This is a genomic window from Hymenobacter rigui (genome assembly GCF_003944715.1).
Taxonomy (GTDB): Bacteria; Bacteroidota; Bacteroidia; order Cytophagales; family Hymenobacteraceae; genus Hymenobacter; species Hymenobacter rigui.
The window spans coordinates 54,674-111,082 of sequence record NZ_RWIT01000015.1 but is presented as its reverse complement, the minus strand read 5'-3'; the positions used below and the strand labels follow the sequence as shown (position 1 = coordinate 111,082).

The 56,409-nt window shown below is 57.5% G+C and carries 54 protein-coding genes and 1 pseudogene (2 of these 55 only partly in view); 32 read left to right on the top strand and 23 right to left on the bottom strand.

The features are described from left to right. Positions 1–233 carry the 5' portion of a carboxypeptidase-like regulatory domain-containing protein gene (locus EI291_RS19300; RefSeq protein ID WP_170172725.1) on the bottom strand. 637 nt of this gene lie to the left of the window's left edge, so only the first 233 of its 870 coding nucleotides appear in the window; it begins with the start codon at positions 231–233; its stop codon lies beyond the left edge, outside the window. Positions 234–450: 217 nt separating this feature from the next. Here EI291_RS19300 and lepA point away from each other — a divergent pair, with 217 nt between their 5' ends. The 8 genes from lepA to EI291_RS19260 all read left to right on the top strand — a co-directional run bounded on the left by lepA (position 451) and on the right by EI291_RS19260 (position 7,918). Further along, positions 451–2,238: a translation elongation factor 4 gene (gene lepA / locus EI291_RS19295; protein ID WP_125423921.1), complete on the top strand. Its 1,788-nt coding sequence runs from the start codon at positions 451–453 to the stop codon at positions 2,236–2,238. Positions 2,239–2,354: 116 nt separating this feature from the next. Then, the gene (locus tag EI291_RS19290; protein WP_125423920.1) at positions 2,355–2,534 is read left to right on the top strand and encodes a hypothetical protein; all 180 of its coding nucleotides are present in this window, start codon (positions 2,355–2,357) and stop codon (positions 2,532–2,534) included. A 12-nt stretch (positions 2,535–2,546) separates the two neighbouring features. Next, positions 2,547–3,452: a bifunctional 5,10-methylenetetrahydrofolate dehydrogenase/5,10-methenyltetrahydrofolate cyclohydrolase gene (locus EI291_RS19285; RefSeq protein WP_125423919.1), complete on the top strand. Its 906-nt coding sequence runs from the start codon at positions 2,547–2,549 to the stop codon at positions 3,450–3,452. A gap of 280 nt (positions 3,453–3,732) precedes the next feature. Further along, complete coding sequence (locus EI291_RS19280; RefSeq protein ID WP_125423929.1) at positions 3,733–4,338, top strand: 7-carboxy-7-deazaguanine synthase QueE; 606 nt, start codon at positions 3,733–3,735, stop codon at positions 4,336–4,338. Positions 4,339–4,355: 17 nt separating this feature from the next. Next, positions 4,356–6,305: an OmpA family protein gene (locus EI291_RS19275; RefSeq protein ID WP_125423918.1), complete on the top strand. Its 1,950-nt coding sequence runs from the start codon at positions 4,356–4,358 to the stop codon at positions 6,303–6,305. 308 nt (positions 6,306–6,613) lie between these two features. Then, positions 6,614–6,976 carry a hypothetical protein gene (locus EI291_RS19270; protein ID WP_125423917.1) on the top strand — a complete coding sequence of 121 codons (363 nt, stop codon included), beginning with the start codon at positions 6,614–6,616 and terminating at the stop codon, positions 6,974–6,976. A gap of 51 nt (positions 6,977–7,027) precedes the next feature. After that, positions 7,028–7,399 (top strand): hypothetical protein, encoded by a 372-nt coding sequence (locus EI291_RS19265; protein ID WP_125423916.1) that lies wholly within the window; start codon positions 7,028–7,030, stop codon positions 7,397–7,399. Between the two features lie 156 nt (positions 7,400–7,555). Further along, entirely contained in the window at positions 7,556–7,918 is a 363-nt protein-coding gene (locus EI291_RS19260) for a hypothetical protein (RefSeq protein ID WP_125423915.1), read from the top strand. Positions 7,919–8,014: 96 nt separating this feature from the next. Here EI291_RS19260 and EI291_RS19255 read toward each other — a convergent pair whose 3' ends face one another. From EI291_RS19255 to EI291_RS19235, 5 genes are all read right to left on the bottom strand, one after another. Further along, positions 8,015–9,307, bottom strand: a complete 1,293-nt coding sequence (locus tag EI291_RS19255; RefSeq protein ID WP_125423914.1) for a citrate synthase — start codon at positions 9,305–9,307, stop codon at positions 8,015–8,017. 223 nt (positions 9,308–9,530) lie between these two features. Further along, on the bottom strand, positions 9,531–10,922 hold the full coding sequence (mnmE, locus tag EI291_RS19250) for a tRNA uridine-5-carboxymethylaminomethyl(34) synthesis GTPase MnmE (protein ID WP_125423913.1): 1,392 nt from the start codon (positions 10,920–10,922) through the stop codon (positions 9,531–9,533). Between the two features lie 96 nt (positions 10,923–11,018). Then, on the bottom strand, positions 11,019–11,678 hold the full coding sequence (locus tag EI291_RS19245) for a metal-dependent transcriptional regulator (RefSeq protein WP_125423912.1): 660 nt from the start codon (positions 11,676–11,678) through the stop codon (positions 11,019–11,021). A 115-nt stretch (positions 11,679–11,793) separates the two neighbouring features. Then, positions 11,794–12,807, bottom strand: a complete 1,014-nt coding sequence (locus EI291_RS19240) for a 3-oxoacyl-ACP synthase III family protein (protein ID WP_125423911.1) — start codon at positions 12,805–12,807, stop codon at positions 11,794–11,796. A 98-nt stretch (positions 12,808–12,905) separates the two neighbouring features. Then, positions 12,906–14,060, bottom strand: a complete 1,155-nt coding sequence (locus tag EI291_RS19235; RefSeq protein WP_125423910.1) for a glycosyltransferase family protein — start codon at positions 14,058–14,060, stop codon at positions 12,906–12,908. 132 nt (positions 14,061–14,192) lie between these two features. On the opposite strand from EI291_RS19235, the gene EI291_RS19230 reads away from it, so the two are divergent. Further along, the gene (locus EI291_RS19230) at positions 14,193–15,017 is read left to right on the top strand and encodes a 2,3,4,5-tetrahydropyridine-2,6-dicarboxylate N-succinyltransferase (protein WP_125423909.1); all 825 of its coding nucleotides are present in this window, start codon (positions 14,193–14,195) and stop codon (positions 15,015–15,017) included. A 278-nt stretch (positions 15,018–15,295) separates the two neighbouring features. Beyond that, a complete protein-coding gene (locus tag EI291_RS19225; RefSeq protein WP_125423908.1) occupies positions 15,296–16,102 on the top strand; it encodes a hypothetical protein in 807 nt (268 codons plus the stop codon). A gap of 76 nt (positions 16,103–16,178) precedes the next feature. Here EI291_RS19225 and msrA read toward each other — a convergent pair whose 3' ends face one another. Continuing rightward, positions 16,179–16,727, bottom strand: a complete 549-nt coding sequence (gene msrA / locus EI291_RS19220) for a peptide-methionine (S)-S-oxide reductase MsrA (protein WP_125423907.1) — start codon at positions 16,725–16,727, stop codon at positions 16,179–16,181. Positions 16,728–16,976: 249 nt separating this feature from the next. After that, positions 16,977–17,867, bottom strand: a complete 891-nt coding sequence (locus EI291_RS19215; protein ID WP_125423906.1) for a 3-hydroxyacyl-CoA dehydrogenase family protein — start codon at positions 17,865–17,867, stop codon at positions 16,977–16,979. A 338-nt stretch (positions 17,868–18,205) separates the two neighbouring features. Here EI291_RS19215 and EI291_RS19210 point away from each other — a divergent pair, with 338 nt between their 5' ends. Beyond that, positions 18,206–18,364, top strand: coding sequence for a lmo0937 family membrane protein (locus EI291_RS19210; RefSeq protein WP_125423905.1), 159 nt, complete (start codon positions 18,206–18,208; stop codon positions 18,362–18,364). Positions 18,365–18,468: 104 nt separating this feature from the next. Here the strand turns inward: EI291_RS19210 and EI291_RS19205 are convergent, their stop codons facing one another. Next, the gene (locus EI291_RS19205) at positions 18,469–19,236 is read right to left on the bottom strand and encodes a hypothetical protein (protein ID WP_125423904.1); all 768 of its coding nucleotides are present in this window, start codon (positions 19,234–19,236) and stop codon (positions 18,469–18,471) included. Positions 19,237–19,255: 19 nt separating this feature from the next. Continuing rightward, positions 19,256–20,878: an ABC-F family ATP-binding cassette domain-containing protein gene (locus tag EI291_RS19200; RefSeq protein WP_125423903.1), complete on the bottom strand. Its 1,623-nt coding sequence runs from the start codon at positions 20,876–20,878 to the stop codon at positions 19,256–19,258. Positions 20,879–21,164: 286 nt separating this feature from the next. On the opposite strand from EI291_RS19200, the gene EI291_RS19195 reads away from it, so the two are divergent. After that, on the top strand, positions 21,165–21,638 hold the full coding sequence (locus EI291_RS19195) for a DUF4199 domain-containing protein (protein ID WP_125423902.1): 474 nt from the start codon (positions 21,165–21,167) through the stop codon (positions 21,636–21,638). 266 nt (positions 21,639–21,904) lie between these two features. Then, entirely contained in the window at positions 21,905–22,309 is a 405-nt protein-coding gene (locus EI291_RS19190) for a hypothetical protein (RefSeq protein WP_125423901.1), read from the top strand. Positions 22,310–22,448: 139 nt separating this feature from the next. Here EI291_RS19190 and EI291_RS19185 read toward each other — a convergent pair whose 3' ends face one another. After that, a complete protein-coding gene (locus tag EI291_RS19185; RefSeq protein ID WP_125423900.1) occupies positions 22,449–22,853 on the bottom strand; it encodes a hypothetical protein in 405 nt (134 codons plus the stop codon). A 270-nt stretch (positions 22,854–23,123) separates the two neighbouring features. On the opposite strand from EI291_RS19185, the gene EI291_RS19180 reads away from it, so the two are divergent. Continuing rightward, positions 23,124–23,789, top strand: coding sequence for a murein L,D-transpeptidase catalytic domain family protein (locus EI291_RS19180; RefSeq protein WP_170172724.1), 666 nt, complete (start codon positions 23,124–23,126; stop codon positions 23,787–23,789). Positions 23,790–23,881: 92 nt separating this feature from the next. Here the strand turns inward: EI291_RS19180 and EI291_RS19175 are convergent, their stop codons facing one another. Then, a complete protein-coding gene (locus tag EI291_RS19175) occupies positions 23,882–24,076 on the bottom strand; it encodes a hypothetical protein (RefSeq protein ID WP_125423898.1) in 195 nt (64 codons plus the stop codon). Between the two features lie 188 nt (positions 24,077–24,264). On the opposite strand from EI291_RS19175, the gene EI291_RS19170 reads away from it, so the two are divergent. Beyond that, positions 24,265–25,074, top strand: a complete 810-nt coding sequence (locus EI291_RS19170) for a M48 family metallopeptidase (RefSeq protein WP_125423897.1) — start codon at positions 24,265–24,267, stop codon at positions 25,072–25,074. 94 nt (positions 25,075–25,168) lie between these two features. Beyond that, positions 25,169–26,074, top strand: coding sequence for a diacylglycerol/lipid kinase family protein (locus tag EI291_RS19165; protein ID WP_125423896.1), 906 nt, complete (start codon positions 25,169–25,171; stop codon positions 26,072–26,074). Here the strand turns inward: EI291_RS19165 and EI291_RS19160 are convergent. Next, positions 26,071–27,288 carry a metallophosphoesterase gene (locus tag EI291_RS19160; RefSeq protein WP_125423928.1) on the bottom strand — a complete coding sequence of 406 codons (1,218 nt, stop codon included), beginning with the start codon at positions 27,286–27,288 and terminating at the stop codon, positions 26,071–26,073. The genes EI291_RS19165 and EI291_RS19160 overlap by 4 nt on opposite strands. A 97-nt stretch (positions 27,289–27,385) precedes the next feature. Further along, on the bottom strand, positions 27,386–28,018 hold the full coding sequence (locus EI291_RS19155; RefSeq protein ID WP_125423895.1) for an LON peptidase substrate-binding domain-containing protein: 633 nt from the start codon (positions 28,016–28,018) through the stop codon (positions 27,386–27,388). A 266-nt stretch (positions 28,019–28,284) separates the two neighbouring features. Between EI291_RS19155 and mtgA the strand changes: the two genes are divergently transcribed. Beyond that, on the top strand, positions 28,285–29,031 hold the full coding sequence (gene mtgA, locus EI291_RS19150) for a monofunctional biosynthetic peptidoglycan transglycosylase (RefSeq protein ID WP_125423894.1): 747 nt from the start codon (positions 28,285–28,287) through the stop codon (positions 29,029–29,031). Between the two features lie 94 nt (positions 29,032–29,125). After that, positions 29,126–29,578 carry a YybH family protein gene (locus EI291_RS19145; RefSeq protein ID WP_125423893.1) on the top strand — a complete coding sequence of 151 codons (453 nt, stop codon included), beginning with the start codon at positions 29,126–29,128 and terminating at the stop codon, positions 29,576–29,578. A 90-nt stretch (positions 29,579–29,668) separates the two neighbouring features. Here EI291_RS19145 and EI291_RS19140 read toward each other — a convergent pair whose 3' ends face one another. Both EI291_RS19140 and EI291_RS19135 read right to left on the bottom strand, forming a co-directional pair. Continuing rightward, on the bottom strand, positions 29,669–30,850 hold the full coding sequence (locus EI291_RS19140) for an App1 family protein (protein ID WP_125423892.1): 1,182 nt from the start codon (positions 30,848–30,850) through the stop codon (positions 29,669–29,671). A gap of 149 nt (positions 30,851–30,999) precedes the next feature. Then, on the bottom strand, positions 31,000–31,809 hold the full coding sequence (locus tag EI291_RS19135; RefSeq protein ID WP_125423891.1) for a M48 family metalloprotease: 810 nt from the start codon (positions 31,807–31,809) through the stop codon (positions 31,000–31,002). A gap of 273 nt (positions 31,810–32,082) precedes the next feature. Between EI291_RS19135 and EI291_RS19130 the strand changes: the two genes are divergently transcribed. Beyond that, entirely contained in the window at positions 32,083–33,207 is a 1,125-nt protein-coding gene (locus EI291_RS19130; RefSeq protein WP_125423890.1) for a DNA topoisomerase IB, read from the top strand. Positions 33,208–33,276: 69 nt separating this feature from the next. Here EI291_RS19130 and EI291_RS19125 read toward each other — a convergent pair whose 3' ends face one another. Further along, positions 33,277–34,872 carry a hypothetical protein gene (locus EI291_RS19125; protein ID WP_125423889.1) on the bottom strand — a complete coding sequence of 532 codons (1,596 nt, stop codon included), beginning with the start codon at positions 34,870–34,872 and terminating at the stop codon, positions 33,277–33,279. Positions 34,873–35,022: 150 nt separating this feature from the next. Between EI291_RS19125 and EI291_RS19120 the strand changes: the two genes are divergently transcribed. Continuing rightward, a complete protein-coding gene (locus EI291_RS19120) occupies positions 35,023–36,621 on the top strand; it encodes a hypothetical protein (protein WP_125423888.1) in 1,599 nt (532 codons plus the stop codon). Between the two features lie 63 nt (positions 36,622–36,684). Next, on the top strand, positions 36,685–37,128 hold the full coding sequence (locus EI291_RS19115; protein WP_125423886.1) for a hypothetical protein: 444 nt from the start codon (positions 36,685–36,687) through the stop codon (positions 37,126–37,128). 36 nt (positions 37,129–37,164) lie between these two features. Here EI291_RS19115 and EI291_RS19110 read toward each other — a convergent pair whose 3' ends face one another. The 3 genes from EI291_RS19110 to EI291_RS19100 form a co-directional block, all read right to left on the bottom strand. Next, positions 37,165–38,655, bottom strand: coding sequence for an exonuclease domain-containing protein (locus tag EI291_RS19110; protein WP_125423885.1), 1,491 nt, complete (start codon positions 38,653–38,655; stop codon positions 37,165–37,167). A gap of 160 nt (positions 38,656–38,815) precedes the next feature. Beyond that, a complete protein-coding gene (locus EI291_RS19105) occupies positions 38,816–39,286 on the bottom strand; it encodes a ferritin-like domain-containing protein (protein WP_125423883.1) in 471 nt (156 codons plus the stop codon). A 200-nt stretch (positions 39,287–39,486) separates the two neighbouring features. Next, positions 39,487–40,671: an AI-2E family transporter gene (locus EI291_RS19100; protein ID WP_125423880.1), complete on the bottom strand. Its 1,185-nt coding sequence runs from the start codon at positions 40,669–40,671 to the stop codon at positions 39,487–39,489. Positions 40,672–40,865: 194 nt separating this feature from the next. On the opposite strand from EI291_RS19100, the gene EI291_RS19095 reads away from it, so the two are divergent. The 8 genes and pseudogenes from EI291_RS19095 (at position 40,866) to rplT (ending at position 51,683) form a co-directional block, all read left to right on the top strand. Continuing rightward, entirely contained in the window at positions 40,866–42,779 is a 1,914-nt protein-coding gene (locus tag EI291_RS19095; RefSeq protein ID WP_125423877.1) for a DNA topoisomerase IV subunit B, read from the top strand. An 86-nt stretch (positions 42,780–42,865) separates the two neighbouring features. Further along, on the top strand, positions 42,866–45,784 hold the full coding sequence (locus EI291_RS19090; RefSeq protein WP_240635603.1) for a DNA gyrase/topoisomerase IV subunit A: 2,919 nt from the start codon (positions 42,866–42,868) through the stop codon (positions 45,782–45,784). Between the two features lie 140 nt (positions 45,785–45,924). After that, a complete protein-coding gene (locus tag EI291_RS19085) occupies positions 45,925–46,806 on the top strand; it encodes a tetratricopeptide repeat protein (RefSeq protein WP_125423874.1) in 882 nt (293 codons plus the stop codon). A gap of 54 nt (positions 46,807–46,860) precedes the next feature. Further along, on the top strand, positions 46,861–47,979 hold the full coding sequence (locus EI291_RS19080) for a tetratricopeptide repeat protein (RefSeq protein WP_125423871.1): 1,119 nt from the start codon (positions 46,861–46,863) through the stop codon (positions 47,977–47,979). A gap of 134 nt (positions 47,980–48,113) precedes the next feature. Next, entirely contained in the window at positions 48,114–50,063 is a 1,950-nt protein-coding gene (gene thrS, locus EI291_RS19075) for a threonine--tRNA ligase (protein WP_125423868.1), read from the top strand. A 192-nt stretch (positions 50,064–50,255) separates the two neighbouring features. Then, positions 50,256–50,813, top strand: a pseudogene (infC, locus tag EI291_RS19070) (translation initiation factor IF-3); the annotation flags it as partial. 183 nt (positions 50,814–50,996) lie between these two features. Further along, positions 50,997–51,191 (top strand): 50S ribosomal protein L35, encoded by a 195-nt coding sequence (rpmI, locus tag EI291_RS19065; protein ID WP_125423862.1) that lies wholly within the window; start codon positions 50,997–50,999, stop codon positions 51,189–51,191. Between the two features lie 147 nt (positions 51,192–51,338). Then, positions 51,339–51,683, top strand: coding sequence for a 50S ribosomal protein L20 (gene rplT, locus EI291_RS19060; RefSeq protein ID WP_125423859.1), 345 nt, complete (start codon positions 51,339–51,341; stop codon positions 51,681–51,683). A 138-nt stretch (positions 51,684–51,821) separates the two neighbouring features. Here rplT and EI291_RS19055 read toward each other — a convergent pair whose 3' ends face one another. Beyond that, the gene (locus tag EI291_RS19055; protein ID WP_125423856.1) at positions 51,822–52,259 is read right to left on the bottom strand and encodes a hypothetical protein; all 438 of its coding nucleotides are present in this window, start codon (positions 52,257–52,259) and stop codon (positions 51,822–51,824) included. 394 nt (positions 52,260–52,653) lie between these two features. Beyond that, positions 52,654–53,067, bottom strand: a complete 414-nt coding sequence (locus tag EI291_RS19050) for a hypothetical protein (RefSeq protein WP_125423853.1) — start codon at positions 53,065–53,067, stop codon at positions 52,654–52,656. A 259-nt stretch (positions 53,068–53,326) separates the two neighbouring features. Between EI291_RS19050 and EI291_RS19045 the strand changes: the two genes are divergently transcribed. The 3 genes from EI291_RS19045 to EI291_RS19035 all read left to right on the top strand — a co-directional run bounded on the left by EI291_RS19045 (position 53,327) and on the right by EI291_RS19035 (position 55,949). Then, positions 53,327–53,749, top strand: a complete 423-nt coding sequence (locus EI291_RS19045) for a LexA family protein (protein WP_240635602.1) — start codon at positions 53,327–53,329, stop codon at positions 53,747–53,749. Beyond that, positions 53,749–55,047, top strand: coding sequence for a Y-family DNA polymerase (locus tag EI291_RS19040; RefSeq protein WP_125423848.1), 1,299 nt, complete (start codon positions 53,749–53,751; stop codon positions 55,045–55,047). The genes EI291_RS19045 and EI291_RS19040 overlap by 1 nt, the downstream gene beginning before the upstream one ends. A gap of 65 nt (positions 55,048–55,112) precedes the next feature. Then, complete coding sequence (locus tag EI291_RS19035; RefSeq protein WP_125423845.1) at positions 55,113–55,949, top strand: hypothetical protein; 837 nt, start codon at positions 55,113–55,115, stop codon at positions 55,947–55,949. 111 nt (positions 55,950–56,060) lie between these two features. Here the strand turns inward: EI291_RS19035 and EI291_RS19030 are convergent, their stop codons facing one another. Further along, positions 56,061–56,409, bottom strand: partial view of an STAS/SEC14 domain-containing protein gene (locus EI291_RS19030; protein WP_125423842.1) — the 3' portion only. Its footprint extends 71 nt past the window's final position; the window shows 349 of its 420 coding nt (coding positions 72–420); its start codon lies beyond the right edge, outside the window; its stop codon occupies positions 56,061–56,063.

The following is a 56,409-nucleotide window of genomic DNA, read 5'->3' as shown; positions in this document are numbered from 1 at the left end:
ACGCTGGTGATAACCAGTGAATCGGTAGGGGCGGCCGGGAACCGCAGAATATACCGTCCCTCTTCATCGGCCACCGTACCAATAGTACGGCCAATGATACCCAGCGTGGCAAACGGGACAGGCTGGTTGGTACGGGCGTTACGCACCTGCCCTTCCACGGTAAAGGCCTGCGCAAACAGGGGAGATGAAATGATGCAAAGCACCCAGCACAGCAGCAGCCGACGAACTAACACAAACTCGATTCAATAAAGTAGGGGACGCGAAATAACGAGAGTTTAAGTTGCCGGTTGCGTTGAGCGGGCAGCTTTCTTTGCCAGAACTCAGGTAAGCTCCGGTTGGTTACCGCCGTCCGGCAGCCAGGAGCAGCACCGGGGGCGTGTATGCAGCCGACAGTTTCTAGCGTTTTCGGGGCCTTTTGCGTACCTTCGCCCTCGGAAAAAACCGCCTCTAGTGAAGAACATTCGCAATTTCTGCATCATCGCCCACATCGACCACGGCAAAAGCACCCTGGCCGACCGCCTGTTGGAATTCACCAGCACTGTGGCCAAGCGCGACATGCAAGCCCAGCTGCTCGACAATATGGACCTGGAGCGGGAGCGGGGCATTACCATCAAGAGCCACGCCATCCAGATGCAGTATCAGTACAAGGGTGAGCAGTACACGCTCAACCTGATTGATACGCCCGGCCACGTCGATTTCAGCTACGAAGTATCCCGCTCCATTGCTGCCTGCGAAGGCGCTTTGCTGATTGTGGACTCCTCGCAGGGTATCGAAGCCCAGACCATCAGCAACCTGTACTTGGCCATCGGCTCCGACCTGACTATCATCCCGGTGCTCAATAAAATCGACCTGCCCCACTCCATGCCGGAGGAGGTGTCAGACGAAATTGTGGACCTTATTGGGTGTGAGCGGGAGGAAATCATTCCTGCTTCGGGCAAATCCGGTATTGGCATCGAAGCCATTCTGAATGCCATCTGTGAGCGAATTCCGGCCCCCCAGGGCGACCCGGACGCGCCGCTGCAGGCTCTCATCTTCGATTCGGTCTTCAACTCCTACCGCGGCATTGAGGTCCTGTTCCGCATCAAGAACGGCACCATGAAGAAAGGCGACAAGCTCCGCTTCATGGCAACGGGCAAGGAATACGGTGCCGATGAAATCGGTATTCTCGGCCTCAACCAGGAGCCCCGCCTTGAGATTGGCGCCGGCAACGTAGGCTACCTCATTTCGGGGATTAAGGAAGCCCGGGAGGTAAAAGTAGGCGACACCATCACGCACGTAGCCCGTCCCACGGCCGAAGCCATTGTGGGTTTCGAGGACGTGAAGCCGATGGTATTCGCTGGTATTTATCCGGTAGATACCACTGAGTATGAAGAACTTCGCTCGTGCATGGAGAAGCTGCAGTTGAACGACGCTTCCCTGGTGTGGGAGCCTGAAACGTCGGTAGCCCTGGGCTTCGGTTTCCGGTGCGGCTTCCTGGGCATGCTGCACATGGAAATTGTGCAGGAGCGCCTGGAGCGCGAGTTCAACATGACGGTAATTACCACCGTTCCTTCGGTGCAGTTCCACGCCACCGGTACCAAAGACCAGCTGCTGACCATCAACGCCCCGAGCGAAATGCCCGAGCCGAACATGATCAAGCACATCGAGGAACCCTACATCAAAGCCCAGATCATCACGGCGGCCGATTACGTAGGGCCCATCATCACGCTGTGCATGGAGAAGCGCGGCATCATCAAGGGCCAGAGCTACCTGACCTCTGAGCGGGTGGAGCTGACGTTTGAGCTGCCCCTGTCGGAAATCGTGTTCGACTTCTTCGACAAGCTCAAAACCATTTCGCGCGGTTACGCTTCGCTTGATTACGAGCTGATTGGCTTCCGCGAATCGGACATGGTAAAGCTGGACGTGATGCTGAACGGGGAGAAGGTCGATGCCTTATCGGCCATCGTGCACCGCTCCAAGAGCTACGAGTGGGGCCGCCGCCTCTGCGAAAAGCTCCGGGAGCTGCTGCCCCGCCAGCAATTCGAAATTGCCATCCAGGCCTCTATCGGGCAAAAGATTATTGCCCGCGAAACCGTGAAGGCCCTGCGCAAAAACGTAATTGCCAAGTGCTACGGCGGCGACATCAGCCGGAAGCGCAAACTGCTCGAAAAGCAGAAAGAAGGCAAGAAGCGGATGCGCCAGGTCGGCTCAGTAGAAATTCCGCAGGAGGCCTTCCTGGCCGTTCTGAAAATCGACTAACGAAGTGGAACGCGCCCCATTGGGGCGCGTTTTTTTGTGCTACAACTTTTCAACACTTTCTCATTTACCTCATACACTTCTTGACACGGCGTGTACTGATTAACCCTTTCAAGAACATGTCCGATACCCTTCTCAAGAACTGTACGAGCCAGGAGCAACTGGAAAAAATCATCAAAGGACAGGAGCGCAAGTTCCGGTGGCGCGACGACTGGCCCGCCATGGAAGCCGCCCTGCAGGCCGCCGGTGCCGCCGCCATTGCCGCCAACGCCAACAAGCAAACTCCCGATCAGAAATAACCAAAATCCAGCATGACCACAGCCCCCGACGCCACCACCTACCGCCTCATCGACGGCAAGCAGACCGCCGAGAACATCAAGGCTGAAATTGCCGCCGAAGTAACCCAGCGCAAGGCTGCCGGCCAGAAGGTGCCCCATTTGGCGGCTATCCTCGTCGGCCACGATGGGGGCTCCGAAACCTACGTGCGCAACAAGGTACTGGCCTGCGAGCGGGTCGGCTTTGAAAGCACGCTGTTGCGGTACGAAGACACCATCACCGAGGCCGAGCTGCTGGCCAAGGTGGAGGAGCTGAACCAAGACCCGGCCATTGATGGCTTCATTGTGCAGCTGCCCTTGCCCCGCCACATTGATACCAACAAGGTGATTGAGGCAGTGCGGCCGGAGAAGGATGTGGATGGTTTTCACCCCATGAATATCGGCCGAATGGTAGCCGGCTTGCCCGCACTGCTGCCTGCTACTCCCTCGGGTATTGTGGAGCTGCTGCGCCGCTACGAGCTGCCTACTGATGGTAAGCACTGCGTGGTTATCGGGCGAAGCAATATTGTGGGTACGCCGGTTAGTATATTGCTGGCTAAGAACTTAGAACCTGGTAACTGCACGGTTACTTTATGCCATTCCCGCACCCAGAACCTAGCCGAAATTACCCGCACGGCCGATATTCTGGTAGCTGCCCTGGGCCGTCCGGAGTTCGTAACGGCCGATATGGTGAAGCCCGGAGCTGTGGTAATTGACGTGGGCACTACGCGGGTAGAGGACGCTGCCAAGAAGTCGGGTTGGGCCCTGAAAGGCGACGTTAACTTCTCCGAGGTGGCACCATTGACTTCTTACATCACTCCGGTACCCGGTGGCGTCGGCCCCATGACCATTGCCATGTTGCTGCTCAATACCTTACGTGCCGCCAAAGGGGAGGTGTACTGAGATATCAGTTGTTAGTTGCCCGTTGCCAGTTGTTCGTTTCAGCTTTGAACGAACAACTGGCAACGGGCAGCCAATAACCATCAACTCATTCCAAAATCCAATTAAAACCGCCTCAGGCTTTTAGATTTCGGGGGAGTGTACTACTTTTAAAGTCGGGCCGTTAGGAGAGGGGCTTGCACGCTGGTGCGTATCCCTGCCCGGCGGCCCGACTTTTTATTTTTCGAATACAACTGTTTTGCTGCACGAACTTCCTGTTACGTCGGCGTCCCCGGCCCAGGGGATGGCGGCTCCCGAACTGCCCGTTATGGAGCAGTTCTACACCATTCAGGGCGAAGGCTACAACACCGGCCGCGCCGCTTACTTCATCCGCCTGGGTGGGTGTGATGTAGGCTGCGTGTGGTGTGATGTGAAGGAGTCGTGGCCCCTGGATGCTCATCCGCGCCAGGCGCTTTCCTCGCTGGTCCATGCTGTTACCCAGCATCCTGGCCGCAACGTGGTCATTACCGGCGGTGAGCCGCTGATGCACGACCTGGGACCCCTCACCGCTGCCCTGCACGAAGCCGGCTGCCAGAACTGGATTGAAACCAGCGGCGCGTATCCGCTCAGCGGCAGCTGGGACTGGATCTGCGTGTCGCCCAAGAAATTCAAGGCTCCGCTACCGTCGGTGCTGGCTGCGGCCCACGAGCTCAAAATCATCGTCTTCAACAAGAGTGACTTTGCCTGGGCTGAGCAACATGCAGCTTTGGTTGGCCCCAACTGCCGGCTGTACCTGCAGCCGGAGTGGAGCAAGTCGGCGGATATGATGCCCCTGATTGTGGAGTATGTGAAGAGCCACCCGCAGTGGCAGGTTTCGTTGCAGACGCATAAGTTTCTCGATATCCCGTAGCGCCCTACTTTTCTCCTATGCGCCGTTCGTTATTCGTCCCGGTTGTACTGCTGCTTGCGGCGGGCGGGCTGTTTCCTTCGCAGGTAGCCGCCCAGACCAAGATTAGTACCACTAATACCAAAGCCCGTAACCTCTGGGAAAAAGCACAGGAGCAGGCCAAAGACCGGGACTTTAACAAGGCCATCGAAACGCTTACCCAGCTCAATCAGAAGTTTCCATCGTTGGGGGAGCCGTACGTGCTGAAGGGCTCCCTGCTGAAAGCCATGGGCGAGAATCAGCTGGCTTTCGAGTCGTACCGCGACGGACTGGGTAAGCTGCCCGTGGATCCTACCCGGTCCAACGACTATTTCACGCTGGGCGAGCTGGCTATGACCTTCGGTGAGTACCAGACGGCCGCTGACAGCTATAAAAAATATCTGAAAACGGCTGCCAAAAACCAGCGCAACACTCCACGGGCGCAACGCCAGATTATGAACTGCGAGTTTGCGCAGAAGGCTATGGCCGCGCCTACCGGCATCCAGCCGGAACGGTTGCCGGAGCCGCTCAATACTTTTCGGTTTCAATATTTCCCCGTACTCACGGCGGATAGCCGCTTTCTGCTGTTTACGGGCCGCCCAACCGCCGAAAGCGGGGAAGACCTGTTTGTGAGCCGGCAGAACAAAGATGGAAGTATGGGCGAGCCGGCTTCCATTTCGGCCGCCATCAACACGCCCTACAACGAAGGAGCCGGAGCCATATCCGGCGACGGCAAAACGCTGGTGTTTGCTTCCTGCGACCGGCCCAGCTCCGTGGGGAACTGCGACCTGTACATCTCGCGCCGCACCGGCAATGTGTGGAGCAAGCCCCAGAACCTGGGCCGCAATGTCAACTCGCCGGAATGGGATTCTCAACCGACGCTGTCGGCCGACGGCCGCACGCTGTATTTCACCAGCACCCGCCGTGGTGGCAAAGGGCAGGAGGATATCTACGTTACAACGCTGGATGCCCAGGGCAACTGGACTCCGGCCCGCAACCTGGGCAGCCCGGTCAATACCTCCGGCAAGGATATGGCTCCCTTTATTCATGCCAGTGGCACCACGCTGTACTACGTTACCGATGGGCTGGTGGGCATGGGGGGGCTGGATGTATACCGCTGTGAGCAGTTGGGCGCCGATAAGTGGAGCATTCCCCAGAATCTGGGCTTCCCGCTCAATACCTATGAGAACGAGGCTTCCTTGTTCATTACTTCCGACAACCGCCGGGGTTTCTGCTCCCGCTCCAAGGCTACGGTGCCGGGCGTAAAGCAGGAGCGGGACAGGCCGGTGGAACTCTTCGGCTTCGAAGTGCCCAAAGAAGTGCGGGCCCGCGAAACCAGTACCTACACCCAGGGCCGCGTGTTCGACGCCTTCACCAAAAAACCCATTAAGGCCGATGTGCAGCTCTACGACCTGAACACCGATGAACTGGTGCAGTACGTAGGCTCCGACGCCGAAAACGGCGAGTACACGGTGGTGCTCAACGAAGGCCGGCAGTACGCCATGTATGCCTCTGCCGATAAGTACCTGATGCGCAGCCTGAGTTTCGACTACAGCGACAAACGCAGCTTTGATCCGCTTACGCTGGATATCTACCTGGAGCCGGTACGCTCCGGCCGTAGTATCGTGCTCAACAACCTGTTCTTCGAAACCAAAGAGTTTCAGCTCAAGCCCAAGTCGCGGACGGAGCTGAACCGGTTGGTTGGTTTCATGAAACAGTACCCGGACATACTGGTAGAAATTTCGGGCCACACCGACGACGTGGGCTCCGACGACGACAACTTAGTCCTGTCGCAGAACCGGGCCAAGTCCGTATACACCTATCTGATTAGCCAGGGAGTGAAGGCCCAGCGCCTCCGCTTCAAAGGCTACGGCGAAACCAAGCCTCTGAATCCCAACGACTCCGATGAGCACCGGCAGCAAAACCGCCGCATTGAGTTGCGTATCCTATAACGGTTGATCCAGACTACGGGAAGCCCGGTCGCATCTAGCGGCCGGGCTTTTTTTGTGTGCACTTTTTCTTTCTGATAGCACAATTAAAAGACTGATGCTGAACAGGGTGATTTAGTGCAGAAGAAGCTTTTGATTAGAAAAATTATAAAAAATCTTTTTATTATTAAATTAAACTTGTTATGTTTGGATATCCTCACCTCCCCTACCGGAGAGGATGCCGGTCCACCGTCTCGGTGGTAAAGCACTGATCTGGGGATTTTTTCGGATTTCACTTTTCATCTACTGTTCCATTTTTCACGCTTCCCCTTATGAAAAAGACTACGCTTTTTGCCTGTCTGCTGCTAGGCGTTCAGAGTGTGGTGCTGGCTGGTACTACCAGCGACGGCGCAACCAGTATTCAGGCCCGGGCCACGGCGCTTACCCGCTCCATCTCCGAGAAAGTGCGCCTTGATGAAGGCCAGTACCTGCGGGTAAAGCAGTTGAACATGCGCATGCTGCTGGAAATGGAAGACCTCAAAATCCGTTTCGCCGCCGATCCATCCATTCTCGATCAGCGCCTGGCCGATGCCCAGATTCGGTACGAGAATGACCTGACTTCCTTGCTGCGGCCAGCTCAGCTGGCGCTGTTCCAGGAAAGCCGCGCGAACATGACTGCGCTGGGCCAGCACTAGGCCCGGGCAGCTTTCCCGTTACACCCTTCCCAAAACCCTATTCCCAAACCCATGAAAAAGCTGACGATACCCCTGGTAATGGCAGTGCTTGCACTGGCTTCGCACCGGTTGCTTGCGGCTCCAGGCCCCGGCACGCGTGACCTGCAGGCCCGTGCCGTTGCCATGACGCGCTCCTTGTCGCAGCACATACACCTGAATGAAGGACAGTATGTGCAGGTGAAGGCTCTGAACCTGCGGCTGCTGCAGGAGCTGCTCTCTGCCCGGGCTCTGTTTCTGCACGACGCGGAAATGCAGAACCGCGCCATCGTGGATGCCCAGCAGCAGTACGAGTCAGACTTGGCTTCCTTGTTGCAGCCGAACCAGCTGGCTTTGTACCAGCGGAATCGGGCCAGCATGACAGCCCTCAGTGAAGTACCGCGCTAGGACGGAAAGGGAGCCTGCATATGCAGGCTCCCTTTTAATTATTTTATTAAAATAAATATTGACATAGTTATAAAAATACTATATACTTACATACGGTACTACAGTTAGCACTACTCATTACACTCGTTTCTTCCCACCAACTCACCATCGTTTCTTATGAAAAAAGTATTCGCATGCCTCGTTTTTGTATCAATGGCCATTGCCGGCACTTCTGTGCAGGCCAGCCCCGGCGACGGTAGCAAGGTTGCCGCCCGTGCTACTGATATGACCCGTCGAATAGCAGAGCGTACGAAGCTCACGGAAGGCCAATATGTAAAAGTCCGGGCCCTAAACGTGCGGCTGCTCACGGAAATGGCCGATTTGCGCAAGCAGTTTGCCAATGATGCCGTTGAAATGGACAAGGCTATGGCCGAGGTGCAGATGCGCTATGAGTGGGACCTGGCTGCCGTACTGGGACCAAAGCGCATGATGGCCTATGAAGAAATGAAAACCAATTTCACGGCAGTCAACATGCGCTGATTTATAACAGGTTATACACTGTTGTATAAAGCAACGGTTGTAACGCAAAAAAGCCCGCTTATGCGGGCTTTTTTGTTTTGTAGTGTCTCGGAAGAATTACGAGCGGGAGTCGATGCTCACGTAATCACGCTCAGTTTCGCCGGTATAGATCTGACGTGGGCGGCCGATAGGCTCTTTGTTTTCACGCATTTCCTTCCACTGGGCAATCCAGCCGGGCAGGCGACCCAGGGCAAACATCACCGTAAACATTTCGGTGGGGATGCCAATGGCCTTGTAGATGATGCCGGAGTAGAAGTCGACGTTGGGGTAGAGCTTGCGCTTGATGAAGTATTCATCGGTGAGGGCAGCCTGCTCCAGTTCCTTGGCAATTTTCAGCAGCGGGCTGTCTTCCAGGCCCAGGGCCGTCAGCACGTCATCGGCAGCCTTCTTGATAATAGTAGCGCGCGGGTCGAAGTTCTTGTACACGCGGTGGCCGAAGCCCATCAGACGGAACGAGTCGTTGGGGTCTTTGGCTTTATCCACCCATTTCTGGGTATTGCCACCGTCCTTCTGGATGGCTTCCAGCATCTCAATCACCTCCTGGTTAGCGCCGCCGTGCAGCGGGCCCCACAGGGCGTTGATACCCGCCGAAACCGAGCCGTAGAGCGAAGCATTGGCCGAGCCCACCAGACGTACCGTAGAGGTTGAGCAGTTCTGTTCGTGGTCGGCGTGCAGGATGAGCAGCTTGTTGAGGGCGCTGACGATGCGTGGGTCGAGTTCATACTTCTCCGTGGGGAAGCTGAACATCATGTACAGGAAGTTGGAGCAGTAGTCAAGGTCGTTGCGCGGATAGTTCAGCGGGTGACCCATGTTGTTCTTGTACGTCCAGGCGGCAATGGTCGAAATCTTGGCCATCAAGCGAATCACGTTCAGGTCAATTTCCTCAGCCGACAGGTTGGGCGACAGACTTTCGGGGTAGAAGCCGGTCAGCGCGCAGATTAGGCTGCTCAGAATGGCCATCGGGTGCGTCGCCGACGGGAAGCCGTCGAAAATCTTGCGCACATCCTCGTGCACCAGCGTGTGCTTGGTAATCTGCTCCGAGAAGTTGTCGAGCTCCGCTTGGGTGGGGAGCTTGCCATAAATCAGCAGATAGGCCACTTCAATGAATGACGATTTCTCGGCCAGCTGCTCAATGGGGTAGCCCCGATAGCGCAGAATGCCCTCCTCACCGTCGAGGAAGGTAATGGCGCTTTTGGTGGCCCCGGTATTTTTGTATCCCGAGTCAAGGGTTACGTAACCGGTCTGGTCCCGCAGCTTGCCAATGTCAAAGGCTTTTTCTTGCTCGGTGCCTTCAATGACGGGGAGAGAATAGGATTTCCCGTCGAGGATCAGTTCAGCAGATTCTGCCATAAAAGTGGGGTGAAGGGTGGGTTGCAGGGCGAAACTAAAGAATTACCGGTTCAGCCGGAAACCCCATGAGAGTTTATCGCCTATACTACAACCAACCTCAGGTTGTTGTTTGAGATGGGGAAAGCGCAAAGAAACGGCCCACGGGTTGAAAATGCGGCATGCCGCACAAGGTTTTTACCTGACTAACTGTATTTTTCCCCGCAAACGATGCCGGAAGTTCTGTCTACTTCCCAATGCAGAACTCGGTGAAGATGCTGGTCAGCAAATCGTCGTTGCTGATTTCACCGGTAATCTGGCCCAGCGCGGCAAGGGCGTGCCGCAGGTCGGCCGCCAGCAGCTCGGTACCGGTGCCGGCGCTCAACCCGGTCAGGACGGCTTCCAGGTGCCGGGCAGCTAGTTCTAGGCTCTGCGCATGACGCAGGTTGGTGACGATAGTGCTGGAACCGGCGCGGTCCAGGCCTTCGCCGCGCACTTTTTCCAGCAGCCGTTCCTGCAGCTCATCCAGTCCGTCGCCGCGGGAGGCGGCAATGAGAATAGTATCCGAGCGGTGTTGAAAGGCTTCTTGCTCCGCATCGGAAGCTACGTCCAGCTTATTGCCTACGGCCAGGACGGGCACTTCGGCAGGTAAGTGAAGGGCTTCAATTTCTGCTTGAAGCTCAGCTGGGGTAGTAGCCGTAATATCAAACAGATATACAACTAAGGCGGCCTGCTTTACCCGCTTTAGAGTGCGTTCCACACCAATGGATTCCACTACATCGGCGGTGTCGCGCAGACCGGCCGTATCCACAAAGCGGAAGCGGATGCCGGCAATGCTAACCTCATCCTCGATCAGGTCGCGGGTGGTACCCGCCACGTCCGACACGATGGCGCGCTCCTCGTTAAGCAGCGCATTGAGCAGGGTGCTTTTGCCCGCGTTGGGTCGGCCGGCAATAACAGTGGTTACGCCGTTCTTGATGACGTTGCCCAGCTCAAACGACCGGAGCAGGCGGCGCACCAGCTGCTGCACTTCCTGCAGCAGCTGCACCAGACCGGTGCGGTCCGCAAACTCGACATCTTCTTCGCCGAAGTCCAGCTCCAGCTCCAGCAGAGCCGCGAACTTCACCAGTCGGCCGCGCAGGTCCTTTAGTTCCTGGGAGAAGCCGCCGCGCATCTGTTGCATAGCTACCTGGTGCGACAGTGCTGAGTCGGAGGCAATGAGGTCGGCTACGGCTTCGGCCTGGGCCAGATCGAAGGCCCCGTGCAGGAAGGCCCGCTTGGTGAACTCGCCGGCTTCGGCCAAGCGGGCCCCCCTGCGCAGCAATAGCCCCAGCACTTCCTGTACAATATAGTCGGAGCCATGGGTGCTGATTTCCACTACGTCCTCGCGGGTGTAGGAGTGTGGCCCCCGGAACAGGGATATCACCACTTCGTCCAGAATTCGGTCTCCGTCGCGCACAGTACCCACGTGCAGGGTATGGCTGGGCTGGTCGCGTAGGCGCTTGCCGGCAAACACCGAATCCGTCAACCGCACTGCATCGGGCCCCGACAGCCGGATTAACGCAATAGCTCCGGAGCCCGGCGGAGTTGATAGGGCAACAATGGTGTCGGTAAGAGAAACGGGAATAGCTGCGGCCACGGCACTGAAAAATGGTTCTGGCAACAAAGGTACACGCTGCCAGCTACTGCCCGGCCGCTGCTGGCGTGAATAGCACTTATGGCTCGCTTTATCCTCTTAATCGGATACGAGCAAGTTACGGCTGACTTCAGCGGATATCAGATACTTAATTTGATTATTTATTTTGATTTCTAAGGAATTATCGAACGTAACCTTATCTATTACTTCAATAGTGGTGCCCAGGTTTACACCCACTTTATCAAGATACTGCAGAAACGGAGCCGAAGTGTTTTTGACGGCTATTACCCGGCCCTGGTCGCCGGGGCGCAGGTCGGAAAGCAGTCGGTGCTGGGGGCGGTGCAGCACACCATCGGCCGTTGGAATTGGGTCGCCGTGGGGGTCCAGCTGCGGGAAACCCAGGAACTCATCGAGGCGGCGCACCAGCAGGTCGGAATCAATGTGCTCCATCTGCTCGGCTACGTCGTGCACCTCATCCCAGTTAAAGCCGAAATGCTGCACCAGAAACACTTCCCAAAGCCGGTGCTTGCGGATGGTGAGCAAGGCCAGCCGACGGCCTTCCTCAGTAAGTGAAACGCCCCGGTAACGGGTGTAGTGCAGGAGGCCTTTTTCGCCGAGCCGCCGGAGCATATCAGTAACCGAAGCGGGGCGTGTCTGCAGTTCCTCGGCTACGCTGTTGGTGCTAACCTCCGTGCCGGGGTGGGCTTCCGACAGCTTATATATGGCCTTCAGGTAGTTCTCCTCGGTGTAGCTGGGCATTTTTTTGAATCAAGAATTACGAATTAAAAATTAAAAAATGGCTGCTCCATGACTCCAGACAGGTCAGGAACGGCCATTTTTTAATTTTTAACTCTCAATTTTTAATTGGCGAAGCCTACCACTTTATCAAAGCAGAAGCCCAGGTGAAGCCAGAGCCAAAGGCGGCCAGGCACACCAGGTCGCCGCGCTTGATGCGGCCTTCCTGTACGGCTTCACTTAAAGCAATGGGCACAGAGGCAGCCGTGGTATTACCGTAGCGCTGGATGTTGCTGAAGATTTTGTCGTCCGTGAGGCCCATTTTCTGCTGCACGTACTGGGTGATGCGCAGGTTGGCCTGGTGGGGAATCAGCATATCAATGTCCTTCGACTCGTAACCGTTCTGGTCAAGAGCCTCCCGGATAACCTGGGGGAAACGGACCACGGCGTGCTTGAACACATTCTGGCCATTCATGTATGGGTACATGTCCAGCTCGTTGGCCATTACATACTCCACCCGGTTGTTGCGGTTGGAGCCCGGCTCCTTCACAATCAGCTCCTCGGCATGTTCGCCCTGGGAATGCAGGTGTGTGCTCAAAATGCCGTGACCCTCACGGGTGCTGGGCCGCAGGACCACTGCGCCGGCGCCATCCCCGAAAATAACGGACACGCCGCGGCCACGGGTGCTGATATCGAGGCCCGAGGAATGGATTTCGGAGCCAACCACCAGCACCGTGTCGTACATACCGGTTTTCACGAACTGGTCGGCCATGCTCAGGGCGTACACGAAGCCGGAACACTGGTTGCGCACGTCAAAGGCCGGAATGGGGTCTTTGATGCCCAGCTCACGTTGCAGCAGCACGCCCGAGCCCGGAAAGAAATAATCGGGCGAGAGGGTGGCAAACACAATCATCTGCACATCATCGGGCGTGAGGCCAGCCATTTCCAGGGCCTTGCGCGCGGCGTTGGCAGCCATATTGGCTGTGGTATCCTTGCCTTCCTCAAACCAGCGCCGCTCCCGGATACCGGTGCGCTCCTGAATCCACTCGTCGGTGGTGTCCATGAGGGTGGTCAGATCAGCATTGGTAACCACGCGCTCAGGCACGTAGTGACCAACGCCGGCAATTTCAGAGTGTCGGAGAGTGTTGTTCATCAGTAGGGGAATTTGCGGGGCAGAGCGGTCCGAGAAGTTGAGCCGAAGGTAAAAAAAATCGGTAGCCTGCTCCGTAAACGGGCCGCAAAGGTCGGTAGTTACCGGATAGAATCCATCAGCTGGTGCAACTTTCCCGCCTCAGTAGTCCAGAAGGCCTCAGTGGGTGGGCCCAGCGGGTAAAAGATAGTAGTTTGCAGCTGCGCAATCAGGGCTTGCGCTTCCGGATACGTTTCCTGTTGAAAATCAAAAACCAACCCCGCCTGCGCGGCTTCTACCTGCGAAACCCACAGCGGGTTGGGCGGCACAATAACCGGCAGCGCATTGGCCAGATACTCGAACAGCTTGGTGGGAATGCAGCGGGCCGTGCTGGTATGAGGACGATAAGGCAGTAACCCCAGATGGCTTTGCCGGATTTCGGCTACCACCTGCTCGTGCGGCACCAACGCCGCGCCACCCACAAGCCGGACGGCCCCGGCCGAGGTGCGTATGGCGACTTCCAGCAGAGGGAGCAGTCCCGGCTGCTGGCAAAAACCAATAATGGTCAGCTGCGCCAGCGGCCAAGCAGTTTGGAGCAGCTTGATAAACCGGATAGCCTCCCAGACGCCGTTCAACTCGGAGATAGTACCGGAGTAAACCACCCGCAGCGGCTCGGTAACGGGAGGCAGCCGGCGGGGCCAGACGGGTGGAACCGCATCATACGGCTGGTACTTGTTTTCGATGATAAACGGTTCCGGCGCGGGCGCTTGTGCAAAGGGCAACTCAGCGGCATAGCTACGCTCGGCCAGAAGCACGGCGGCAGCCCGACGGGCAGCGAGAGTTTCGAGGCGGCGTACCAGGCCGGCCAGCAGCCCCTTGGCCCAGTCCGGATACACGGCCTGCGTCTGGATGTTGAGGGCGTAGTTTTCCCGCACGTCGTACACGAAGCGGCGGCCGGCGCCCAGAAGCTGCCACAGCACCGTAAGGGGAAGTAGTTCCGGAGCATGTACCACCACCGTAGTAGGGCGGAGCCTGTGCAGAAGCGTCCAGTAGCGCCATTGCGCGGCCACCCGCGCCATGCTCAGCCGGGTACCGTGCAGCAAGGGGTGGGTGTGCAGATTAGCGGGCAACTGGGCCGGAGCAGGAGCGAAGCGCCCGGCCACGTGCACTTGGGTATGGGGCCGCTCAGCCAGGGTGCGCCCAAACTTCCCCAGCATACGGGTATCGTTGAGAGGCTTGAGCACAGAAGCCAGCAAAATGATGGGAGAGGGCGGCATATTGAATACGAAGATGGTACTTTTGGGCCGCTTGATTTAGTAGTTGCGGGTTGCGGGCGGCGGGTTGTTAGGAAAAAGTCTGTTCCGGCAACCCGCCGCCCGCCGCCCGCAACCCGCAACTGACCCCTTACTATGTCTGAACTACAACATCTGATTGAGGCTGCCTGGAACGACCGGAGCCTCCTGCAACAAACGGCCACTACGGAGGCCATTCAGCACGTTATCGAGGAACTCGACAAAGGCCGCCTGCGCGTGGCACAGCCCGGGGCTACGGAAGGTGCGGATTGGCAGGTAAACGACTGGGTGAAGAAGGCCGTCATCCTGTATTTCCCCATCCGCCAGATGGAAACTATTGAACTGGGTCCGTTTGAATTCCGTGACAAGATGCGGCTCAAAACCAACTACGAGCAGCAGGGTGTGCGTGTGGTGCCCCCGGCCGTAGCCCGCTACGGTGCATTCCTGGCTCCCGGCGTTATCATGATGCCGAGCTACGTGAACATTGGCGCTTGGGTAGGCGAGGGTACAATGGTAGACACCTGGGCCACTGTAGGCTCCTGCGCCCAGATCGGGGCCGGCGTGCACCTGAGCGGTGGCGTAGGCATTGGCGGTGTGCTGGAGCCGGTGCAGGCTGCTCCGGTTATTGTGGAGGATGGGGCTTTCGTAGGCTCCCGCAGCATTCTGGTAGAGGGCTGCTTTGTAGGTAAAGAGGCCGTTATCGGGGCCGGCGTCACCATCACGGGCAGCACCCGGATTATTGATGTGACTGGCACCGAGCCGAAGGAATACCGGGGCTATGTGCCGGCCCGCTCGGTGGTTATTCCGGGCTCCTTGCCCAAGCAGTTCCCGGCCGGAGAGTACCACGTGCCCTGCGCCCTCATCATCGGCCAGCGGAAACCCAGCACCGACCTGAAAACCTCCCTCAACGACGCGCTGCGGGAGCACAACGTGGCCGTTTAAGCCAGAAGCAGCAGGGTGCACCCTGTAATGTAGAACTCCGGAACGCCCGGCTGGCTGTTCGTAGCCGGCCGGGCGTGTCTGTGTCAACAGAATTCAGATAGTCAGCAGTTATCTTAGCAGAATGACGGCCTGCAAGCGAACCTGCGGCAGAAGCCACGGCGGATGAATCCTGGAAATCCGAAAAATCCGTTTAAATCCGTGATTAACTGCTTAACATTGTAGGCCGTGGCCGAAACCAATTCCTGCCGGGCCGCCGGTCTATTCTTTCTCTTTGCTTGATGAGTACCCACAAATCAGTTGTATCGGCCGCTCAGGCCCGCGACGAAGTGCGCGACTACGTAGCCCAGGAGCTGGGCATTGAACCTGATACCATTCAAACGCGCGTTGCCTTCAACCGGGACCTGCCCTGGGTAGATGGCCGCAACCGCCCGTGCTTTCTGGTAGAATGGGCCGAGCCCAACGGCCGCGACGGAGTGGCCATTGCCGGCCCGTACACCCACAATTTCTTTGAGTTCACCCGCGCCGATGCCTATCATCTGGGTGCTCAGAACGCGTGGCGGCAGCAACTGCTGAACCTGTATGCCGGCTGCGAGCTGGTGGCGCAGGCCCGCATGACCCAGCCCCTCACCGACACGTCCGACCCGACCCGGCTAAGCATCATCAAGCAGACCCTGGAGGAGCGTACCAATTGGCGCGTAGGCGTGAACGTATCCTTGCGCGACTTTCTGCGGCTGGGTACCGATGAGTATTACATCTTCAACGGGAGCTGGGTATGGAACCCCAACTACCGCTACTCGCACCTGAAGGGCTTTATTCCGTACGGTGAGAAAACCCTGATGGAGCTGCCTAAAGGAGAATTTATTCCAGTGAAAAACTTCTCGCCCTTCGAGGCCATTCCGCCGCTGGGCGAGGATGGTGCCTACCCGGGAGAGTTGGTAAGCTTCATCATCGTGAAAAACAACCAGATCCTGGAAACCCGGGCTCTGGATCTGTATGCCCGCACCCTCATGAACCAGGTAGCTATGTTTTATGCCCTGGGGCGGGAGCATGGCCCTTTCCAGATTGATCTGGTAGAGCAGCAGTAATCCTGTTTACAAGCCAAAAGAAAAGCCGCTTCGAATTGCTCGAAGCGGCTTTTCTTTTGGCTGTAATAACTGATTCTTACCGAACGGAAGCCTTTTCGGTCTTCAGCTTATCGGCAAATACCTGCCGCACTTTGTCCACCTTTGGCTTTACAACAAACTGGCAGTAAGGCTGCTGACCGTTCTGATTGTAGTAATTCTGGTGGTAATCCTCGGCGGCGTAGAAGGTGGTTACCGGCACAATTTCCGTCACAATGGGGTTCGGGAAGGCGTGGGCGGCATTCAGCTTCTGCTTGTACTCGTCAGCCAGCCGGTGCTGCTCCTCGTTGTGGTAGAAAACCGCCGAGCGGTACTGCGTACCGGTATCCGCGCCCTGGCGGTTGAGGGTTGTTGGGTCGTGGGTTTTCCAGAATACTTCCAGCAGCTCCTCAAAGCTGATAACCGTGGGGTCGTAGGTAATCTGGGCTACCTCGGCATGACCGGTAAGGCCGCTGCACACTTCCTTGTAGGTAGGGTTGGCAATACGCCCGCCCATGTAGCCGGATACTACCTTGTCCACGCCCTTGAGGTCCTGAAAAACGGCCTCGACGCACCAAAAGCAGCCGGCTCCAAATGTTGCCTGTTCCATTCGTTTGAGTTTCGTAGTTGATGAGGGAATAACGGTCTGCTGCGCCAATGCTGCACTTAGCAGCCCCAGGCCGAGCATAACCGTTAGAATAGCTCGTAGCATACGTACAAAAGGCATTTTGGGCGAAAAAAGTTTACATCTGTCCGGGTTGTTTACCAGCCGAAACAAGCAGACGCCTTACACATTGATACCCAAGTGGCTACCAGCGTGTAAGGCGTCCGTTAGAATGCAAGTCTGTTTGCGGCCAGGTTATTTCTTGAACCGGTCAGCTACTACCAGCTCTTTGGTGCCGTGCGTCCAGGAGTAGAATCCTTCGCCCGATTTTACGCCCAGCCGGCCAGCCGTTACCATATTTACCAGCAGCGGGCAGGGGGCGTATTTGGGGTTGCCCATGCCCTCATGCAGCACCCGCAGAATCGCCAGGCACACATCCAAACCAATAAAATCGGCCAGTTGCAGTGGGCCCATGGGGTGCGCCATACCCAGTTTCATCACCGTGTCGATTTCCTCCACGCCGGCCACTCCTTCAAACAGGCTGATAATGGCCTCATTGATCATCGGCATGAGGATGCGGTTTGCTACAAACCCCGGGTAGTCGTTCACCTCGGTGGGGGTTTTGTTAAGCTGCCGCGACAGGTCCATGATCTGCTGCGTTACCTCGTCGGAAGTAGCGTACCCCCGAATCACTTCTACCAGTTTCATTACAGGAACCGGGTTCATGAAGTGCATACCGATAACCTGTGCGGGCCGTTGGGTAACGGCTGCAATGCGGGTAATGGAAATAGACGACGTATTGGAGGCCAGAATAGCGTTGGCGGGTGCGTGCTGGTCCAGTTCCCGGAATATCTTCAGCTTCAGGTCAATGTTTTCCGTGGCGGCCTCAACTACCAGCTCCACCTCCCGGACTCCTTCAGCAATGCTCGTGAACAGCTTCAGGCGGCCCAGCGTGGCGGTTTTGTCGTCAGCCGAAAGCGTGCCTTTGGTTATTTGGCGGTCGAGGTTCTTGTCGATAGTGGCCAGCCCTTTGTCCAGAGCCGTCTGGTTGATGTCAATGAGGGAAACGGAGAATCCGTGCTGGGCAAAAACGTGGGCAATACCATTGCCCATGGTGCCCGAGCCAATAACAGCTATCTGGTGCATATGCGAAAAAAGAAGGGTGGGAAATAACCCGTTTCCGGGTTTGGGTGCCGCAAAGCTACGCCGAAACTTTTCGCACCCAAGGCTGCAGTATCAGGATATTCTGCTGTCTGATTATAGTTTTTTTACCATAGTAAAACTGCGTTTGTAGCGTTGAATAGGCTTTTTATAACGTATTGTACAACTCAGAAAGAGAAAAATAAATCGGCTTCCAAAACCTTTTGCCGGAACTCCCGCGTACAAAACCGCAGAACGGCTCCTGAAGCGCCATCACCCAATCTGCTTTCAGAAGCCACCAAACCCACTCTCCCTTTTTTCCACTTACTCTCTCCTCTTTCACCATGGGAAATCTGCTGTATATCATCGCTGTAATTCTGGTCATTCTCTGGGCTGTTGGCTACTTCGGTATGCACGTTGGCGGTGGCCTGATTCACATTCTGCTGGTAATTGCCATCATTGCTATTCTGCTGCGCGTAATACGCGGCGGTAGAGCAGTATAGCTCCGGCACCCGTATTCCACTCTGGTAGCTGGGATAAATAAAGTCCAAAAACACAAAAAGCCCCGCTCAGCAATGAGCGGGGCTTTTTGTGTTGCACAAGGCTGCTATTTCAGATCAAACAGAAAGCTGAACCGAATGACTGGCTGGCCATAGATGTCATCGAACCCGTCGTTGAAGTTGTACAGGACCACAATATCGGCGGCGGCCCGGTCGCTGAAGCGGGTTCGGTAGCCCGCCCCAGCCAGTGGGGTGCGTACCGTATGCTTGTAGGTGAAGACGGTATTGGTGGTATAGTCAATGCCGAGTGTTTCAGCATTGGTTACCTCATATTCAGCGTGCAGGAAAAACTCTTTATAGGCAATAAACTGCGCAAATGCCTTCAGCCCGATGCTGTTGGTTTTGATGGTTGGCAGGCCGCTAAAGGAATAGCTGTTGTAGGCGTACGATATGCCGGGGCCCGCTGCGAAGCGCTCCGTGAACCGGTACCCGATGGCCGGCGCCAGACTGCCGCTAAACTGACTGTAGCCATTGTAGCTGTTGAAACCCAGACCAAAGTTGGTGTATAGAAAATAGCGGCGCAGAGGTGGGGCGGGAGCCGCTACGCCGGGGCGCTGCGGCAGATCCATTCCTGACGGCCGGCTGGGGTCATAGGGGGCGTTGGAGGCCGGTACGTTGCGGTCGGGCACCGGAGCCTGTACCGGCGCGGGCTGGTATACGGGTGGAGCCGTGGGAGCCGGTGCCGACCCGGGAGGGGCCGTGTTCAGTTGGGGCTTCACGGTGCGCGTGGTATCGGTGGTTTGGGCTGAAACGGTAGGGGCCAGCCCAACCAGGCCGGCCCCACTTATCAGCATCAGGAACAGATGTCGTTTCATAATGCTTGCAGTAACGTAATTACGACACCAACTGATACATGCGCTGGCGCTGGGTTTTGATGTTGTCATCGGCCAGGTATTCCTCGTAGCTCATGCGGCGGTCAATGATGCCATCCGGCGTCAGTTCAATGATGCGGTTGGCTACCGACTGAATTACCTGCAAATCGTGGGAGGCAAACAGCAGCGTGCCGTTGAAATCACGCAGGGAGTTATCCAGGGCCGTAATGCTTTCCAAGTCTAAGTGGTTAGTCGGGTCGTCGAGTACGAGTACGTTACCGGCTTCCATCATCATTTTGGAAAGCATGCAGCGCACTTTCTCGCCACCACTCAGCACGTTCGACTTCTTCTGCGACTCCTCACCCGAGAACAGCATGCGGCCCAGGAAGCCCCGGATAAACGATTCGTCCTTTTCGGTGCTGTACTGGCGCAGCCAGTCCACCAGGTTCAGGTCGGTATCGAAAAACTCGGTGTTTTCCTTGGGAAAATAGCTAGGCGTAATGGTAGTGCCCCACTTATAGTCGCCGGAATCCGCCTTAATCTGCTCGAACAGGATGTCGAACAGGAGAGAGGCTGCCCGGTCGTCGCGGCTGATGACAGCTACTTTATCCTTCTTATCCAGCGAGAAGGATACGTTGCGAAAAATCACCTGTCCATCAACCGACTTGCTCAGATTTTCTACCGTCAGCAACTGGTTGCCGGCTTCGCGCTCCGGCTTGAAGGCAATGTACGGGTACTTGCGCGACGACGGCTTGATTTCTTCCAGCGTGAGCTTCTGGAGCAGTTTCTGGCGCGAGGTAGCCTGCTTGGATTTGGAAGCGTTGGCCGAGAAACGGCGCACAAACTCCTCCAGTTCTTTGCGCTTATCTTCCGTCTTCTTGTTCACCTCCTGACGCTGACGCAGGGCCAGCTGCGACGACTCGTACCAGAACGAGTAGTTGCCGGGGTACATGGTAATTTTCGAGAAGTCCAGGTCGGCCATGTAGTTACACACCGCATCCAGGAAGTGACGGTCGTGGCTTACTACAATAACCGTGTTCTGGAATGAATCCAGAAAGTTTTCCAGCCACAGTACCGTTTCGGCGTCTAGGCCGTTGGTGGGTTCGTCCAGCAGCAGCACATCGGGGTTACCGAACAGGGCCTGTGCCAGCAGTACCCGTACCTTATCGGAGGTACCCAGGTCGGCCATCAGGGTCTGGTGCTTGTCTTCGCCGATGCCAAGGCCCGACAGCAGTTCGGCGGCTTCGTACTCCGCGTTCCAGCCTTCCAGGTCGGCAAACTCGCCTTCCAGTTCGGCGGCCCGCTCACCATCGGCATCCGAGAAATCCGCTTTGGCGTAAAGCGCGTCCTTCTCTTCCATTACCTTCCACAGACGCGTATGGCCCATGATAACGGTTTGCAGCACCGGGAAGGCATCGGCTGCAAACTGGTCCTGCTTCAGAACCGACAGGCGGGCACCCTTGGGCATATCCACCGAGCCGGTATTCGGCTCAATCTCGCCCGACAGGATTTTCAGAAACGTAGATTTTCCGGCCCCATTGGCCCCGATCAGGCCATACACGTTGCCGGGCATGAACTTGATGGTAACGTCTTCAAACAATATGCGCTTGCCGTAGCGCAGGCTTACGTTGGAGGTGCTGATCATAAAAAGTAGTGCGGAAGAACCCGAAAGAGCCGGTAGTTGGCCAACCGGCCCGCAAAAGTACACAAATTGCCCTGCCCGGCCGGAAATTTACCGGTAAACGACCTGACCGCCGAAAAAAACAACCCCATTTCACAACAAGCTACCTATCAGTACTGTATAGAAAGAAAGCGGGCAGCGCGCCGGATACGTTGTGCAGATGCTTGTTCAGAACAAGCGGGTACCTGCCGCGAGTTCCGGGTGCTTCCGGCCAATGGGTTTCTCTTCCACCACTTAACTGTTTCGTCTTATGGCCACCACTCACCTTACTCCCGAGACCAACGGTGTCCGCTACGGCCTGTTTACGGCTGGGGGCATGATGCTGTATTTCCTGCTGGCTTCGCTTTTTGGCCTTGCCGAGCGGATTGAGCTAAGCTTCCTGAATGGCGTAATTATGGTTATTGGCATTTGTATGGCCATTGTGCACTACAAACGCTACCGGCACGGACGCATGCCTTATTTGCATGGTTTTGGCACTGGCATCATCACGGCCGGTGTTGCTTCCATAGCTTTCGGCTTCTTCTTTATTCTGTATGCCGGAGTGCTGAACCGGCATATTATGGATGGCATCCGGGCCCAGGATCTGTTTGGCTTTGATTTGTCCGTCACCATTGCCTTTCTGGCCATTATCCTGCAGGGCGCAATGGCTGGTGTGATTATTTCCCTGATTGCCATGCAGTACTACAAAAGCCCGGATCATAAGCCCATGACTGGTTTGGAATAATGGGCCACTGCTCAAAGTTCAAAAGCCGGACCCATCAGTCCGGCTTTTTTGTGATATATACCTGGAAAGATCCGAATATTAAGATAATTATTTCTATATAAAATTGTCTTTAAATTCTATAAATATCTTGTTTTATGATTTAATAAATATATTTTTGTATTCAAAGAGCCGCAAATGAGTTGGAATTTTCTTTGGGAAAGTTTGGTTCATTCAGCATTACCGCTCTTATGTCAAGTACACACCTGCCTGCTTTCCACCGTTTTCTCATGAAAGCTCTTTTTCTGCTTCTGCTTCTGGCCGGTCTTAGTACGGCCGCCCAAGCACAACTCAAAGACCGATACGCTGAACGACCAGGAACAACGGAACCATCTGCTGCTCAGGTTGAACGGCTAACCCGTACGATGAGTGAGCAGCTTCAACTTAATGAAGCGCAAATCATCCAACTACGGGCCGTAAACAAAATCAAGCTGGCCCGGGTCGAAGAAATTCAGTGGCAATATTATGACTCTCCGCTGGAGCGCAACGCGAAGCTGGCGGAGCTTGAGTCGCAGTATGAAACGGAGTGCAGCCGCATCCTGACTCCTTCACAGCTGAGTATGTTTCACGATGACCGGCAGCGTGACGCGGTTCCTCCTCAACCCACTAATCCCACCGATGGTGGACTGGGGTAGACGGCTTTTAATCACAGTATCACCAACCAGAACGGTCATCAGCTCCTAGGAACTGATGGCCGTTCTGGTTGGTGATAAAATTTTTAAGATGGCAGACGAGGGCGCGTATTACTGGCAAAAATAAATAAAATCATATTATTTATTTTTTTAACACTGGTAGGATTACTTCGGTAACGGTGCCAGTGGCACCACTCCGGATAAGAAGGCGGTTGCGGGCGGAGCGGGGATGACCGGTGGCGCAATGCATGCCGGGGGCAACGTAGTAGATGTACACTTTGTCGCTTTGCTCCCCCAACTCTTCTTCATCAGGGTGACCAAGTAAAGCCGTAATATCGTTGATTCTGGCCCCATATAGGTCGTTTCGGTGCTTCTCGAGTACCGGTAGGAGCGCAGCCCTTTGGTCACGGCAGCCGTACTGGTCGGCGCGCCAGGTGGTAGAATTGAACTCGGGAATGCTGGGTAGCGCATGGCCGCAGCCAAATAACGCCAGCGTGCCCGCTAAAAAAAAAATTGGGCTAAACAGAGAAACAGGAACGGTTTTCATGGGTAAGTAGTTGAGCAGGGCGAGGTTGCTTAAAGTAAAAGTGCTATTTTTGGTCGGCCCATAGCAGTACTGCTTCGCAAGCTACCTCAATTTACTTCGCCCCGACTACTTTAGCCGATGACGAATTTGCCGACTGTTGCCGCCGGTCTTTTCCTGACGTGTTTGTCCTGGTTTACTTCTGCGGGGGCCGTTTCAGCTCCAGGTCCGGTTGCTCCCGTGGAGGAGGCCCCCGCAACAACAGTATTGAGTGCTCCTGAACGAAGCCTGTATATGGCAGCGTTTGAGCAGCACATAGCCGCTACCTACACCCGGGCCGGGCTGCTGAACGCCGGATTACCACTTGTTACGTACCGGAAGGCTCTCGTGGGGTTTTATAATCTGCAGCAGCGTGGTACTGTCAGCAGCAAATGCCACACCATCACCATTATTGATTTCAGCCAATCCAGTACCCGGGAACGGCTGTGGGTGGTTGATCTGGCCCAGGGACGCTTGCTGCACCACACGCTGGTAGCCCACGGCAAAAATACCGGTGCGGAGTACGCTCAGTCATTTTCTAATCAGGAAGGCTCCGAGATGAGCAGCCTGGGCTTTTACGTTACCGGCACTACGTACCAGGGCAAACACGGTCTGTCCCTGAAGCTACAAGGGGTTGATGAAGGCTATAACACCAATGCGCTGTCCCGCTCAGTAGTGGTGCACGGGGCCGAGTATGTAAGCCCGGCATTTGTGCGGCAGCACGGCCGTTTGGGCCGTAGCCAGGGATGCCCGGCGTTACCAGTTGCTCAAACCCCCGGTATTATTCGCTCCATAAAAAGTGGTACAGTAGTGTTTGCCAACGCCCCCACGGGTGTGGCCTATCAGTCACAGTGGCTGCAGCTGGATGGCGCGCTGCTGGCCTTCGCGCAGCACAGCGGCCTATTGCAGCGCCCCGGCTAAAGAGCAATCGAAGAGAAAAATACCCATGCGGCCCCGCTCCTGAATTCAACAGAGGCGGGGCCGCATGGGTTTAGGCGGAAAGGGGTGAGGGGCTAAGCCCGGTCGCTGGTAGTGCGCACCAGGTTGATACCCGCAAAAAAGAAGATCAGGCCTACTACGAAGGGAACCAGAGAGTTCATCTTGCCTAGGCCAAGGCCGCCAATACCGAGGAAGCCCAGTGCGCCCAGAATGATACCAATGATACCGAGTACGGTGAGGATACTGCCGAATGTGCGTTTCTGATTCATGACGCAGGAAAATTACGGTGAGGGAGAGAAGCCACCTGCCAGAGGGGCCGGAATACGGGCTGATACGTGCATCGCTGGATTTTGGGTTTCAGAGCTCCGGGCAACCCTACAAAAAACGACGCGTTACAAGTCGCAAAGGACGTTTTGTCCTGGATTCGCACTTCCCACTCCCTTCCCTACAACCAGTCATGAGAGGCAATCTTCGCTACATAATAGCCCTGGTAATGGCCGCCTTTGCGTTCATTCCCTACTACTGCAACACGCAGAAAAATGAAGTAACCGGCGAAGTCCAGCACGTGAATATGTCGGCGGAGCAGGAAATAGCCCTGGGCCTGCAGGCTGCTCCGGAAATGGCGCAGCAATACGGCGGCATTCACCCCGACCAGAAGGCCGGAGCCGCTGTGGAGCGCATTGGCCAGCAGATTGTACGGAGCACCAAAGCCAGCCAGACACCCTACAAATTCCAGTTTCACCTGCTGGCAGATGAGAATACTATTAATGCCTTTGCATTGCCCGGTGGGCAGGTATTCATCACGGCCGGATTGCTGAAAAACCTGAAAACGGAAGGCCAGGTGGCCGGCGTACTGGCCCATGAAATTGGGCACGTAGTAGCCCGCCACTCGGCAGAGCAGGTGGCTAAATCACAGCTCACCAATGGCCTCACCGGGGCCGCCGCCATTGGGCTCTACGACCCGGACCGGCCCGGTACTGCCGCCAGTGCCGCCGCCGCCGCTATGGTGGGCAAGCTCCTGACGCTGCGCTACGGCCGCGAGGATGAGCTGGAAGCCGATAAACTGGCCGTGGATTTTACGCCCTCCGCTGGCTACGATCCCCGGGCTATGATTCAGGTGATGGAAGTGCTGGAGCAGGAAAACCGGGGCAGCAGTCCGCCCGAGTTTCTGAGCACCCACCCCAACCCCGGCAACCGGATACAGGAGCTGCAGCGGGATATTGCCGCCGATTATCCGCAGGGGCTGCCGGCCAACCTGAAGCCTTAGCGGCCCTTAGTTTTGAAAGTAATATAGCCAGCACTTTGCTGGCTATATTTTTATAGGCATCTCTGACCGTTATTGCTGTTCATTTTCATTGCTCATGCCTGCACAACTCCGGGACCTGCTGTTTGTACTCAACCCGATTTCCGGTGACGTTGACAAGACGGCGCTGGAGAGTACCATCACTGCGTATTGCACTGAACGGGGCCGCACGGCAGCCTTCTTCCACACCACCGGGCAGAACGATCTGGCGCACCTTACCAGCCACCTCGCGGAGCACCGCTACGATGCCGTGTTTGCGGCCGGCGGCGACGGTACCGTGAGCCTGGTAGCGGAGGCCGTGAGTGGCAGTGCGCTGCCGCTGGGAATTATCCCGCTGGGGTCCGGTAATGGGCTGTCGAAGGATCTGGGAATACCGCAGGATGTGCCGGCCGCTTTGCGCCTCACCTGGGAATATACAGTGCGCACCCTGGATACGCTGCGGGTAGGGGGACTTTTCGCGGCGCATCTGGCCGATATCGGCTTTAATGCCCTGATTGTGCAGAAGTTTGATGAAGGTGATGTGCGCGGCCCCGGGGCCTACGTGCGCATTGCCACGCAGGAATATGCCGCCTACCAGCCCGCCTCGTATCATATCCAAACCGACCGGGAAACCTGGGAGGGCGAAGCCTTCATGCTGACTATTGCCAATGCTAACACGTTCGGGAGCAACGTGGTTATCAACCCGAACAGTCGGCTGGATGACGGCGAGTTTGAACTGTGCCTGATTGCGCCCTTTCCCAATACCGCCGCACCGGGTTTGCTATACCGCTTGTATACCAGCGACTTTGATGAATCGGACTACACCCGGCGGCTACGGTGCCGCCACGCCCGTATTGCGGTGTCGGGTGCAGGGCAGGTGCTGGTGCAGGTAGATGGTGAGCCCCACCAGCTGCCCACGCCGGTTGACGTAGAGATTCAGCCCCGCAGCCTGCGGGTGCTGGTTCCGGTGCCAACTGAAGCTTAGCGGCTGAGCAGGTGCTCCAGGCGCTTAGGCAACGGTACAACCGGGGCAGCGGCGGCTCGGGCAGGGTATAGGCGCACCCGAAACACCTCCGAAGCAGCGCCCGGCTCCAGCGTACGTAGCCAGGTTTGTCGGGGGTAAAAATCAACGCTGAAAAATCCGGTATGCTCGTGCACGAAGGTGGCCTGTCCGCCCTTCTGCACAAAAGCCGTTTTGCTGCCGGCCCCACTTACGAGGTAATGCCCGCCGTGGCGCTGGAAATACTGCAGGTTATGGTCGTGGCCGGCGGCGTACACCACATCCGGAAAATCGTGCAGCACCCGTAGCAGGCGGCGGCGCATTTTGCGGTAGCGGGGGTGCGCCATATCCTCGGCCGCACCTACCAGCTTGCGGTACAGTGGAAGCAGTGAGCCAATAAGCGGCAGGGGCACATACGCCCGTTTATGTACGGTGGTGAATGGGAAAATATGCTGCTTGGCCGTGAATTTGCCGCCGTGCAGAGCATTGGAGTACAGCGGGTGGTGGCCTGCCACCAGCACCCGCTGGTGGCGGTTGGCTTCCAGTAGCTGCCGAAGCTGACGGAACGGCTCTTTGGCATTGGCGGCCGGGCGGGCGCCACGCTGTACCCACCATTGCGTATTGAGCACAATCAGCAGCAAACCGGGGGCCAGCTGCAGTGTAACGGGGCCAGGCGTGCCATCCGCGGGTAGATAGTGAGCGGAGGGCAGCTTTTCTCGCACGTAGGCTTCCTGGCGGCGCAGATATTCCCAGCCATCGGGGCGGCCCTTGTTCCAGTCGTGGTTGCCACTGAGCAGCACCACGTTGCCCGCAAACTGGCGCAGGCTATCCAGCAGTGCATCGAAGCGCGCCTCTGCCAGGGGCCGCCTGGGGTGGTGAAGCGGCGGCATGCCTACCGGATAAACATTGTCGCCGAGGATAATGATAGTACCGCTCCGTCCGGTTTCCTGCTGCCATTGTTCCAGCAGCTGCAACACTGGGTCGGAGCCGGTGGTGGCCACTGCGCCCGGGTCGCCGAGCAGGGCCACGCGGTGTAGCGGCGGTTCCTCCGGTACTGGCTGCATGGCCCAGTCGTTGCAGGCCGGGGCCACGTACGGCCGCCGCCGGTAGCGCCGCTCTTCCATGTACCGGCTCAGCAGCCAAAGCAGTAAAAGCCCGGCGAAAACCAACAGCGCATAAAAAGCAAAAGAAGAAACCACCACGGAAATAAAGTTGCGTGAGTAGCTACTGTACGCAAATAGTCGGCAGTTTGCTGCCACCCCGTGGAGCCGACGGATGGCTACCCCCGAGAAAGGCCTAGAAAGTGGGAGGCGTCAGATTTTTGAAATGGCCATTCAGGCGTACCCGTTCCTTAAGTCGCTCGGTTTCCAGCAGTACTGGCAGCACATGCTCTAGGTGAGCCAGTACCAGCTGCTGACGCTCCACTTCCGTTGCCGCTTCCATCAGTTGGTATTCCTGCTCGGTGCTCATGCCCAGATGATGCGCCACCTCATAGGCCCGGAAGTTGTCGGGCAGCTCCAGCAACAGCCGCCGTAACCCCAGCACATCATACAGCTGCTGAATCAGCCGGCGGGTTTGGTGGTGCATCACTAGGTCAGCGGCGTCATCATCGGGTAGGGGCTCCACAGTGGCGCCGGCATACAGCTTACCGGGCAGCTCATGGAAAAACTCCCGCACCTGAAACAGCCCAATGGCCTTGGTACGAATGTCCATTTCCCCGGTTGGATAGGTTTTTTCGATGCTGATCAGCCGCATTTCCGTGCCCAGTGTGCTAACGCCACCATTAATATAGGGCGGGATACCGAAGGTGATATTGTCCTGCAGACAGTCGTGAACCAGCTGGCGGTAGCGGGGCTCAAAAATGTGCAGGTTGAGCTTTTCTCCCGGAAATACAACCAGATTGAGCGGAAATAAGGCCAGCTGACGCATTGCAGTGGGAGGGTTGGGTGAGAGGAGAGCAGGGGAGAAAGAAAAACCTGCGGCCGTCGGGGCCGGGCGGCTGCCAATATGCGGAAATAATCCTGACGTGACAGCCGGCCGCATCCCGAAAGCTTCTGCTATAACAAGCAGGCTGCCCGTTTGGCTAACCGACATCAGCAGAAATGCTGCCCCGGAAAACCAATTGTGCTGCATCAGCCGCTACTTTTACGGCCGGCTTCCGCATTGGGCCCAACTAAATTCAGGCAATTACACTCGTGACAGATTACAGGCAAACCGCCCGACGGGTAGGCAGAGTGGCAGTTCAGGTAATAGCCGCGTTATTTCTGACCTCCGTGGCCTGGGTAGTGATTTACCGTTGGGTAAGTCCGCCGGCCACCTGGCTGATGCTGGACCGCCGGGCCCACGCGCCAGTCGGCAAAGGCTACTATGGAATCCAGGAAAACGACCGGCGGATCCGTTACAGTTTCCTGAGTCTGGAGGACGTGTCGCCGCAGCTGCCGCTGGCTCTGGTGGCAGCCGAAGACCAGCGTTTCCTGGTGCATCACGGCTTCGACGGCGACGCCCTGATGAAGGCGGCCAAATCAAACATGAGCGGCAAAAAGCAGCTGCGGGGCGGCAGCACCATCTCGCAGCAGGTAGCCAAAAATGTGTTTCTGTGGCACGGCCGCAGCTACGTGCGCAAAGCGGCGGAGGCGTATTTTACCCTGCTGATTGAGCTGCTCTGGAACAAGCGCCGCATTATGGAAATGTACCTGAATGTGGCCGAAATGGGCGACTGTATTTTCGGGGCCGAAGCGGCTTCGCAGCGGTATTTCCACAAATCAGCCAGCCAGCTGAATCCGCAGGAAGCGGCGCTGTTGGCGGGGGTGCTGCCCAATCCGTTGCGGTTTCGGGCCAGCAATCCGGGGCCGCAGGCGCGGGCCAAGCAGCGGCGCGTGCTGCGCCGGATGCGGCAGCTGCGTGGCTCAGTGTATGTGCAGGAGCTGATGGACAATAAATAGCAGTGCGGAAAATCCGGCACCGGAAACGCCCGCCTTCGATATGCGAAAGGCGGGCGTTTTGTGTTTCTTCGTATTTCTACTCGCTCCAATTTGTATGAAATACGTTGTTTACCTGCTGCTTGGCGGTGCGCTGCTCACGGCCTGCACGGCTGCCCGGCCACTTTCCCCGGCCTCTGCCAGCGCCGCCCGCCAGGCCATCCGGCAGGTGCTCACCACCCAGACGGCCGCCTGGAACCGCGGCGACGTGGCGGGATTTATGCAGGGCTACTGGCAGAACGATTCCCTGGTGTTTATCGGTAAAAGCGGCCTGACCTACGGTTGGCAGCGCACCCTGGATAATTACCGGCGCAGCTACCCCACGCCGGCCGCCATGGGCCAACTGGATTTCAGCAACCTCCGGATTCAGCCCCTCAGCCCGGACGCCGCGCAGGTAATTGGCCGCTGGCACCTGGCCCGCCCCGCCGCCGGCGACCTGCAGGGACATTTTCTGCTGGTCTTCCGCCGTATCAACGGGCAGTGGGTAGTGGTAGCCGACCATTCGAGTTGAATGGGTGAATTGTCGGATGGCTGAATGGCTAAACTGCTTCAATAATAGCCCAATTCAGCTATTCACCCACCCGACAATTCAGCCGCTCACTCAGCGCATTACCGGTTTGCCGGTGCCTTCGCCATCAAGGCCGTCCTCTTCTGGGTCCGTTTCATCTTTTTGCTTTTCCTGCTCCACAGCGGGTATAGCATCCTGAAATACCAGCCCCGAGTTGGCAGCATGCCGGGCGGCTTGTACCGTATCCTCTACCAGTAACATTTCCACTTTCTCGTCTCGCAACTCTTCCGCTACCTTCTGCACCAGAGCTGCCCGCTCCGGCAGGTTCACGTCGCGGATATAAATGGCCAGCACGCGGCCGGGGTGGCGGCGCACTACCTCCCGGTAAATATTGGCGTCCTCCTGTCCCGAGTCGCCGATGAGGACGAAGGGGAGTTTGGCATAGGTGAGGAGCAGGTTGTCGATTTCCTTAAGCTTGTGCCCGTGATGCTCAGAAGCTGCGCCGGCTTCTTTGCGCTTCAGCGCCATATCCCGGAGCAGGAGCGGGCCGGGGGGAATATCATTCAGGTGCAGAAAATCCTCCAGCAAATCGTACAGATTCCAGGGCGAGGACGAGACGTAGAAGAACGGGTTGTTGCGCTTACCGTTGCGGCCCAGTTGTAGCTGCCGGTAAAACTCGGCTACGCCCTTAAACGGCAACCGGGAGCGGGCATTGCGCAATAGCACCGTGCGGGCCATGCGCAGCAAATCCGTGGCTGAAGTCTGGATAACGGTATCGTCGAGGTCGGAGATGATGCCGTATTCCGCATCGTGCGGCGGGATGAGTACCATGGCCTGGGTATTGAGGCCCGGCGGGGTTGGGAATGGTGCGGGGGCTTTGCGCAGCAGCACCTCCACCGGGTACCATAGGTAGTCAACCGGCTCGGGCAACGCGTCCGGGGCCAGATTCAGCGTGAAATACCCTTCTTCATCCGATATTACCGTATGATCGGTGCCATCGGCGGGCAGCACGCTGAGTTGGGCACCACTGATTTCGTTGCTGTCGAAGCGGCGGTACATGTTCAGTAGGTTGTGCCAGCGCGAATCAGCCGGGTCCGGCTCCTTAATGCCTTTATCGGTAAGCAGGCGCCCTTTCACGTATAGGCGCTCCGGCGTGCCGTAGCTGCGGTACGGAATCAGCTGCAGCGGATGCAGCAGACCCAGGCGGGCGCGGGTGCGGGTCAGGGCGTCGTCGGCGCGTTCAGCCCAATTACTCAGAGTATCTAGAAGTGCCATCGGGCGTAAAGAAAACGGGTTACTACTGGTTTTGCCTACGCAACATCATCGGATCTGTGTTGTGTTAAACCCGAAAACCAGTAGAAACAGGCCAAAAAAAAGCTTCCGAAGCGCGCTTCGGAAGCTTTAAGTACGCGGTGAGCCGGAGCCTAGAGCGCGCTTTTCAGGGCATTGAAGTCAGAGCTGCCAGCCGTGCGGTTGCGGCATGCCAGCTGATCGGCCTTCGTCTGGATGTTCTGAATCCGGGAACCAGGGTCGGGGTGCGTACTCAGGAATTCCGGCGGGCTTTGCTGGCCTTCATTCTGGGCCTTGATGAAAAAGCCGGCCGCCCCGTCGCAGGCGTAGTAGTTAGTGCCATTGAGGTATTCCACTGAGTAGGCATCAGCCTCCGTCTCGTAGTCGCGGCTGAATTTCAGCTGGCCCAGGCTGGAAGCCACATCCACCAGCGTGTTCTCATTCTCGCCCAGCAACAGGCTCAGCAGCACGCTGATGCCATACTGGTTCTGCAGCTGCCGTGAGGTGTGCCGACGGTCGGCGTGGGCAATTTCGTGGCCCAGCACACCGGCCAGCTCCGTCTCGTTATCGAGGTACTTAATCAGGCCCGAGTACACGTAGATATGGCCGCCGGGCGTGGCAAAGGCATTCTGGGTGGCGTCGTCGCGGATAATCTTCACATCCCACGGAAACTCGTTGCGGTATTGCAGTTTACCGTTATCGAGGACGCGCGTTACAATGCGTCCGAGGGCCGCATACGCCTGCGGGTTGCTGCCAGGTTCCACCAATTGGCCTTTGGCGCGGAAAGTGGAATCGGTTTGGGCGGCTACTTTTTGGCCGAGGGCTTTGTCGTCTTCCACAGAGAAGAGCAGCACGCCGTCACCATCTTTGGAGCAGGAGGCGGCCCCGCCCAAAGTAAGCGCAAGGCCGGCCAGTAATCCAGTTTTTTGCAGAATGTGTCGCATACGAAGCGAGAAAAGTTGAAAAGGAAGGAAAGGAGCAGAATGCAGGCGGCGTAGAAAAAACAATGCCAGAGCTGCACGCCCCTAACGGTCATCGGGGCGCGGGTGTTGCGGTAGGAGGCCCATAGCGGGTGCTACCGTGCGGAGAATCAGCCCGAAAAACGATGTGCGAGCCGGCACTGCAACAGCGCCGGCCGCCTCACCGCACCTTGCGCTGAATTCCTGCGTACAGCTACCTGCCGCTACTGTCAGCTGGCTTTTAGCTATTCGTTCTTCATGGCAACTGCCACCACTACTCCCCGCCCCAAAACCAAGAAAAAACGGCTCTCCCCCTTGGATGAAGCCCATGTGCTCTACAAAGACCCCGCCCGGCAGGCCGAGCTGGCCGGCCTGCGCTACCTCACCGATACCAAGCCCGGCCTGACCCGTGTAGCCACCAAAAAAGGGGATTTCCAGTACCGCACAGCCGCGGGAGAGCCGATAGCCGATGAGAAAACGCTGACCCGCATTCAGGGGTTTGTAATACCGCCCGCCTGGACGGATGTCTGGATTTCGCCTTCCGCCACCACCCATTTGCAGGTAACCGGCCGCGACGCGAAAGGCCGCAAGCAGTACCTCTACCATCCGGCCTGGGACCAGGCCCGGGCCCTTACCAAGTTCAGCCGGTTGCGCGCCTTCGGGGAAAAGCTGGCCGAGCTACGGACCCACATGCACCAGGACCTTGCCCGCCCTCAGCTGGATAAGCAGAAAGTGGTAGCGCTGGTGCTTACCCTGATGGATCAGTCGTTTATCCGGGTCGGCAATAAGGAATACGCCAAAAAGAACAAGACCTACGGTCTTACCACCCTGCGCGACAAGCACGTGCAGGTGAGTGGGGCCGATGTGCGCTTCAGCTTCGTGGGCAAGAAAGGCGTGCCCCACGACCTCACCATCCACGACCGGAAGCTGGCCCGGCTGGTGCAGAAGTGCAAGGAAATACCGGGTCAGCACCTGTTCCAGTACTATACTCCCGACGGGCACCGCCAAGAGCTGGAATCGGGCGACGTGAACGAGTACCTGCACACGGTAACGGGCCTGAGCCTGTCGGCCAAGGATTTCCGCACCTGGGGCGGTACCGTGAAAATGGTGGAATGCCTGGAGCGGATCCTGGAGGAGGAACCGGATTTTCCAAAGCCCAAAACCCTGAAGCGCGCGGTAAAGGATGTAGCAGAAAACCTGGGCAACACGCCCAGCGTGTGCTCCAAATACTACATTCACCCGCAGGTGATTGAGCTGTTCAACTCCGATAAGCTCATCGATTACCTGCGCCGCCACGACGCCGACCCCGCCGAAAACGACTTGCTGACACCCACCGAACACATGGTGCTGGATATGCTGGCCGAGCTGGAAAAGGCGAAATAGTGAAGTGGTGAAGTTGTTGTTTGGCCCGCGCCATTTGCGGGGCTAATGGCAACTTCACCACTTTCCACGTTACCGCCCGGAGCCGTCCCGGTCAAACGCATGGGAACGGACGCTGTGCTCCGTGCAGTCTTTGGTTTCGGGGCCCGGTTCCACGGTGTTGTTGCGCTTGGTGTCGAAGAAACGGGTGTACTTACGCAAGCCGGCTACTCGTGATGAGTCCCGCAAGAGGTCAGCATCCGGCCCGCCATACACTTCCAGCATAGGGGAGCGGTGTACGTTGCCGGACACCATAAATTCGTCTTTGCCCCGTAAGCCGTGCAGCATCACGGTGCGCGTGTCGGCCGGGTTAAAACGACGCTGGTAGTACAGGGCCGCCGCCGGGTTCTGTGGGTTTACGGGCAGTGTGTACACCGATACCACGGTAGTCGTATCGTTCAGGCGTTCCACTACAAACCGTTCCGCCGCATCGGTACCGGCTACCAGCACCTGGCGGGCTTTGAGGCGGTAAAAGTCGGTAGCAGCCTGCGGCAGAGTGGTGCGGCGGGCTTTAAGAGTGGCAATGAGTCGTGCGCCTTCCAGGCGGTATACCTCCGGTGGCAGGCCCTGTTGTACGGCCTGCACAATGGCGGTATCGGTGAGGCGGAGCTGCAGTTCCCGGGCGGCGCGCAGGTAGCTGGCCCGGGGCACGTCCGCCAGGGCGCGCTCATCAATGAAGGAGGCGTTACGGGTGTAGCCTTCAATGCTTTCATACTGGGGGCGGAACGTGCGGAATTTAGCCACCAGCTTGCTGGCTATCCATGATATAACCCCGTCGTCAAATCGAAAAAAAACCTGGTCCCGGTCCTGGGGTACGGGTTTCCAGCGGATGTGGCCATCAGGCTGCGCATAGGCAGCCCAGCTCCACTGACCTTCGTGCCGGTCCCAGTCGCCCAGCCACAGGTCCAGCAGGCGGGCCCGTACGTAGGCCTCGCCATCCAGCTGGTGCTTGGGCGAGGCGTACCGCTCCTCCAACACATCCTCTGATTCTTCCAGATCCAGGGCGCCGGCCACGGGGCCGGCAATGTTCTGCTTGCCCTCGTACTTCGCCTCCAGCAGCACTACTTTCCCCCTAAACCGCTCAGAGGCGCTGCCCAGCCCGTTTTCATCGGGCCGCACATAAAAGGCGCGGGGCGAGGTGTGCGGTATGCCGGCGGCTTCGGCCAGGGGCGGCACCACAAATGCTCCGTAGGGCATGCCGGCGGAAGTAGCGTCGCGCACGGTAGTCAGAATAAACCCCTGGCGCAGAACTTTAGGTAAAGTACGGTAGGGGTCTTTGTCGATGCTGCGCAAGGCGTAGCTTCGGCCATCGGCCCCCACCAGCGTCATGCTGATAGTTTGAAAGCCCCCTCCGATTTTGCCGAAGCGCAGCCCCCCCGGCACGGCAGTCTGGGGGTTGAATACCGGCAGCGTAACCGGCTGGGCCCAGGTCTGGCGGTAGTGGCGGCCCAGAAAAAAACGGCCGCCCGGCCCCCGGCGGTAGTGCCGGCCGGCCGTTACGCGGGCACTATCGGCCCCTGCCGGTAGCGGGGTGGTGTAGTCGACCCGGGCATCGGGTTGAAAATAAGGGTGGCGGCTGCAGGAAACAGCGGGCAGCAGCAAACAAAGGAGAGCGAAACGTACAGTCATGCAGGGCGGGTAAGCGCGGCTTGGGTTCCTTCAACGCAACTTCCGCAGAAAAGTCAATGCCTGTATGGATAACCGCCGGGGCCGGGTTTGCGCTATAAGACCAGCTGCTCCGGTTCGGGCAGCTGTTTCATTGTACATAACCACCGATTCGTGCCGTTTTCCTCTCCCGCATCCTGGTTGGCCTTTAGCCTGAGCAGCGGCCTGTTACTGGCCTCCTGTCAGGCCCCGGCCCAGCCCCGGCCTGCCGCCCGGCCCGTTATCCGGCCCGACTCGACGGTGCTGGTGGCCGCCGGACCTCAATACGACCGTGGCGCGCTTCATCGGTTTTTCTGGGGCACGCATTACCGGGCCCTCTGGGGGCTGCCCGTAACGGCGCCCGTATTCAACCTGCGCACTGCCGTGCCGGGCGGACTCACACCGGTGCGGGAAGGGGGCTCGTTCCAAACCAAAAACCTGCGGCTGGTTGACCGAAACGGTGTACAGTACGTGCTCCGCTCCGTAGATAAGGATGCTACCAAGGCCTTGCCCGAAAGCTTGCAGGAAGGTCCCATCGGCCGCCTGATGAAGGACCAGACCAGCGTTATTCATCCATACGGGGCCTATATCGTGGCTCCGTTGGCCCAGGCCGCCGGCCTCTACCATACCAACCCCCGCCTGATCTACGTGGCCGACGACCCGGCTCTGGGGGAGTTTCGGGAAAGCTTCGCCAATGCGCTGTATTTGTTTGAGGAGCGGCCCGAAGGCGACCAGCGCGCGGTAGGCAGCTTTGGCAACTCCACGGCCGTGGAAAGCTCCCGCAAGGTATTTACCAATCTGGTAGCCAAGTCTTCGTTTCGGGTAGATGCCCGCCAATACCTGCGCAGCCGGCTGTTTGATATGTGGCTGGGCGACTGGAGCCGGCGCGAGGACCAGTGGCGCTGGGCAAGCTTTGCCGCCGCGGACGGCGGCACCGTGTACCGGGCCATTCCGCGCGACCGGGACCACGCCTTCTTTAAGTTTGATGATGGCCTGCTCACGCACATGATTGGCTGGGTGAAATCCAACTACCAGAGCTTCCATGAGCAAATTCGGCTGGCCGATGTGGAGGGCCTGAACCAGGCCGCCCGGCCCATGGACAAGTCGTTGCTGGCCTATCTGAGCCGGGAAGATTTCCGGCAGGTGGCCGATTCACTCCGGGGTTCCCTCACGGATGCAGCCATTGCCCGGGCGCTGGCCGTGTGGCCGAAGGAAGTGCAGCAAATGAGTAGTTCCGATTTCACCCGCAAGCTGCGTGGCCGCCGGGAGCAGCTGCCGGCCGTAGCTGAAAAATTCTACGAGTTGCTTGCCCGCGACGTGGAGCTGCCCGGTACCGATGAAGCCGAGCGGTTTGTGCTGGAGCCGACCCCCAACGGCGGTGTGCGGGTGCAGGTATTCCACCTCACATCGCAAGGCGCAACCCTGCTCCGGCAACGCACCTTCGCCCGCGGCGAAACCCGCTCAATCAAGCTATTCGGGTTGGGTGGCAATGATGAGTTTGAACTGCGCGGCGAACCGGACGCGCACCTGGAAATCGGAGTGTACGACGGGGCCGGGCAGGACCTGGTTGAAGCCACACCCGTGCCCACCAAACGCCTCCGCAGCCGCATCACCGTCTACGACAGTGGGGATGGCAACACCCTGCGAATTGGTAAAATCAACCTCGAAAAGTATCAGCCCCGGGCCGAAGAATTTGATGCTGCCGGCTGGCTGCTGCGCCATCGGCTGTATTAGCCCAGGCAAGAAGGAAGTGGTGTACGGCTGTTCGTACATATATTTGGGCTCTATTCAGCCTGCATGCACACGTTCACCGTCCCGGATTTCCTGCACCTAACCTACCGAGACGACCTTGACTTTCTGGTTGCCCGCTGGCTGAGGCCGGTTTCCGCCCACGAAACCAGGCAGGGGTACCAGCTTATTCTGGAGGCGGCGCGGACGTGTGCCTGTCCGTACTGGCTGCTGGATGGGCGCCGTCGCCTACCCGCCGATGCTGAAACCACCCGTTGGGGTCTGGAGGAATTTTTTCCTAAAATGGCGGACTTATTGGGCAAACCGGTGTTCATGAGCCAGCTGTTGTCGCCCACTTACCAGGAAATTACGGAAAGCCTGCAAGCATTCAGGACAGCTGAGCAGGACGAAAAGCGGACCTACCGGATGCGCCGCTTCAACGACGAGACGAAGGCAGTACAATGGCTGCAGCAGGAGCAGGCCCGCCACAATGGGCAGAGCGGTCCGCAGTAGTCTGTTTCACAACCCGGCCTCGGTGCTGTCTACTGCTCAGGAAAACACCTTGACTTTATCCTTGTGTTCGGTGCGCAGGTACTGCCGGATAATCTGCTGCACGTCCTTATTATCATTGTAACGCGTAATGGCATCCCGGAAATCGGCGAAGCGGCGGGCGGAGAAAACCTCGTCCACGTACCCGAAACCAAGGTAGCGGCCGTTTTCCACTACGACTAGGCTTTTCTCATCCGGCCGGCGGCCCTGCCCAATCACTACAAATGAGCCGTGCTCATAGGTAAATGACTCAATGGCGGCTTCCACGCGCTGGTTGTACTCCTCAGGGGGTTCCAGGCCCAGGCAGGCTCCCTTGCAGCGGTGCACCTGGTAATCGAAGCAGGAACCCTGCGTCTTGTACAGGTCGCAGAGCTTCTGACACAGGTTAAACTTGGCCACCTTATGAAACAGGAAGCCCTTGGCCTTATACTGGTTGCCCAATGCAATCAGCGGGTGCGACTCCGCATGGTCGTCGGCGCGGCCGTAGTAGAGGTGCTTGTAGCCGTTTTCGTCGGTGCGCAGGAAGATACCGGCCGGAAATACTGAGCGGCGCTGAGCACGGTTGTATAGGGGCTTCAGCCGCTTGATTTCGTGCGATTCGTAGAGCAGCGCCACCAGCTCCGAGCCCGTCAGCTCCCAGGTAATATCCGAAATGGAGTTTTTGAACTCAATGCTCTTGCGCGACTTATAATCGACGGCAAAATGCTGTTGAATCCGCTTGTAGATGTTGATGCTCTTCCCTACATAAATCACCTCCCCGGCCTCGTTGTGGAAGTAGTACACCCCTGCTTCCTGGGGCAAGGAATCTACTTTCTCCGGGCTGATGTTGGGTGGCAGCAGGGCCGTTTTAATAGCCTCCTGCACCGCCTTGATTTTCCGGGCTGAAGGTTGCTTTGCTTTAGCCGCCGCACCGGCCGGCCGCTGCCCCGCCGGAGCATTGGCATCCACGGCCGCCAGTGCCTCCGCCGGGTTCAGGCTGGCGGCCGTATCCTGCTGCTGACTGATGGCCAGAAGCCGCCCAAACAGTACGGCGGTGGCCGCGGCGTCTCCGGTGGCCCGGTGGCGGTCCTGAAGGGGAATTCCAATGTTCTGGCACAGCTTACCCAGGCTATAGCTGGGTTGCCCGGGAATCAGGGAGCGGCTCAGGCGCACCGTGCACAGGGTTTTGCGCGAGTAGTTATAGCCCAAATCGGCAAACTCTTTCTTCAGAAAGGAGTAGTCGAACCGCACGTTGTGCGCCACAAACACGCAGCCTTCCGTAATTTCAACAATCTTTCGCGCGACCTCGTGAAACTTGGGTGCGTCGCGCACCATATCATCGGTAATGCCGGTAAGCTGCGTAATAAAGAAAGGAATTGCCCGCCCCGGGTTGAGCAGTGTGCTGAACTCATCTACCACCTTTTCGCCATCATGGATATAAATGGCAATTTCGGTGATGCGGTCCTGCGCGGGCTGGCCCCCGGTGGTTTCAAGGTCGATGATGGCGTACAAGAGGGGAGATGCTATAGGTGATGCAGCGTACGTAGCGAAACAGATTGCTAACAAAGATACCCGGTCGGAAGGTTGCAGCGGCTAACTATCTTAGTGGTGCCCAAACGCAAACAGCCCGCCAAGAGGCGGGCTGTTGGTACTGGTTATTGTGGCGGAACGCTTAGCGGCTGCCTTTTTGCTGGGTAATCCAGTTTTTGGCCGAGAGAATTTCGCCGTGCTGTTTCTGGATTACGTTGCGGGCCTCTACGGGCAGCTCATTGGAGCGCAGTGCCGTCTCGTAGCTTTTCAGAGCGGTAGCGTCGCCGGTTTCGCACTCGCCCAGAATAGCCGAGTCGTTCTGGCCCGTTACGGCCGATTTAATGTTGATCCAGCCCCGGTGTACGGCGGCGGCGGCATCAGCCAAAGCACCCTCAACGGTTCCTTCGCTTTCGGGGTTGATGCCGTACTGCTGGGCGTGCTGGCTGAGTTCCGAGGCAAACTGGGCGCGCTGCTGACTCATCTGGCTCAGCTTCGATTTCAGATCGGGGCTGGATACGCCTTCAGCTGCTTCCTGATAGCCTTTAGCGGCCGTTTTATTGATTTCTACTAGGTCGTTGTATGCGCGGGCAGTTTCGCCGGTGATGGTAGCCATGATGGAAAGAAAATTAGGGTGGTAGAGAACTGAGAACAAGCCGAGCCAGTGGTGGCAGCCTGGGTGTATACCGCAGAGAAGCCAGCCGGGGTTGTGTGTAAAATTTAGGGTCAGGCCTTGAATAACAGCGGTTTGCTATATAAAAAGAAGGTTCGGCAATGGGGGTGCCGCACCTTCTTTGGTTACTCAGTAATAAGTGGTTACGCGGCTTTTCCCAGCATCCGCCTCCAGAGTTTCTGCACCGCATTAGGCTGCTGATTCTCAGGTTTTACGGAGTCCTCACCTTCGGCCGTATCGCCCAGCAGAAAACCCCAGGGCTCAGTGGTTTTGTTTGCATCCAGCACCACTTTGGCCACGGCCATCAGTGGAATGCTGAGAATCATGCCCGGCGTGCCCCACAGTTCCCCGCCCAGAATCAGGGCCAGAATGGCAGCCAGCGGGTTGATGCTTACCTGCGAGCCGGTAATCATGGGCGTAATGAAGTTGCCTTCCAGAAACTGCACCACCACAAACACCCCAATTACCAGCGCCGCCTGCACCGGAGAGCCGGTTTCTACCAGCGTGATGATGGCCGGGATGGTAGCGCCAATCATAATGCCGATGTAGGGAATAACGGCCAGCACCGAGGCAAAAATGGCGAAGAAGATGGCAAACTTGACCCCCAGCGCCAACAGGCCGATGCCGTTCAGAATGGAAACGATAACAATCACCTTGAACAGACCCGAAATGTAAGCCTGCACCACCGTCTGGATGTTATCTACGGTGTGCAGCACGGTGGTGCGCTTGTCGGGGGCTACAAAACGGAACATGAACTGCCGCAGATGGTCGCGGTAGTACAGAAAGCAGAAAATGTAAATCAGCACCTGCGCCAGGTTGCTCAGCACGGCGGTGGTGGTGTTCAGGGTGGTGCCCAGGTAGGAGCCGCCCGATTTCTTGAGTGCCTTGATGGACGTCTCCTTCAGGTCATCGATGCTCATGGGCTCATAGCCAAACTTGAGGTGGGCCCATTCCTGAATTTCGGTGAAGAACTGCATCATTTTGGTCTGCAGCTTCGGAATTTCATTTTTGAACTGCGCCAGCTGCGAGCCAAAACCCAGAATTACGCTGGCAAATACAGCCAGCACCAGCACCAGACAAATGATGATGGCCAGTATCCGGGGAACTCCTTTCTGCTCCAGCCAGCGGCAGATGGGCAGCAGCAGCAGCGTAAACACGGCTGAAAACAACAGCGGCAGCAGAATATCGTCCAGAACCTTCAGGGAATAAACCAGCAATACCAGCGCCAGCATAAAAAAGGCAAACTGGATGATGGGCGCCTGTTTTACCAACGGGTTCGGCTTGTGGCCGGAGGGCGGCAGATTGTGTTGTACGTTCGGGTGTAGCATTTGCTAACTAAATTGGAGTTTTGGTGTGTGCGTGTTAGGGGGTAAACAAGGCAAATTTCCGCTTTACGTCGGGATTGGTGCGCGGAAACAATGAGAATAGCCGGGGATTTTGCTAACTTTACTAGTGAAAGTAAAGCGCGGAAACGGGCAATTTTCTGCGTTATTTTACCTCAAATTTGATTTCTGGTTTTCTGATGGCTGAACAGCAAGCATCCCCCGCTCCACACGCGTACACCGAAGACAGCATCCGCTCCCTCGATTGGCGGGAGCACATCCGGCTGCGCCCCGGCATGTACATCGGTAAGCTCGGCGACGGCTCAAGCTATGATGACGGCATTTATGTGCTGGTGAAGGAGGTTATCGATAACTCCATTGATGAGCACGTAATGGGCTACGGCCGCACTATTGACATCAAAATATCCGACAGCCGGGTGCAGGTGCGCGACTATGGCCGGGGCATTCCGCTGGGCAAAGTGGTGGAGGTAGTCAGCAAGATTAACACGGGCGGCAAGTACGACAGCAAAGTATTCCAGAAGTCTGTTGGCTTGAACGGCGTAGGTACCAAGGCGGTTAACGCCCTCAGCAATTATTTCCTGGTGCAGAGTGTGCGCGACGGCCAGATGAAGGCCGCTGAGTTTGAGCAGGGCCTGCTCAAAACCGACGCCCAGCCACAGCCCACCAGCCAGCGCAACGGTACCCTGATGGTGTTTCAGCCCGATGATACCATCTTCCGCAACTACCGCTTTATCCCGGAGTTTCTGGAAAGCCAGATCTGGAACTACTGCTACCTCAACGCCGGCCTCACCATCAACTTCAACGGCCAGCGCTACCACTCCGAGAATGGCCTCAAAGACCTGCTGGCCCGCAAAGCCGACCCGGAGGCCATGCGTTACCCCATTGTGCATCTGAAAGGGGAGGATATTGAGCTGGCCATCACCCACGGCAACGACTACGGTGAGGAGTATTATTCGTTCGTGAACGGGCAGTACACCACGCAGGGCGGTACCCATTTGGCCGCCTTCCGCGAAGCCGTGGTGAAGACCGTGCGTGAGTTTTATAAAAAAGAGTACGACGCGGCCGATATCCGGGGCTCCATTGTGGCGGCCATTTCGGTGCGGGTGCAGGAGCCGGTGTTTGAAAGCCAGACCAAAACCAAGCTCGGCTCCCTCAACATGGGTCCCGATGGGCCTACCGTGCGCGGCTTCATCCTCGACTACATCAAGGAGCACCTCGATAACTACCTGCACAAAAACCCGGCGGTAGCGGAGGCCCTCAAAAAGCGCATCGAGCAGAGTGAGCGGGAGCGGAAGGACATGGCCGGGGTGAAAAAGCTGGCTAACCAGCGCGCCAAGAAAGCCAACCTGCACAACCGTAAGCTGCGCGACTGCCGCCTGCACCTGGGCGAAACCAAGGACGAGGAAAAAGCCCTGCTCACCACCCTGTTCATCACCGAGGGCGACTCCGCGTCGGGTTCCATCACCAAGAGCCGCAGCGTGGAAACGGAGGCCGTATTCAGTCTGCGTGGTAAGCCGCTCAACTGCTTCGGGCTCAAGAAGAAGATTGTGTACGAAAACGAGGAGCTGAACCTGCTGCAGCACGCCCTCAACATCGAAGAAGGCATAGAAAACCTGCGCTATAACCGCGTGGTCATTGCCACCGATGCCGACGTGGACGGCATGCACATCCGGCTGCTGCTGCTCACGTTCTTCCTGCAGTTCTTCCCCGATTTGGTGCGCAACGGTCACGTGTTCATCCTGGAAACCCCGCTGTTCCGGGTGCGCAACAAGAAAACCACTATCTACTGCTACAACGAGCAGGAAAAGCAGGCCGCCATGCGCCAGCTGGGCCGTAACCCCGAGGTGACGCGCTTCAAAGGCCTGGGCGAAATCAGCCCCGATGAGTTCGGTAAGTTTATCGGCGACAACATCAAGCTGGAACCCGTGATTCTGCAATCGGACCGCTCTATTCAGCAGGTGCTCACCTACTACATGGGCAAAAACACGCCCGCCCGCCAGGAGTTTATCATCGATAACCTGCGGCAGGAGAAGGATTTGATAACTTCCGACGTGCTGCCCGTAGCAGAAGTGGCGGAAGAAGACTTGGCGTAATTTTATGAGTTCCTCCGGCCTCTGGTCGGGGAGAGGTACAAGAACAATAATCGTGGCAGGTGCCACACCCTACCGTGTCAGAAGAAATGAACCCCCAGGACCCGAATTCCGAAGAACAGCCCAACCTGTTTGGGGCCGGCGACTCCTTTGAATTCGGGGCAGCCTCTCCCGATGAGGAGCAGGCCCAGCTAAGCATAAGCGAAACCGGCGAGCTACTACTGGAAATGGCCGATGCCGAAACCACGGCCTCCGAGCCGGATACCGACAGTGAACCCGCGCCAGCGGAAGAGGAGCCCAAATTCGCACCCGGCGAGACAATTCACGACGTGGCCACCGTGAATGGCATGTACCAGAACTGGTTTCTGGATTACGCCAGCTACGTAATTCTGGAGCGGGCCGTGCCGGCCATTGAAGACGGACTCAAGCCCGTACAGCGCCGCATTCTGCACGCTATGAAGGAGATGGACGATGGCCGTTTCAACAAAGTGGCCAACGTCATCGGGCAGACCATGCAGTACCACCCCCACGGCGACGCCAGCATCGGCGACGCCATGGTGAATCTGGGCCAGAAGGACCTGCTAATCGAAACCCAGGGTAACTGGGGCGACATCCGCACCGGCGACGGGGCGGCCGCGCCGCGTTATATCGAAGCCCGCCTCAGCAAGTTTGCCCTGGACGTGGTGTTCAACCCCGACATTACCGAGTGGCAGATGAGCTACGACGGCCGCAAGCGGGAGCCCACCACGCTGCCCGTGAAATTTCCACTGCTGCTGGCGCAGGGTGTGGAGGGCATTGCCGTGGGCCTGAGCACCAAGATCATGCCCCACAATTTCCGGGAGCTGTGCAAAGCCAGCATCGACGTGCTGCGGGGACGGGACATCCAGCTGTTTCCGGATTTCCCCACCGGCGGCCTCTGCGACGTCACGAATTACAACGGCGGTCTGCGCGGGGCCAAAATCCGCCTGCGCGCCACCATTGAGAAGGTTGATAAAACCCTGCTCGTCATCCGCGACATTCCGTACGGTACCACTACCACGGCGCTGATGGAGAGCATCGTGAAGGCCTCGGAAGCCAACAAAATCAAGATCAAGAAGGTGGTGGACAACACTGCCGCCGAGGTGGAAATCCAGGTGCACCTGCCGGCCGGCGTGAGTCCCGACCTCACGATGGACGCGCTGTACGCCTTCACCGACTGCGAAATCAGCATTTCGCCCAACACCTGCGTGATTATCGAGGATAAGCCGCGGTTTGTGGGGGTGGAGGATATGCTCAAGCTCAGCACCCAGAAAACGGTGCGCCTGCTGGAGCGGGAGCTGGAAATCCGCCAGGAGGAGCTGCAGGAAAAGTGGCACTCGGCTTCGCTGGAGAAGATTTTCATTGAAAACCGCATCTACCGCAAAATTGAGGAGTGCGAAACCTGGGAAGATATTCTGCAGACCATTGACGCCGGCTTGAAAAAGTTTGTGCGGGTGGAAGGCGAAAAGCCCAAGGCCAACGACACCCGCATTGTGCTGCGCCGCGCCATCACCGAGGACGACCTCACACGCCTCACCGAAATCCGCATCAAGCGCATCAGCAAGTTCGATGGGTTCAAGGCCGAGGAGTACATTCAGCGCTTGGAAACCGAGCTGGCCGAAGTGGCCGACCACTTGGCCAACATCACCCGCTACGCCATCAATTACTTTGAAGGGCTGCTGAAAAAGTACGGCGCGGGCCGGGAGCGGAAAACCCAACTGCGCACCTTCGATGTGGTAACGGCCCAGAAAGTGGCTGTGGCCAACCAGAAGCTGTACGTGAACTACGCCGATGGTTTTGTGGGCTACGGCCTCAAAAAGGACGAAAAAGCCGTGGAGGTGACGTCCTGCTCCGATTTAGACGACATCATTGCCATCCGCCGCGACGGAACGTTCACCGTCAGCCGCATTGCCGAAAAGACGTTCGTGGGCAAGGACATCCTGCACGTGGGCGTGTACAACAAGAACGATGACCGGCTGGTGTACAACATGATTTACCAGGATGGCGCGTCGGGCATCAGCTTTGCTAAACGGTTCCTGGTAACGGGTATCACCCGCGACAAGGTGTATGACCTGACCAAGGGCACCAAAGGCACCAAAACGCTCTATCTCACGGCCAACCCCAACTCCGAGTCGGAAGTGGTGGGCGTACAGCTTTCCGACAAGGCTCCGGCCCGCGTGAAGCAGTTTGATTTCGACTTTGCCGAGCTGGCTATCAAAGGCAAGGGCTCGATGGGCAACATCGTAACCAAGCAGCCCATCAAGAAAATCACCCAGAAAAGCCTGGGCGACTCGACGCTGGGTGGGCGCGAAACCTTCTTTGACAGCGTGGTGGGCCGCCTCAACCACGCCGGCCACGGCCGCTACCTGGGTGCCTTCGATACCGACGACACGCTGCTGCGCGTGTTCAAGGACGGCAGCTACGACCTGCAGTCGCCGGACCTAGCCCTGCACTTCGATATGGCCAACATGCTGCTGCTGCGCAAGCTGGAGCCCGATACCGTGCTGACGGCCGTGTACCAGGAAGGGGAGTCGAAAACCTACTTCGTGAAGCGGTTCAAGATTGAAACCAGCACGCTGGACAAGCGCTTTATCTTCATTTCCGAAACCAAGGGCTCCAAGCTGATAGCCGTAACGGCCAACCCCGAGCCGGAAGCGGAAATCAAGCTGCAGCGCGACAAAAAGGCCGACAAGGAAACCGAGAAGCTGCTCCTGCACGAGTTCATTGACGTGAAAGGCTGGAAAGCTCAGGGCAACAAGCTCAACTACTTCAAGGTCCACGCCATCCAGCTGCTGACCGACGAAGGCCCCGAGCCACCGCGCCGAGAAGCCCGGAAAAAAGCCGGTCCGGCTACCATTCCGCGGGCCACCACGCCGGTTACGGCCGAGCCGCTGCCGGATCAGCACGGCCCCGTGGATATTTCGGACGCTGATGTAGCCCAGGCGCAGGCGGTCCTCAAAACGCCCAAGTCGCAGCTGAAGCTGTTTTAAAGCAGAGTTATTCCCTGATCCGGTTGAAACGGCCGCTCATCGTTGCATGAGCGGCCGTTTTGCTGTCAATTAAACAACTTTACGGCCCCGGCTGTGTCCATCAGCTGTCTGGGTTCATCCTCAACGCCACCACTGCGCATATGCCACACGTGTTTTGCTCCATAGCCCGCTGGGGGTTGCTGAGCTGGTGGCTGGTCACTGCCCACTGTCTGGCGGCTCAGCGCCCCCCACAGGCAGGTAAGCCGGAAAAGGCAGCTGTTTCTGCGGCTCCCGCGCCCGACCCGGCCATCCTGCAGCTGTTAAATGAGGCGGCCCGGCTGCAGTCGGAATACCACGAGTCGGAAGCCCTGAGCAAGTACGAGCAGGCTCTCAGCAAAGCACCGGCCACTTATGAAGCGCTGTGGCAGGCGGCCGTGCTGAGCGTCCGGATTGGCAGCCGCTATACCGACGAAACCCGAAAATCGGCGTACTATGCGGCGGCCCGGCTGTATGCCAACCGTGCCCTGGTGGTACGGCCCGATGGGGCGGAAGCGCACTACGCTGAAGCGCTGACGCTGGCCAACCAGGCTACACTGCTGTCGGCGCGGGGGCGGCTGCTGGCGTATAAAGAAATGCGTAGCCACGTGTTCCGGGCCACTGAGCTCCGCCCGGAATGGGCCGACGCTTGGCAACTGCTGGGCCGCTGGCATTACCGCGTGGACCATTACAACATCCTCGAGCGAATTTTTAGCCGCGTTTTTCTGGGCGGTATGCCGGCCAGTGCCAGTACCTTCATGGCCATTGATGCGCTCCGCAAAGCCCACGAGCTGGAGCCTAAACGCATTCAATTCGCTTATGATCTGGCCCGCGTGTACTTGAACCGGAGCCAGCAAACCCGGGCCTCGGCCGTATTGCAGGAAGCTGTATCCCTCACGCCCGTCACGGCCGATGAGCTGGAAATCAGCCGCCGCTGCCGCCGAATGCTGGAACAGCTCAACCGCCGGCTGCGGCGGCAGGTGCATCATCGCCTGAAACGGCTGTAGCTACTTACTGCCGAATTTGCCCTGTATCTTTACAGCGGTTTTTTATTGCTGCTCGTGCCTGCTTCCCGCTTTTTTCGGTTTTCACTTGTGCTGGCCTCTGGCTGGTTGATTGGCTGTGCCGAAACCCCTGCGGAGCGCTCCGAAAGCATGGTGAATCTGAAAACCGTGCAGAGCGGCCCTCATATTCAGGCGGAAGAGCTGGACGGAGCTATTAGCCGACAGCCCCGGAATGCCTCCCTGTACGCCCGCCGGGCGGCGTTTCGGCTGGATGCCGGTCAGGTGGAGCCGGCGTTGAGTGACATCAACCAGGCCCTGGAGCTGGATGATGCGCCGGGCGAATTCTACTTCACCAAGGCCCGGGCGCTACGGGCGCAGGGCCGAATTAAATCGGCGCTGGCCGCTACCGATGAAGCCGCCCGTCGGGGCTTTGCCTCGCCTGAGCTGAATCTGCTGGTAGGAGAGATGCACCTGGCAGCTCGCCGCTACCAGGATGCCCTCGACCAGCTGGACCGCGCCCTGCAGCAGGAGCCTGATCTGGCGGCGGCCCTGTTCTACAAAGGAGTTGCTTACATCGGGCTGCAGGATACCGTACAGGCCCTGGATTACCTGCGGGCCAGCCTCGCCCGCGACCCGCGCCAGCCCGAAACCCTGCATCAGCTGGCCTTTCTGCTGAATGCGTTCCGGCAGCCCGCCCAGGCGGCCCAGTACGCGGCCAAAGGGTTGAAGCTGGCTCCTGATTACGGCCCATTGTGGTATGATTACGGCCGGCAGTTTGAGCTGCAGAACCAGCCCGATAGCGCCCAGCGGGTGTATGCCCGTACCGTGCAGCTGGATACTACCTTCTACCGAGCCGATTACCGCCTCGGGCTGGCCGCGTACAAGTCTCGGCAGTACGCGCAGGCCATTCCGCACCTGCAGCGGGCCCTGCGCCGGGCCCCGCGCCTGGAAAATGCCCGCCAGATGCTGGCCGAAAGCTACGAGAGCCTGGCCCGTTGGCCGGAAGCCGCCGACCAGTACCGTCTGCTGGTGCAGGAAAACCCCGGCAACCGCCACTGGACCTATAAAGCCTGGAAAGTTGGTAACCGCTCCCGCGGCGTTATCGTGGATGAAACTCCGCGCCCGGCCCCCGTGGAGGCCATTGAGCCCATTCAGGCCCAGCGGCCAGGGCTGTAAGCGGTTATTCGTTGTTCGTTTTTAGCTGTCCGTTATTCGATTATCCTTATACCAGGAATCGAACAACGGACAACTAAAAACGAACAACTAACTTGCGGCTTCACGGCTGTTTGTATAGCCACAACCCCCATGTTATGCTTAACATCACCCTCCCCGACGGCTCGGTGCGCCAGTTTGTAGATGGCGCCACGGGCTACGACGTTGCCGCCGGCATCAGCGAAGGCCTCGCCCGCAATGCCCTCGGTGTGCGCGTCAACGGCGAAGTGCGCGACCTGCACCGCCCCATCGAACACGATGCGCAGGTTGCCATCCTCACCTGGAACGACCCCGAAGGCAAATCGACGTTCTGGCACTCCTCGGCTCACCTCATGGCCGAAGCCCTGGAAGCCTTGTATCCCGGCGTGAAGCTGGGCATCGGCCCCAGCATTGAAAACGGCTTCTACTACGACATCGACCTGGGCGAAGGCCGCTCAATTTCTACCGACGACCTGCCGGCCGTTGAAAAGAAAATGCTGGAGCTGGCCAAAAACAAAAGCCAGTACCAGCGCCGCGAGGTAAGCAAGGCCGACGCCATTGCCTACTTCACCGAAAAGCAGGACCCCTACAAGCTGGATTTGCTGGAGCGCCTCGAAGACGGCTCCATCACCTTTTACACGCAGGGTGATTTCACCGACCTCTGCCGCGGCCCCCACATTCCTGATACCTCGCCCATTAAGGCCGTAAAGCTGCTGAACGTGGCCGGGGCCTACTGGCGCGGCGACGAGAAGAACAAGCAGCTCACGCGCATCTACGGCATCACTTTCCCTAAAGCCAAGGAGCTGACGGAGTACCTGGAGAAGCTGGAAGAAGCCAAGCGTCGCGACCACCGCAAGCTGGGCAAGGAGCTGGAACTGTTTGCCTTCTCGGAGAAGGTAGGCGCGGGCCTGCCCCTGTGGCTGCCCAAAGGCACGGCCCTGCGTGAGCGGCTGGAACAGTTTCTGCGCCGGGCTCAGGTGAAGGCCGGCTACTCGCCGGTGGTAACGCCCCACATCGGCTCCAAGGAGCTGTACGTGACCAGCGGCCACTACGAGAAATACGGAGCAGACTCTTTCCAGCCCATCAAGACGCCGAATCCGGGCGAGGAATTCTTCCTCAAGCCCATGAACTGCCCCCACCACTGCGAGATTTACAAAACCAAGCCCCGCTCGTACCGCGACCTGCCGGTGCGCCTGGCCGAGTTTGGCACCGTGTACCGCTACGAGCAGTCGGGCGAGCTGCACGGCCTCACGCGGGTACGCGGCTTTACGCAGGATGACGCCCACATCTTCTGCCGTCCCGACCAGGTGAAGGAGGAGTTCATGAAGGTAATTGACATCGTGCTGTACGTGTTGCGCGCCCTCGACTTCCCCGACTTCACCGCCCAGATTTCCCTGCGCGACCCGGAAAATAAGACCAAGTACATCGGCACCGATGAGAACTGGGCCAAAGCCGAGCAGGCCATCATTGAGGCGGCTACGGAAAAAGGCCTGAACACGGTAACGGAGTTGGGCGAAGCCGCCTTCTACGGCCCCAAGCTCGACTTCATGGTGCGCGACGCCCTGGGCCGCAAGTGGCAGCTGGGCACCATTCAGGTGGACTATAACCTGCCCGAGCGCTTCGACCTGGAGTACGTGGCCCCCGACAACTCCCGTCAGCGTCCCGTTATGATTCACCGCGCGCCGTTCGGCTCGCTGGAGCGTTTCGTGGCCGTGCTCATTGAGCACTGCGCCGGCAACTTCCCGTTGTGGCTCTCGCCCGAGCAGTTTGCCGTGCTGCCCATTTCCGAGAAGTACCACGACTACGCCCAGCAGGTGTACGACTCGCTGGTGCAGGCCGAGTTGCGCGGCACCGTAGACCACCGCGACGAAAAAATCGGCCGCAAAATCCGCGACGCCGAGGTTTCCAAGATTCCCTACATGCTTATCGTAGGGGAGAAGGAGCAGGCTGAAGGCGTGGTGTCAGTGCGTCGCCACGGCCAGGGCGACGTGGGCAGCATGCCCATTGCCGAGTTCATCCGCAGCTTCCAGCAGCAGGTGCAGGAGATGATGGACGGTAAGTCTGTCTGATTTGTCAGTTTAGCCTCCCCGGACCAATCATTCCGGGGAGGCTAAATTGTAGTTGTTCCGGCAATTTTATATAGTCTTTCTTTAGGATTTAGGAAAAAAGCCGGATATTTGCCCGCTGATTGAACCCATTGGAAGCATCCTTTGCGGGGCAATTCCAGTAAAAAACGATTTTCACCTTAAGGAGAAACCGCCATAGCTACCCCCAACCGCCGCTATATCCCTCGCGCTCAGGTCGAGGAGCCGTTTAAAATCAACCAAAAGATTACGGCCCGTGAAGTTCGCCTTGTTGGCGACAACATTGAGCAAGGTATCTATCCAATTGAGCAAGCCCGGCGCTTTGCTCAGGAGCAGAACCTCGACCTCGTGGAAATTTCGCCCACGGCTGTTCCCCCCGTGTGCCGCGTCATCGACTACTCGAAATTCAAGTACGAGCAGAAGAAGAAAACTCGTGAGCTGAAAGCGAAGCAGACCAAAGTCGTTATTAAGGAAATCCGTTTTGGACCCAATACGGATGACCACGACTTTGCTTTCAAGCTGAAGCACGCGCAGGAGTTCCTGAAAGAGGGGGCTAAAATCAAGGCGTACGTACACTTCGTGGGCCGTAGTATTGTGTTCAAAGAGCGGGGCGAAATCCTGTTGCTTAAATTTGCCCAGGCCCTTGAGGATCTTGGTAAAGTAGAGCAACTGCCCAAGCTTGAAGGCAAGCGTATGTTCCTGTACCTCGCTCCGAAAGTGGTAGCGCCAGCCAAACCAAGCAAGCCTGCTGCTCCGAAAGAGAGCGGTAAGGAGGCTTCCAAGGAAGCAAAATCGGCTGCTGCCCCCGCTGATCAGGCGGCTGAATAGCTTTACCGGAGTTTCAACTCCATTTTTACGCTGGCGCACCGGCCCTAGGCAGCCGACCGCCGCAGTTTTTCACCTTTTATCACCACCACAATGCCGAAAATGAAGACCAAGTCCGGCGCCAAGAAGCGTTTCTCGCTGACCGGCACGGGCAAGATCAAGCGTAAGCACGCCTTCAAAAGCCACATTCTGACCAAGAAAACCACCAAGCAGAAGCGTGCTCTCACGCACGTTGGCCTGGTTTCCTCGGCTGATATGAACCGCGTAAAGGATATGCTTGCCCTGTAAATTGATTTCTGGTTTCTGGTCGGGACAACTGACCGCAAGCCACGAATAAATTACAGAAAACCAACAACCCATTTTTCACCAGGCGTCCGGTAGACTCCAAGCTGCGGCAATAATATCCGCCGCCGGCCGCCAAAAATAACTCTGGTTATGCCAAGAAGTGTAAACCACGCGGCCTCGCGCCACCGTCGGAAAAAAGTAATGCGTTTGGCGAAAGGCTATTATGGCCGTCGCAAAAACGTATGGACCGTTGCCAAAAACGCGGTTGAGAAAGGTTTGCTCTATGCTTACCGTGACCGTAAGGTTAAAAAGCGTGAGTTCCGTGCCCTCTGGATTCAGCGTATCAACGCTGGTGCCCGTGAGCATGGCATGTCGTACTCGCAGCTGATGGGCGGCTTGAAAAAGGCTGGCATTGAGCTGAACCGTAAAGTACTGGCTGACCTCGCTCTGAATCACCCCGAAGCCTTCAAGGGCATTGTGGAGAAAATCAAGTAAGCTCAAGTCTGAGTTAAAAAAAGGCTGCCTCCAACGGAGGCAGCCTTTTTTTTAGCCTTCGGGTCAGGTAGGGCTACATTATTCTTTGCAAGGGTGTATTCAGGGTTCTTAAGCACCCTGTTTGAAGTAATGTTAAATCTACTCTCCCAATGCGGTCTGGTGGTCAGCCAGCTGTTTCTCACGTAGCCAGGTCTGAGCGTCATCCAATTGTTCGAAAAGACGCATATGAAAGCTGTTGCCAACCCGCAGGTGCATGTCTTCGGCAGCAGCCTGCCCGAATACGCCCGGAGCTACCACGTGGGCATGGTAACGTAGCCCGGCTGCTAAAGCTTTGGGAATCCATTCCTGCTCGATCCATTCGTTGGCCTGTTGCCAGGAGCCCAGCACCCTGCGGTTGTCGTTTAGCATGTACGCGCACTGCGTGCGCTGCAGAATGTCCAGCACGCCCATACACCCCTCCAATACGGATCCAGGAGACAGCAGGCCCTGCCAGTCATTGTAGATCCAGTTATTGGGCTGGTCAAACACTGTGAAAAGGTACACCTCGCCAAAGGTGTTGTTGAATTCGTGGTGCATCCGGGCAAGAAGAAAAAGTCCCGGCCAATGCACAATTCTTTTAGGCTAATGGAATACAGAAGCCGCTAAACGAACCTTTTGACAAAGTGATAATGAGCGTCGGCTACTAACCGGCAGGTAGAGGCTGGCTAAAACAAAAAACGACTTCGGAATGCTCCGAAGCCGTTTTTTAGATGTAGCGGGGACGAGAGTTGAATTAGTGAACACTCCAGCGTTAGCCCATTTGCAGTCCGTAGATGCGGTTTTTGGCCGTGATGTGATGCAGGTTTTAGGCACGTGTGTGATAAAAGTGTGATGCGCGGCTGGCCCGTTTTCAGGGCTATTGTGGGGCAATAGTAGCACCTGCACCGGCAACGCACGCAAACACGCCTGCGCCTTGAGCGGCAGGAAGCAGCTACGCGTCTTCTGGCAGTCCGCAGGCCCAGCGGCGCGCGGCGCGCGGATCAGTGAAGTGGCGCACCTCAATGGCCAGGCTTTCGACGGGAAAGGTGTACTCCTCTTCAATCAAGCGGCGATTCAGCCAGTCGTCGGACTCAAGCATGGCCAGGCGGCGCAGGCCAGCCGCTGCCAGGGCCGGCAGTACCTCCAGGCCCACCCAGGCCAGGTCTTCCCGCTCCATGGGCCCGAGCCGTCGGTCATCGGCCACCCAGCCGCTGACTTGGTGCTGGCGCACGAAGCTAATGGCCTGCTGCACGGCCTCGCGAAAAAAGGAACTACTCACGTAGTCGCCCCATACGGCCTCCAAGGCGTTGCAGCCGATATCGTGCAGGTAAAAGGTAACGAAGGGGAAGGAGGCTAGGTGCAGCATAGCGTGGGATGGTAACCGGTACGCTGCTGGTCGGAAGTACCCATTCAGACGCGCAGGCCAGCATAATGGGTGTACTACGGGGCCGGGCCGGTCACGGATACACCCCTGCCAGTCGGGATAATGATAAACCTGTATAACTAATTATTTTAGTAGATGATTAACTAATTATTTTGGCATAGCGTATACTTGCACCTAACCAACCATTTACAACGCCATGTGTGAAGTCTTATTTGTCCCTGTGGTGCGGGGCCCCCTGCTCTTGACCTTCTTTGATTCCTGCGTGCCAGCGGGCTTTCCCTCGCCAGCCGACGACCACCAGGGCATGAAGCTGGATCTGAACCAGCTGCTGCTGCCCAACCCCGATTCCAGCTATCTGGTGCGCGTGATGGGCGACTCGATGACCGGCGGCGAGTCCGGCATCCGCGACGGGGCCCTGCTAGCCGTGGACTGCCACCTGGAGGCCCGGCCCGATGACGTGGTCATTGCCGTGGTAGAAGGCCAGTTCACGGTAAAGCGCCTCGTGAAGCGCAAGGGAGAGAACTGGTTTCTGGTGCCCGACAACCCCAGCTACCCGGAAATTCCCATCAACGAGCCCGATCTGTTCGACGTGTGGGGCGTGGTCACGCACGTGCTCACCGAAACCCGGCGCGGTCGGCTCTCGGCCCACGTGCGCGTGAGCTGATGTACGGGCTGGTCGACTGCAACAACTTCTACGTGAGCTGCGAGCGGGCCTTCCAGCCCCGGCTGCTGGGCCGCCCCGTGGTGGTCCTGAGCAACAACGACGGCTGCATCATCTCCCGCTCCCAGGAAGCCAAGGACCTGGGCCTGAAAATGGGTGAGCCCTACTTTCAGGTAAAGCCCGTGCTGCTGCGCCACGGCGTGCAGGTGTGCTCGAGCAACTACGCCCTCTACGGGGATATGTCGCGGCGCGTGATGCACTATTTGGCCTCAGTGGCCCCGGAGATTGAAATCTACTCCATCGACGAGTGCTTTCTGGATTTGCACGGGCTGGAGCCCTACTGCGGGGAGTTCACGCAACTGGCGGCGGAGTGGCGGCGGCAGATTGGCCGGCGCACCCACATTCCCGTCTGCATCGGGCTGGCCCCGACCAAGACGCTGGCCAAGCTGGCCAATCGCCTCGCCAAGAAGCAGCCCGGTGGGAGCGGGGTGCTGTGCCTGGACTCGCCGGAGCGGCGGCAGTGGGCGCTGGAGCATACACCCGTGGAGGACGTGTGGGGCATCGGCGGGCAGTACGGGCGCAAGCTGCACGAGCAGGGCATCCGCACGGCCGCGGAGCTGGCGGCGCAGAGCGAGAGCTGGGCTCGCAAGCAGCTGGGCGGGGTAGTGGGCGCGCGCCTGGTGCGCGAGCTGCAGGGCAGGCCCTGCCAGGGCCTGCTGCCCAGCGAGGACGGCAGCCTGAGCCGCAAAAGCATTGCCTGCACCCGCAGCTTCGGGGAGCCTCTCTCAGACTTTGCCGACCTCTCGGCGGCCGTGGCGCACTTTACCAGCCGGGCGGCCGAGAAGCTGCGCCGACAGGGCTCGGCCGCCAGCGTGCTTACGGTGCTGCTGAGCAAGAACCGCTTCGGGCCGGAGCCCCCGCCGCACTCGCGCACGGCGGTGCTCACGCTGCCCACGGCCACCAGCGACACGGGCGAGCTGCTGCGCCACGCCCGGGCGGGCCTGCGGCGCATCTGGGAGCCGGGCACGGTGTACAAAAAAGCAGGAGTGCTGCTGGATGGCCTGGAAACGGCCGGCCAGCAGCAGCTCCTGCTGTTTGAGCCCAATGAGCAGGCCGAGCGCCGCGCGCAGCTCATGGCCGACCTGGACAAGATCAACCAGCGCTTCGGGGCCGGGGCCGTGCGCTTTGCCGCGGCCCTGCCCCAGAAGGGCACCTACGTATTGCCTTGGGTCGGGCAGAGTCAGTTTCAGACCCCGGCCTATACAACCGTGTGGGAGGATTTGCTGTGTATCCGGGGGTAAGATAAATGACAAGCTAATTTATATAGCTTTGATGCTCCATCTCTAGTTATTTACGCATTCAACCTTTGAACACTACTAAGCCGTTTGTATTCGAATACGCTGACAAGCTACTGTTGTTCGTACCAACCTATTTATACTTTGTATCTATTCTATACTACGCTGGCTACTGGGGCACATTAGGAGTGGATGTATATGGATACCTGGAATTAGGCGATCTATTGACAGGTGCTACTAGGTCTATGCAGCTAGCCTTTATTACCGCGCTTTTAAGTACAACAGCAGCAGCAGGTGTGGCATATACCCTTACTAGGTTTGTTGCGCGCTTTAGAAAAAGTAAGAGCATTGTATTGCCTGTTATACTGACTTACGGATTCAGTGCAATGATAATGTCAGTGTATTGGGCGATATACCCAACAGCTCGGCTTCTATTCTTCGGGAAAGAGCCGGAAGGTGTAGCTTCCATTGTGACTCCCTTTATCGGTATCCCTTTATTTGCCTATTTATTGATATTATTCGCTACATCCTATGTAGCCAACAACCTTTCTAACTGGAAGAATAAAGAGTTTGCCGTAGATAATCCAGACGATGCACACTCCTTGGCTCGTAGTAGGAGATATGTTAAGTGGTACGGAGTATTTTTTATGATCATAAGCACTCCATTTATTTCCCTGTCAATAGGTTATTTTAATGCGAAATCCATATTGACTAACACTAACTTCATGTATGTTAGGGGTGTTGATTACCAGGTAATGCGAGAGAAACCATTCTCCTATTTAAAATATTTAGGCCGAGTAGGAGATACGTATTTCCTGATGTATCCAGATAATTCTAAAACCATTGTTATAGACAAGGATAAGCTTGGAGCATTTGCTTTAACATCATCTCAGCTTAAAAAGCCTTAACACAAAAAAGCCCGGAATATTCCGGGCTTTTTTAATCATCAGATCAATACGGGGCACTTGGTGGGGACAATGCTCCCCGACCCCGGCTGGCGTAGCAGGTCGCCGCAGTATCTACTCACGGACTTGCTGAGCCAGACGCAGCCACTGTTGCGCCTCGGGCAGGTTATCAAACATGTGCATCTGCAGCTGGCCCTCGAAGCCCAGCAGCATGGACGTGGCGGACTGAGCCGCCAGCGACTCGGGGCTGACAATATGGGCGAAGTGGGTGAGGCCAGCGTTAATGGCGCGCGGAGCCCAGTTGGTCACAATCCACTCCACGGCGTGGTCCCAGGGGCCGAGCACCTGGCGGTTGTCGTTGAGCAGGTAGGCGCAGGCGTTTTCCTGCAAGGTGGGCAGGCAGGCATCGGCCCCGGCAATGATGCCGGTGTAGGTCTGATACCCGATCCAGTTGTTGTAGACC

Bases quoted from the DNA above. Each gene is read 5' to 3' on its own strand.
- EI291_RS19085 (WP_125423874.1), top strand. From the start codon at position 45,925: ATGCCACACGTGTTTTGCTCCATAGCCCGCTGGGGGTTGCTGAGCTGG.
- EI291_RS19235 (WP_125423910.1), bottom strand. From the start codon at position 14,060: ATGCCGCCCTCTCCCATCATTTTGCTGGCTTCTGTGCTCAAGCCTCTC.
- EI291_RS19100 (WP_125423880.1), bottom strand. From the start codon at position 40,671: ATGCTACACCCGAACGTACAACACAATCTGCCGCCCTCCGGCCACAAG.
- EI291_RS19180 (WP_170172724.1), top strand. From the start codon at position 23,124: ATGGCAGCGTTTGAGCAGCACATAGCCGCTACCTACACCCGGGCCGGG.
- EI291_RS19190 (WP_125423901.1), top strand. From the start codon at position 21,905: ATGAAAGCTCTTTTTCTGCTTCTGCTTCTGGCCGGTCTTAGTACGGCC.
- EI291_RS19290 (WP_125423920.1), top strand. From the start codon at position 2,355: ATGTCCGATACCCTTCTCAAGAACTGTACGAGCCAGGAGCAACTGGAA.
- EI291_RS19275 (WP_125423918.1), top strand. From the start codon at position 4,356: ATGCGCCGTTCGTTATTCGTCCCGGTTGTACTGCTGCTTGCGGCGGGC.
- EI291_RS19185 (WP_125423900.1), bottom strand. From the start codon at position 22,853: ATGAAAACCGTTCCTGTTTCTCTGTTTAGCCCAATTTTTTTTTTAGCG.
- EI291_RS19140 (WP_125423892.1), bottom strand. From the start codon at position 30,850: ATGGCACTTCTAGATACTCTGAGTAATTGGGCTGAACGCGCCGACGAC.
- EI291_RS19285 (WP_125423919.1), top strand. From the start codon at position 2,547: ATGACCACAGCCCCCGACGCCACCACCTACCGCCTCATCGACGGCAAG.
- EI291_RS19210 (WP_125423905.1), top strand. From the start codon at position 18,206: ATGGGAAATCTGCTGTATATCATCGCTGTAATTCTGGTCATTCTCTGG.
- EI291_RS19170 (WP_125423897.1), top strand. From the start codon at position 24,265: ATGAGAGGCAATCTTCGCTACATAATAGCCCTGGTAATGGCCGCCTTT.
- EI291_RS19155 (WP_125423895.1), bottom strand. From the start codon at position 28,018: ATGCGTCAGCTGGCCTTATTTCCGCTCAATCTGGTTGTATTTCCGGGA.
- EI291_RS19205 (WP_125423904.1), bottom strand. From the start codon at position 19,236: ATGAAACGACATCTGTTCCTGATGCTGATAAGTGGGGCCGGCCTGGTT.
- EI291_RS19245 (WP_125423912.1), bottom strand. From the start codon at position 11,678: ATGCCCAGCTACACCGAGGAGAACTACCTGAAGGCCATATATAAGCTG.
- EI291_RS19125 (WP_125423889.1), bottom strand. From the start codon at position 34,872: ATGACTGTACGTTTCGCTCTCCTTTGTTTGCTGCTGCCCGCTGTTTCC.
- EI291_RS19105 (WP_125423883.1), bottom strand. From the start codon at position 39,286: ATGGCTACCATCACCGGCGAAACTGCCCGCGCATACAACGACCTAGTA.
- msrA (WP_125423907.1), bottom strand. From the start codon at position 16,727: ATGGAACAGGCAACATTTGGAGCCGGCTGCTTTTGGTGCGTCGAGGCC.
- EI291_RS19230 (WP_125423909.1), top strand. From the start codon at position 14,193: ATGTCTGAACTACAACATCTGATTGAGGCTGCCTGGAACGACCGGAGC.
- EI291_RS19145 (WP_125423893.1), top strand. From the start codon at position 29,126: ATGAAATACGTTGTTTACCTGCTGCTTGGCGGTGCGCTGCTCACGGCC.
- rpmI (WP_125423862.1), top strand. From the start codon at position 50,997: ATGCCGAAAATGAAGACCAAGTCCGGCGCCAAGAAGCGTTTCTCGCTG.
- EI291_RS19240 (WP_125423911.1), bottom strand. From the start codon at position 12,807: ATGAACAACACTCTCCGACACTCTGAAATTGCCGGCGTTGGTCACTAC.
- EI291_RS19265 (WP_125423916.1), top strand. From the start codon at position 7,028: ATGAAAAAGCTGACGATACCCCTGGTAATGGCAGTGCTTGCACTGGCT.
- EI291_RS19040 (WP_125423848.1), top strand. From the start codon at position 53,749: ATGTACGGGCTGGTCGACTGCAACAACTTCTACGTGAGCTGCGAGCGG.
- EI291_RS19255 (WP_125423914.1), bottom strand. From the start codon at position 9,307: ATGGCAGAATCTGCTGAACTGATCCTCGACGGGAAATCCTATTCTCTC.
- EI291_RS19215 (WP_125423906.1), bottom strand. From the start codon at position 17,867: ATGCACCAGATAGCTGTTATTGGCTCGGGCACCATGGGCAATGGTATT.
- EI291_RS19200 (WP_125423903.1), bottom strand. From the start codon at position 20,878: ATGATCAGCACCTCCAACGTAAGCCTGCGCTACGGCAAGCGCATATTG.
- EI291_RS19050 (WP_125423853.1), bottom strand. From the start codon at position 53,067: ATGCTGCACCTAGCCTCCTTCCCCTTCGTTACCTTTTACCTGCACGAT.
- EI291_RS19260 (WP_125423915.1), top strand. From the start codon at position 7,556: ATGAAAAAAGTATTCGCATGCCTCGTTTTTGTATCAATGGCCATTGCC.
- EI291_RS19175 (WP_125423898.1), bottom strand. From the start codon at position 24,076: ATGAATCAGAAACGCACATTCGGCAGTATCCTCACCGTACTCGGTATC.
- EI291_RS19225 (WP_125423908.1), top strand. From the start codon at position 15,296: ATGAGTACCCACAAATCAGTTGTATCGGCCGCTCAGGCCCGCGACGAA.
- rplT (WP_125423859.1), top strand. From the start codon at position 51,339: ATGCCAAGAAGTGTAAACCACGCGGCCTCGCGCCACCGTCGGAAAAAA.
- EI291_RS19095 (WP_125423877.1), top strand. From the start codon at position 40,866: ATGGCTGAACAGCAAGCATCCCCCGCTCCACACGCGTACACCGAAGAC.
- EI291_RS19280 (WP_125423929.1), top strand. From the start codon at position 3,733: ATGGCGGCTCCCGAACTGCCCGTTATGGAGCAGTTCTACACCATTCAG.
- thrS (WP_125423868.1), top strand. From the start codon at position 48,114: ATGCTTAACATCACCCTCCCCGACGGCTCGGTGCGCCAGTTTGTAGAT.
- EI291_RS19130 (WP_125423890.1), top strand. From the start codon at position 32,083: ATGGCAACTGCCACCACTACTCCCCGCCCCAAAACCAAGAAAAAACGG.
- EI291_RS19090 (WP_240635603.1), top strand. From the start codon at position 42,866: ATGAACCCCCAGGACCCGAATTCCGAAGAACAGCCCAACCTGTTTGGG.
- EI291_RS19270 (WP_125423917.1), top strand. From the start codon at position 6,614: ATGAAAAAGACTACGCTTTTTGCCTGTCTGCTGCTAGGCGTTCAGAGT.
- EI291_RS19115 (WP_125423886.1), top strand. From the start codon at position 36,685: ATGCACACGTTCACCGTCCCGGATTTCCTGCACCTAACCTACCGAGAC.
- EI291_RS19135 (WP_125423891.1), bottom strand. From the start codon at position 31,809: ATGCGACACATTCTGCAAAAAACTGGATTACTGGCCGGCCTTGCGCTT.
- EI291_RS19165 (WP_125423896.1), top strand. From the start codon at position 25,169: ATGCCTGCACAACTCCGGGACCTGCTGTTTGTACTCAACCCGATTTCC.
- EI291_RS19195 (WP_125423902.1), top strand. From the start codon at position 21,165: ATGGCCACCACTCACCTTACTCCCGAGACCAACGGTGTCCGCTACGGC.
- EI291_RS19055 (WP_125423856.1), bottom strand. From the start codon at position 52,259: ATGCACCACGAATTCAACAACACCTTTGGCGAGGTGTACCTTTTCACA.